This window comes from Clostridium sp. C105KSO13, assembly GCF_001517425.1.
GTDB lineage: Bacteria > Bacillota > Clostridia > Lachnospirales > Lachnospiraceae > Muricomes.
The window spans coordinates 1-57,671 of the sequence record NZ_FBWL01000155.1 but is presented as its reverse complement, the minus strand read 5'-3'; the positions used below and the strand labels follow the sequence as shown (position 1 = coordinate 57,671).

Below are 57,671 nucleotides of genomic sequence, written 5' to 3'. Positions count from 1 at the left end.
AACAGCACACAGCTTGCTCTGTTGATATCCTACCTGGTAGCCAACCGAGACACGAAAGTCCCAAAAGAAGTACTGATGTCCATGCTCTGGCCTGAAGAAAAGGGCAAAGAACCGGTGGGAGCTCTCCGTAACCTAGTGTACAGAGCAAGAAAAGAGCTGCAATGTCTGTACCCGGACAGGGATGTGGACTACATTAAATTTACCCAGGATGCTTATTACTGGAATCCCGATCTGTACTGCCAGATTGATATTGTAGATTTTGAAAATTATAATAATCAGGCACACCAGGAAACAGACCCGGAAAGACAATTCCGTTATTATTATCGGATGAGCCGGCTGCACACAGGAGAGTTTCTTTCAAATCTCACATCTGTGGAATGGGTGCAGTATCGCTACACTTATTATAAGAATATGTATATTAACTGCGCTCTCAATATGTGTGAGTATCTCTATACCAGGTCACACTATGATGAAACTATTTCTTTATGTGATAAGTTTATTATACTTTATCCCGAAGAAGAAGGCTTTTATCGTTACAAAATACTGTCTTACCTGCGTGTAAATTCTGTTAAGACCGCCCTGGAATATTATCATACGACCCTTGACTTTTTTTCTTCCAGATATGGTACGGATATCAGTGATTCACTCAGGAATATTCATCAGGAAATTTTGGCACGCCTGCCCAATACAAAGTGCAGCATTGATGAGCTTGAGGTGACTCTTGAAGATACTGTCGAAGCTGATAAGACTTTTTACTGCAATTTGGATATATTTAAGAATATATATCAATTGAAAGCCAGATCAGCACAGCGGTCAGAAGACAAATACTATTTGCTGCTGCTTACGCTGCTGCCTGCCAAAAAGGATAATATACCTGATTCTGTAAAGACAAAAGAAGTTATGAATGCCCTGTATCGGATTCTTTCAGTTAACCTGAGGAAAAACGATGTTTTTACCAGAACATCTCTCACACAGTATTCCGTTATACTTACAGTGACGGATAACAGTAATTTAAACCTCATTTCTCAGCGTATATTAAAGGCTTTCAAAGATATACACAATGATACGGAAATCCTCATTGATATTGACTGGAAAATCATCGAATAAACTGTGAATTATTCGGCTAAAAAGGACAGCACTCCTTTACTTTCTGTACTGTCCCTTTTTCTTTCCTCTATATAGTAATACCGTGCCCAGTAATATCAAAAATATCACTGCTGTTCCCGTAGCTGCAAAGAGTTTTGGTTTTCTATTGTCTTTAAGTTCTGAAGAATTATCTTCGGATATATTTTTCTGCTTACTTTCTGTATTTTCCTTCTCTGCCACAGAAGCTTTCCCTGACAGTTTGTTATATCCATCTTCTGTCAGAACAACAGATGCACTTCCTACATTCTGTCCTTTGCAGGTATAAGTAATCTTTCCGTTTCGAATGCCATCTTCTGTTAAAGTTATATTTTTTTTTAGTTGGGAAAAATCTTCTCCCTTGGGCAGAACTACATAGCTTTCAGGGTTATTGAAGTGCCCTATGTCTCTTGATGTTTCCTTATCTTTTACAGGTACTTTTTCAAAGTTATCAAAAACATAATCAAACATTGCTTTGGTGTCCGTGTAGGCATCTACTCCATAATCATAAAGTACGACCGCCGCAAGATGCATCTTCCCATTATCTGCCATTGTTACCAGTGTAGTTTTAGCCTGATCTGTATAACCTGTTTTTCCTCCGGTACAGTATTTATAATAATAGTAGTTCTCCGGCCAGAGCATTTTATGATTCTGTTGAAAAACCCGATCCTCTTTCGTCCTGTTCGTAGGCCCTATTTTATATTCCAGTGTTCCCATGATTTTCCTAAATTCTTCCTGCTGATACACAGCCGATGCAATTAATGCCATGTCATGTGCCGTTGTATAATGCTGGTCATCGTGAAGACCGTTGGCATTCATCCAGTGGGAATTTGTGCAGCCCAGCTCCGCGGCCCTTTCGTTCATCTTCTGTATAAAGGTGTCATAATTGCCGCCCAGTCCCTGTACTCCTACATTCTCGGCAACTGCGTGTGAGACTTCATTCGCAGATGCCAGAAGAACTGCGTGCAGAGCATCGTCAAGATTAAGTTCCTCCCCTGCCTGCATACCAATCTGGGCGTCATCATACTGTAGGAAGGATATGCTGTCCTCTGTGAACTTCATTGTATCTGTCAGTTCCGCATTTTCCAATGCTATCAATGTGGTTAACAGCTTTGTGATACTGGCCGGAAAGTGCTGTTTGTCTCCATTCTTCTCGAATAGAACGGCGCCGCTTTCCATATCCATCACCACAGCCGAATCTGCATAAACCTTAGGACCCTGAGGCCAGCCGGAAAGCTTGTTTGTATCAGCCTCCGCTGCATAAGAATCTGCCCTTTCTTTTTCCTCATCTGCCGCAAGCTCTTCCTCAGTCTTTTCCTGGATTTCTGCTTCTTCTGCACGCACTGTTGTCGGGGAAAGTATCAGTAAGGCAATAGCCATAATAAAAAATAATATCCTTCGTATTCTCATGATGTCCTCCAAAAATATAGTTACACTACAGTATACACCATTACGATAAAATATACGAATTCTTTCTCAAATCATTGGCACAGTATCGGGATTAACATTATCAAAATCTTCCACAATTTTTTTACCTTTAATTACATATTCAAAATGATAGTGTGCTGGAATTTGGGTCATTGTATTGGGATATGTGATTGTAGCAATAAAATTTTTGCAGCCTCCCGCATCCCTAATCACTTTCTCCATATACGCTTGATTTCCATGTCTGTTTAACACTCTGTTTTGCGGAGTAATGTTATACGCATTAGCTACTCCTCCGAGAGAATCGGCTATAACATGTCCTTCATCTAAATCCTTTTGCTCAGTACCGGGAACTTTTGCTTCATCATCAAAATATCTTCCGGCAGAATTAACAGCCTCCTTTGACTCATCTTGTATAATAATCTTATCTGCAGTCACATGAATCAATTGCGCATATTCATTTGTAAACGCCCAATATGTTCTATTCCCATAACCAACATTCACCGCAACCCGTGACTGCCTAACCCCTGACAGGTTATCGCCATCCACCTCAATAATCTTATATGTCACCCCATTATACTCTATCGAGTCTTTATTGTTTTTTATCTTTATGTTACTGAATGCGCCCACAGAATCTGTAACGGTTGATTCATTAGGATCCGAATTAAACAGCGCTAAACCTATAAATAAAAACAATAATAATACAAATACTTTTACAGATTTTTTTCTCAATGTTTTTTTTCCCTCATTTTGTTATTCCTAATCCTAAAGTCAAATTACTTGTAACTATATTCTCCCCTTTTCTTCCTTTTTATTATGAGCTGCGATTTTAATACATATCCATTGAATACGACAACATCAAAAAAGGACTGCAATTTTGTCATTAAACAACTTGCAGTCCACTTAATTCGGGGCAGACATTTCATTTTTTTGTTTCTATATTTCTTTTAAATCCCACATAGGTTGCCATGAAATATATCATATATATCCCAAAGAATAATACAACAGAAATTCCAAAATACTGCAGAACAGAGGTGTGCACACCTGTCCCAATGATAAAAATCTTGCTGACACGTACGATAATACTTCCGCTGATAAGCACCGCAAACAAAGCAGGGCAAAGATAATATGCCGCAAGCTCTCTGGTAATCAGTTGATGAATCTCTGAGCGTTCCAATCCTATTTTAGCCAGTACATCATACCTGAATTTATATTTTGCGGAATCACTTAGCTGCTGGACAGACAGTACTGTAAGTGCAGCACATAAAAATACCAGGCCCATGTAAAAAGCCGGAACAATCAATGATGCCAGCATATACTTAACTTCAGGTATCGCATTATCCCTCACCAGATTTGTTTCACTGTAACTGACGATGTTATCCGAACCGGTGCAGCTGTTTCCATTTAATGGGAGATCAGCATGTCCGGCAAAATCCTGCTCTTCTTCAGGTACCAGACCATCCAGTTTTTTCATTAACCCGGCAGGAGACTTCCCTTTAAGGTCAACTGCCATTTCCGAATAATATGATTGCATCGTCCGAATGACATGATCGGGAACTATCAAAATATAATCACCTCCATTATGCCCGTCCTGAGAAAATGGCTCCACATAAATGCCGCCACAGGCTAACTCTTTATCCCCCTTTGCATCTGTTATTTTAAGTCCCTTCGGCATTTCCTCCACTTCCGCACTCAGCCGGCCCTTTATCTGGATTGCATATTGCCGTTCTGTCAAAGCAATTTCCTTGTACCCTAGCATTTTTCTCAGATAATTGTAGTCTGACAGACCCATGTAGGTATCATAAATGCAGTATACCCCCTCGGTTTTAAGAGCCTTTTCTATCTTTTTCATGTTGGGACGTCCGTCCTTTTCTCGGTACATATTTCCAAATGTCTGCAGGTTCGTATACATCCAGACATTTGCCTGATTGGTCTGATTTGTATAGACATGATAAATGTACGAGTCCTTGATTTCCGTATTCTTATTTAATATTTCCAGCTCATCACGGAAATCATCCTCCATATCCGGACTGTAAATCTGAACATCAAAAGGCCACTTCGTATCCAGTATCTTATTCTCATAATCGCTGAACATCATTGCCACAGAACTTCCCATCAGAGCAATAGTAAAAAGTGCTGTCAGTGTTCCCATGGTAAACTGCATAGTCCGCACCTACGCTGGAAAGTCCCGGAAAAGCAGTCCAGATTGCAACAATAATAGCGCTTGATATCGGAAACAACAGGCGCTTGATTCCCTCATGGGATTCTTTGATTTCCTCATTCTGACGTTTTGCATTCATGAGATCATGAATGTTCATTTTCTTAAACCTTCGTTTGCAACGGAAAAGTGCCAGCAGATAACTTCCTGCATAAAACAGCAATGTTATCAAAAAGGTATATTTATTAAGAGTCGGATGAAACCTGTATTCTACATGTAACATGTTTCCGAGAACCGCCATTAAAACCTGCTGCAGCAAAATTCCGGCCGCTATCCCGGGAAGAAAGGCAAAAATTCCAAGCAAAATATTCTCCCGCATATAAAGTCTTGCAATAGCTTTTTTCTTCATGCCTAAAAGCATGTATATTCCAAATTCACTGCTTCGTCTTTCCAGCATAAACCGCACCATATAGTTAATCAGCCATGCAACAATCAGAACAATAAAAAAAGTAGCCACCCCCGTCATCATCTGCATCAGCTGCGCTATTTCAAACATTCCGGTGAGTTTTTTATCAAAGAGGAGACTGCTAAAGACATACATAAGTGCAGTAACAACAGCCATGGTGAACATATAAACCAGATAATCTTTTGCAGAACGCAGAACATTTCGAAAAGCAAGTTTACTATACATTGGACAGTTCACCCCCTGTCAATGACAGCACATCCAAGATCTCCTGCAGAAACTCTCTGCGTTTTTTCCTTCCTCTCACAAGCTCATGAAATATCTTTCCATCCTTTAAAAATAGTATCCTGCTGCAATAGCTAGCGGAAAAGGCATCATGCGTCACCATGAGTATTGTCGCCTGCATGGATTGATTCATCTCGGTAAATGTCTCCAGCAAAATCTGTGCCGATTTAGAGTCCAGTGCACCGGTAGGCTCATCAGCAAGTAAAAGTTTTGGATGATTCACCAAGGCTCTGGCACAGGCGCAGCGCTGCTTCTGTCCCCCTGATACCTGATAGGGAAACTGGCCTCGAATGTCTTCAAGTCCAAGTAATTGCAGCATCTGATTGCTTTGTTTTTGAATCATCTTCCTACTGCCCCTGCGTATAGTAAGTGCAAGTATAATGTTTTCCTCAATGGTCAGTGTATCTAAAAGATTATAGTCCTGAAACACAAAACCAAGATTGTTCTTTCTAAATTCGGACAATTTATCCTCTGACAACTCCGTAATGTCTGTATTTCCATAAAAAATATGACCTGCTGTTACCTGGTCAATCGTAGCAAGCATATTTAAAAGAGTGGTCTTTCCCGAACCGGAAGCCCCCATGACACCTACGAACTCTCCTTCTTCAACAGTAAAACTTACCCGGTCTACAGCTTTGGTCACATTGGGACCATTACCATAATATTTTTCAATGTCACATACTCGAATATATCCGTTCATTCTCTGTCACTCCTCTTATATTGATAGCTTTATTCTACCAATTATAAGCAGTCTCTGGTATGAGTAAATCTTACAGTTATCTTACACTTTTGAAAGATAACTGCTGATTGGGAAATCCAAAATCATTCGGGTTCCTTCTCCGGCTACAGACTCCGCCCAGACTTCAACTCCAAGTTTCTGACACAGTTTTCGGCACAGATACAGTCCCATACCTGTAACACGCTCATGACTGCGCCCGTTGCTGCCCGTAAATCCTTTTTCAAAAATACGTGGCAGATCATTTTCCCCAATGCCTGTTCCGTTGTCTTCCAACGTCAGCCAGACCCCCTGTGCCTGTTTTGTTGTATAGATTTTAAGCATCGGAGCACTTCCCCGGTACTTGACGCTGTTCAGAATCATCTGGTTCAATATGAATGCGACCCATTTTTTATCTGTGTATACTAAATCCGGGCAATCCACTTCTGCCTGCACCTGGTTCTGAATCAGATAACCGCGGGTTTTCACTAACACCTCGTATACTACTTCCTCAAGATTTGTCTCGGAAATCAAATAATCCTTGTACACCTCATCTGATCGGGCATAATAAAGTGTCATATCCACATAGTTTTCAATTTTCTGATTTTCCAGTCCTATGGTCCGGAATTCCTCTACATCGCCCATCCTGCGGTTTTCACATGTCAGTGCAATACTCGTAATCGGCGTCTTTATCTCATGGACCCAGCTTTCTATGTATTCTCTGTAATCTTTCTTCTCATCTTCAATCTGATGTATCCTTTCGATAACTGATTTATTAGATTTTCGAATCATCTCTCTGTACAGTCTATCCTCAAGACGATAGGAATCGGGCAGCATTTCACCCAGAAGATAGCGCTGATCAAGCTGATTTAGCATCTTCTCTATCCGGCAGAAATAATGGTGTCTCTGGATAAACGTTACCAGCAGCCACATACACACTATAAGCACCCAGAATATCTCAATCAATATAAGATCAGAAGAAGAATAGCCTGTTATATGCAGATATATACCCATTACACACATACAGAAAACATGTAACAATATGAGCAAAAATTTATCCTTAAGAAAATCAAGCAGCCTCATACTCTGTATCCCATCCCTCTCTTCGTTTCAATTAGCCCGGTTACTCCGATGCTTTTTAATTTCTCCCTGATACGAGTCACATTTACGCTTAAGGTATTATCATCAATAAACACCTGATTATCCCATAAATACTCAATCAAGTCCAAACGCAGTACTACCTCTCCCTTATGCCGGAACAGATAGTGTAAAATCTTCAGCTCATTTTTAGATAAATCCACGCATTTTTCATCATATTCCAGACAGGTATGCGCAAGATCCAGCCGTACTCCATGACAGGTCAAAACTGTGGATTCTTTCGTATTGGAGGCCCTTGTCCTCTTTAAGACTGCGGCTATCCGCGCAAGAAGTATGGATGCCTGATATGGCTTTGTAATATAATCATCCCCGCCTTTCAGCATTCCTGTCAGCTCATCCATAGAATCCGTTCTGCCGGTCAGAAAAATAACAGGAACCTCCGACTGTTTCCTGATTTCCGTGCAGATATTAAATCCTGCAGCACCCGGCAGATTTAAATCCAACAAAACCAGATCTGGATTCTGCAGCATCACCTGCTCTGCCACCGAGTCAAACTCCTCCAGTGCAGTCACCTGATAAAGGGCATTCTCTAATAAAATTTTTAACTCTTTTCTAATAATCGGTTCGTCTTCAACAATTAAAATATGCATATTCATTTCACTCCACAGCACTATAAGCTTACTCCAAAAATTCTGACTTTAATATTGAATAATAGCAGGCATCGCATATCCCCTGATTATTCCAACCAGACTTTCTAAGAGTTCCCTCGTACATCATTCCGGCTTTTTTCATAACAGCTCCCGAATTAGTATTCTCCGGATCATGTCTTGCTTCGATTCTCTGTATATCTACAGAGTCAAATAAAAACTCAATAATTGCACTTAATGCCTCTGTAGTGATCCCTTTATGCCACCATTTGCGGCCTATACAATATCCAACCTGAGCCACGGATACCCTTTCATCTATGTGGGTTACACCAATGCTCCCAATCGGGAAATCACTTTCTTCCTTTAAGATTATCGCCCACTGATAAAAATCACACTCCTTATACGAATCAACCCACTCTTTTATAATAGCTGTGCTTATTTCAAGATCTTTGTGGGATGGCCACGTCAGGTATTTTGTTACTTCTTTATCCGAAGCCCAATTTTCGTACATACTTCTGGCATCGGACATTATAAACTTTCTCAAAAGCAGTCTTTCTGTTTCAATTTCTTGTGTTCCAAGATGCTTCATAACCTGATCTCCTCTCTCTTTTAATTTTGATTTTAACGCATATGCAAATCATTGTAAACTTATACTATGCTATAAAGATTCATTAGGTATTTTGATCTGGAAGGTGTTTAAATTTGGAATCGAACAGTACTCTATATGACAAATCGCAATCTTTTGTTTCTAAATAAGGAAAAGATTTAATATCCTTTATTCCACAGAATCCTGAGCTGCACATATTACTGGGTTGCTGATTATCATAGACTCAGAGTGATCGCACATAAATAATTTAGGAGCACGAGGTTAGATTTGTACAGTGTCAATTTGAAAAATCTCACGAAAGCAAATTTTATGCTCTCGTGAGATTTCTTTGTCAGAATTTAATTGCCACCTTAAAATCACCGTGCCCGCCGGCTGCATATTCGAATGCTTTCTCCCATTCTTCAATATCAAATACATGTGAAACAACTCCATCTGTTTTCAGTTTTCCATTCATAATATTTTCAATAACAAATGGGTAGCAATATGGACTTAGATGAGAGCCAAGTACATCCAGCTCCTTTCGGTCTCCGATGATAGACCAATCCACTGTTGTTTCCTCACCGAAAACACTGAATTCCACAAATGTGCCCAGCTTTCTGACCATATGCAATCCCTGCTTTACACTTGACGGATGTCCTGTTGCCTCTATATAGATATCACACCCGTATCCATCTGTCAGCTCCAGGATTTTTTCGACCACTTTTTCTTTTCCCGGATTCATTACAATATCTGCACCGAATTCCTTAGCCTTTTCAAGCCGCTCATCAACCATATCCAATGAAATCAGTTTAGAGGGATTCTTCATTCTCGCATAAGTAATCATACCCAGCCCCAGGGTGCCGGCCCCAGATATTACCACAACATCCTCATTGCCAATTTCAGCCCTGTCCACCGCATGTTTTGAACATCCATAAGGCTCAATAAGTAGAGCTTTTTCAAGCGACATCTCACTGGGAACTCTTGAAATCACAGCTGTCTTTGGATAGCGGACGTATTCCGCCATACCACCGTTGTTTTTCTTCTGAAAACCAAAGGTATCATGGGGCTGGCACATCCAATATCTTCCTGTTTTGCAAAATTTACATTTTCCACAGGGAACAATCTGATCTGCCGTAATACGTTCTCCCATTTTAAATTCCGTAACATTTTCTCCCAGCTCTACAATTTCTCCCAGGAACTCATGCCCCGGGATAAAAGGCGGTCTCACCCAGGCTGGCTGCTCTTCATTTCCCCAGAACATGGATGCCCCGTGAAAGCACTTTAAATCCCCTGCACAAATACCGCACGCCTCCGTTTTAATAATAATGTCATCAGGTCTGCACTCTGGGGTCGGATAATCCGGCTCCAGAATATACTCACCCTTTCCATAAGCAACCAGTGCCTTCATCCTTTTAGGTATCGACATCTTAAAACCTCCTCTAAAAATACCAGTTATTTTGCCTCATCCAATGTTAGAATAGCTCCATTTTGGAGCAAAATTTTCCTCACTTCTTCCGTATCAACTTCTCTCGGCTGTATTTTGTTCTTAGATGCCAAAGCTGCACCTACGCCTGCACCCTGTCCTATTGCCATACATAAGGTCATAATTCTCGTCGATCCAAAAGCAACAGCGTCGACACTGATACATCGTCCGGTCATCATCAACCCGTCAATATCTTTTGCAACTGTACATCCATAAGGGATTCCGTATGGTTCCTCTATAGTTTTTGTGTAGGTTTTGTCGCCTTTACCACTATGTATATCAATAAAATAAGAAAACAATCCGATTGTATCCTCCGGTATCTTTCCTAAAACAGCATCTTCCTTTGTAAATTTTTTTATACCCATGATCCGCCTGGATTCTCTGACACCAATTGTTGCATTCACTGATGTCAGATAACATTTTTCAAATCCCGGTACATGCTCCTGAAGCATTTCAATCAGTGGTATAATCTGAAGATGGCTTTCCATCTCTCCTCTGCTTAAATCATGAACATTACTTCCGTCAAAATTCAAGATTCGAATTGTATTTACGGCCACAGTACCGGGTATAGGCTGGCGTATGTAGATTACTGTATCCCTATCGATAGGACACTTTGATTCTGATCGAAGTTTTTTGATTGTATTGTTTAGTCCAAAGAATATATGTCCCGGATTGTTGCGAAAGAACTCTGCATCATATCCCGGTTGTATATGAGTAAGTCCCATATTGTAAGGCAGCTCTTCCGGATGTTCCTCTATGTAATCACAAAACCTCTCAAAATCAACTCCACTTAAGTTAAACATTAATGAGGGCGGCTGAAGTTCCCCACTCCCTGGCTGTCCTTTTTCATATTCTGCTCCAGCCATATAAGCTACATCCCCATCTCCGGTTCCGTCAATAAATACATCCGCCTCTATGTCAATTTCTGTTCCTTTGCCGGCAACAGTTATGCTGCAGAGTCTTCCATCTGTCACTTTCGTTTTAACCAGTTCGCAGTGCATCAATAGCTCTATTCCAGCTTCCTTTACCATTTCAAAACATATAATCCTGGAATAAAATGGATGAATTGTCGTAGAAGAAAGATGAAACGGGCAGTATTTATGCCCGGCTGTCCCGTCTTTTTCTTTCAGCCGTTCTACGAACTCTTCTGCCATTCCGCCCACAATTCTTCTTTGATGCATATCGAGAAAAGCTAAAAACGGCAGGCCCGAACCAAGCTGTCCCCCAAGATACCCCAGCCGCTCTACCAGTACGACTTTTGCGCCTTCTCTCGCCGCTGCCACTGCCGCCGCAAGTCCTCCGGGACCACCGCCCACAACAGCTACATCAGTTTTAATTGTTTCTTTTTTCATATCATTTTTCATATCGCACCTCCTGCTCGTCTGTGTGCATCATATACAATGTCAATGCCTTCCGGCGGCGTAAAAGGTTCTGGCAAATCCATGTGCTCCTATTTCCGAAAGGGCACGAATCCCTGATTTTCCCATTCTACGTCGGCCAACTGTCAGCCTGGGAACCATATATTGATCGGATGTCAATCCCATCGAAGAGCACTCCAGATGGTGGTAAAACTCATGCGCCAGAATTAATTCCTCTCCATATTTTAGCGACAACTTGTTTTCTGCTGCCCACATTTTTACTGATTTCAGATAAAGGGTAATTGTCTTTCTCCCTGAATAATATTCACTGAAACACCTCATACCACCAATGACATTATCTTCATCAACTTTAATTACATGCAGGCCTTCTTGTTTTATCACTTCCCAGATAGATCTTCCCGGGTATTTATCCAGAATACCTTCTGCAGCCGTGACACCTGTGTTCCAGGCTCTGTCGGCAATGCGGGAAATATCCTCCTGTGGAATCTTATGATAGTGAATATCCCGAACCAGTTCTTCCCTGGATCCTACGCGATCAGGAAACGGAAATTCCGCCTTCATGTGCCGTCCTCCTTAGCCTCTTTCATTTTCTGTAGTTTTTGTACATATCATAATCAGGTTCTCATCACTTTGCGCACCTGCCAATTCAACCTCACATAAAGAAAGAATCTGAGGCTCACTCTGCATACCCGCCATATCTACAATCCTACTGCCTGATACTACATAGATATTTGGAATCTCTGCTCCGCCATCACCATATACTGTGTGTTCCTCCAGCAGATACTTAACGTTTTTCTTCCATTCCGATACCAGGCAGGACAGTACCTGTGCATTTTTCTTTTGAAGTCGTATAACCCCATCTCGATCTACCAAACGAACCGGCCTGACTTTCTTTGTAAAAAAAAGATGAGAACGTTTCTTTATTTCACTCGTGACCGCACATATGCTGCCGTTGTCGGCTGCAATTTTAACCTGGTCATCCGAAACCTTTAGATTTTCAGCTACAAGTGATTTAATCTCCTCATTCGTCTTTCTTGCCCCTGTCAATTCTTTGGTACGGAGTTCTGTCGCACCTATGGCAATTGCACGAACCTTTTGCTGCTGCGTATCAATTTCCACCTTAACTTCTATCGTCTCCGGATTGGCGCCCGATGCAACTGCCTTTTGCTCGGCCTCCCTTCTCACCGCCAATATGTCTGTTTCCGTAGGATTCATTATTGTACGTTCCACCATATCCCGCACCATGGCCAAAGCCACCCCAATGGGAGATATTACTGCAGCATTTTTTGCAATCTTAAAGACGCATCCAAATTTCTTCCCCAAATGAGGAACCACTGTAGCAGCTCCTCCTCCGCCTCCTACAAATGTCAGCATGTTCTTATCCAATCCGTAGTCTTTGACGAAGCTTTCTACAACTTTCCCATTCTTTAAGGCTGACAGGCGGAGAACTTCTTCTGCGGTTTCTTCTACACTCATACCCATATTCTTAGCTAAAGGCATCCAGGCTTTCTTTGCCGCTGCGATATTTCCTTTGGCATAGCTGTCCTCAGGTACATAACCTGCAATATTGGCAGCTCCTGAAAGTGTAAGCGCATATTTCCTACCATTAGAACATTCAATATATGCATATTCTGGATCTGTAGATATAGGGTGTACTGCTTTGAGCACAGGTTCTATAATATCCTCATCATCTGCAAACACTTCATAATCTAAGTCAGCAATATGGGCGCTCCTGGGGCCTACGTCCTTTACTTTAGCATTATGAATTTCAATCATGCTTCCTCCGCCGATTCCCACTGTCCGCACATCCAGCGATGTAAGATAAGTCTTGTGTCCCCCTACTTCCGCATACTTAACCGCAACGTTTCCATCTTTAACGCAGGATATATCCGTGCTGGTTCCCCCTACTTCGAAAAATATTCCGTCTGTCAGTTTTTCGTACATTAATGCACCTGCCACACCAGCAGCGGGTCCGGACAAAATAGTAAGTATCGGCCTGTGGCGTACCTCATCCACAGTCATAACCCCTCCATCGCAGCGCATAACCATCAACGGCGATTTGATTCCCGCATCTTTAATACTTTTCTCTGTCATATTAGCCGCATCCAGCATTTTGGGTAAAATACTTCCATTAATTACAGCGGTCCTCGTACGGACTTTAAGGCCATACAGCTTAGATACATCATTTCCGGCCGTGGAGGGATATCCGTATCGGTTGCAAATCTCAATCGTTTTATTTTCATTTTCAGGATTGTCTACGCTAAATGCCTCCGTTGCCACCATCGCCTGAGCCCCCGAACTTTTCAATTCCTCTAGTGCTTTTTCTATGTTTTTCTCAAAACCTTCCTGATCGGCAGAATTGACAACAGCGTTGTAAGAGTGCAAATATTTACCTGGCGCCAGTTCGATATCTCCTATAGTTGTATCACTTTTTGCCTTCAGCCCCTGCACGCCGCTGCTGAGAGTGATGATGCCCACCTTAGACACATCTCCTTCCAAAAGTGCATTTGTAGCCTGTGTCGTTCCATGGGCAATAAAGGTGACATCCTCTGGAGCAATCTGATATTTTTCCATAATTTCTTTCAGCACCTTGACTATGCCGGCCGCCACACCTTCTTTAGCTGTATGAGTCGTAGGCATCTTAACGCTTCCGATCAGCTCGAAAGTGTCATTATTAATTGCTACAGCATCTGTGAATGTTCCTCCCACATCAATTCCAATTCTAACCTTCATCTTCGTCTCCTTTTACATATATATAAATGTTAGTATAATCACCGTTGCCGCCGTAACAATCCAGTTTGGAAGCTGCATGGGATTAGAGGTTGTTACAGGATCATACCCAACAAAGTTAGATGCCCAGACAACTTGTGTCGATGTTGGGCAAGACTGAGAAGGCCAACGGAAAGCCGCGTAAAATACTGCTGACAAGGCTGCTACCGGAAGTACTCCTACTGCCAGCATGCTGGCTGCCAGGCCTGCTCCAAGTCCCATCAGATTAAACGGTCCCCTATATAATCCCAGTGGGCAGAGAATACATACAAAAGCAATCAGTCCCCAGGCAGAATGAGGGGTAATTGCAACCATAAATGATTTTATTACAGCCTGTGTAGTAGGAGCAGTCATGGCATTTAAAATCATACCAATTCCAAACATCAGTGCAACTGTAGGTGCGCCTTCTTTAAATCCTTCATAACAGCTCTGTACGATTAAATTAGAGAACTTGGACCACTTTCCTCTATATGTAAATACCATTGCCCATATAATACCGATAACAAATACGGTTGTTGCCTCCAGCTTAAAAATCAGCATGACTGCAACTACAACTACAGGGGTCAGGCAGGCCAGAACTCCCCGCCATCCTTTCACATAAATACTCTTAACTTCCGTCTCTTCCTGCTCTTTTTTAACAGGAGCGGCAAATGCATACTTTATACCATTTTTTTTAAAACTATAAGTTAAATAAACAAATGTAAATAAGAGGCCTGCTGCAAAAAGAATCACGGCACAAAGGTTAATATCCTTGGCCTCCACCCCTGTTATCCCAGTAATAGCCGCTATATTAGCAGGATTCAGCGAATACCCTGCCGACATGGCAGCTAAAAATGTATTGCACGCAACTATCGGTGGAATTCCGATAGACATCATAATAGGCAATACTATAGTTCCTACCATTGCAACCGCGCCAGTGCCATATAAAACAGTAAACAAAAATGCTGTTACAGCACACAGTGCCAACGAAATAAGATAAGGCTTATCCCCACCCAGCTCGGCCGCATTTTTAATAATCACATCCGTAACCCCTGTCCGGTAAAGTATCTGAGAAAGCCAGCAGCTAAATAGAATCGCCACATACGTACCTGCAAGTTTCAAAGCTCCGTTAGATATAACATTTGTAAGTATTCCTTCTTCTCCCGTGAGTGGTAGTCCGGCTGCCACTGCTATTGCCACTGCCATTACCGGAAGTGCCAGAACTGCCGGGATTTTTCTCATCATCATTAACACTGCTATTACAATAAAAATCAATACAATAATTATCCCTGTTATCATAACAATCTCCTCTCTGCTCCTTTTACTGAATGGTTTCACTGCCTCATCTTAAAATTATTATCTCCTCCTTCCTTTATTAATACAACCCAATAAATAAAACCATTTCATATAACGGATTATATTATTTGTAATGTAAAAAGTCAATTGAATTATGTATAAATATTCTATTGTACATTTATTTTGTCGTTTTTCATTAAAATCGTGTAAGTTTTTTGTGCTTTTTAACCAAAAAAATAGGCTCAGCCATTAGACTGAGCCTATTTTTTAATATAATAATTGTTAAACAGCATCAACAAATTCTGTAATATAATCAAGTGCAGCCCCCGCAGCAATTGCATCCTTTTTGTATTTGCTGACTCTTATATACCTTTTATCATAATCGAAAGAACTTAGCGCCTGAACTCGGTTTCGAATATCTTCAATATAAGGATCCAGATATTCCCCCATATACCCCCCCAGAATAATTGTACAGTCAAATAAAGTCTGAAGTTGATTGATAGTAAGTGCCAGAGATTCCAGATATTCCTCCCATATCTGTATTGCCTGGGGATTCTTCATATTTAGTTTTTGAAAAAAGTCTTCAAGATTCCCTTCGCTCATATTTGAAAGAACCGTTGCAGAGCAGTAGGCATCCACACATCCCCTTTGCCCGCAATAGCAATCTTTCCCTCCCGGATGGATTTTGATATGCCCCACTTCGCCTCCGTGTAATGTTTCTCCTGTATAAACTGAGCCATTCACCACAACTGCGCCGCCTACATTATTACTCAGCATCAGATAAAATGCATTTTCTTCGATTCCTCCCAGCCATGTTTCCGTAACCCCCGCTGCGTTTGCATCATTAAATAAAGCTGTCCTGTATGGAATGTATTTTGAAAACTCTGAACATGTGGCTCCTGTAAAATTCAATATTTTTCCATAAAATACCTCTTGATTATCCTTAGTAATCAACCCGGGAACACTTATTCCAACTCCTAATATAGCTTTTGTACGCTTCTTTACCTTAGACACTGTCTGCTCCACCATCTTGCCGATTTCTTTATAGTATTTATCCGTTCTTTGAAAAGGTACTCTTGTTCGAGTTCTGTACACAATTGTTCCTTCCAGATTCACTGCTAAAACTGTAATATGATTCCTTGTGATATCAATCCCAATCGCAATGCGTGCGTCAGGAACTATAGCATAGGACTTTGCTCTTCTCCCACCAGTGTGACCAATAGAACCTGATTCTCTGACCAGACCTTCATCCTGCAGTTCCTCAAGATTTTGTATTACTGTAGGAAGACTTAATCGGAGTTCCCTTGCAATATCCTGTCTAGAAAGATTTTTATGGTTTCGTAAAAGGTGATAGATATTTGAACGGTTCATTTTTTTTATTTCAAGATTTGCTGATGTTTTTTGTCTTATCATTCTGCCCTCCCTCTATAGATCGGATCTTTTATTTATAAAATCGTTTTTTAAATCCGTTTTTATAATTATAATCATAAGTTACTCAAAATTCAAGTATTTTCCTCTTTTACTTAAAAAGGCCCACAGCAATGTCTTGAAACTGCTGTGGGTCTTATCGTCTGTTTGTTTCGCTATATTTTGTTTCTATATTCATTGGCGGATATTCCTGTTATTTTCTTAAATACCCGTGAAAAGTGTGCAATATCCAGAAAGCCAACTTCCTCCGCTATATCTCCGATTCTCAGTGAGGGATCCTTCAAAAGTTCCTTAGCCTTATCAATCCTGGTGTTGTTCAAAATATCAGAAAAACTTTTTCCGGTCTGCCGATTTAAGAGTTTACTCAAATGCCACTGACTTACATATGTATGCTCAGCCACATCTGAAAGCTTTAGTTTCTCCCGGTAATTTTCTTTGATATATACAAGAGCATTTTTTACAATAAAGTTATTAGCCGGAGAATTCAGAATATCCTTCTTTTTTGTTCCTTCCAGCAGTTCAGCCGGCTGGTGTTCCTTAAGGCGGCCTGTCATCACTTCCATAGCCTCTTCCAGTTCATCCATTTTGGAGGGCTTCAGCAAAAATCTGGCGACCCCAAGGCGGATAGCCTTCTGTGCATAATCAAAATCCCGGTAACCTGTCAGGATACAGACCTGCATCTGATCATACTGCGCTTTGATTCCTGCCAGCATGGTAAGTCCGTCCATCTGTGCCATTGCAATGTCTGTAAACACAATATGAGGCTTTTCTTTCTCTATTAACTCCAGGCCCTCTTTTCCGCTGCCGGCAGTTCCCACCACCTGGCAATTCCACTTTTCCCAGTTCATGCCCCTGGTCATTCCCTCCAGTATCACAGGCTCATCATCAATCAAAACCACTTTATACATCTCACACCTCTGCACCCTTTGGCTGCAGGCACAACTATCCTTTAATTGCTCCCGCTGTCATACCTTTAATTATATACTTCTGGAGAAAAATGTAAACGATTAGTATAGGAATAACTACCAGCGTAACCGCTGCAGCCATTAGTCCATAATTGGTTCCCTCTCTGGATGTCAGCTCATTTAACAGCCTGGTAATTCCATACTGGTTTCCCCGCAGCATAAATGTCTGTGTAAACAAATCATTATAGCTCCAGAGAAAGCTAAAAATTCCTACGGTTGCAAAGGAGGGCTTCGAAAGTGGCATTATAACCTTTCCAAAAATCTGAAAAATATTTGCACCCTCTATGTAAGCTGCCTCCTCCAACTCTACCGGCAGTCCTTTGATGTAGCCGCTTAAAACGACAATAGCAAAAGACATATTTCCTGCAATCTGGGGCAGTGCCGTAGCCAGCAAAGACTTCCACAAAACAGGAGTGTTCACAATTCCCCAGCGCGACATCAGCTGGAAGACCGGTATGATAGTGGCAAAGACAGGAAACATCATGCCGGCTATTACCATATTGTTTAGTAAGTTTCTTCCCAGAAATGTATACCGCACAAGTACGTAAGCCGCCATCCCCGCCAGCACAATTACCACCAGTGCTACAGTAATGGAAATAATCAGACTGTTTCGGTAAGCACCGAACACGTCCAGCCGTTCGAAAGCCAGCCGGTAGTTATCCATGGAGAATCTTTTCCCAAGAGGAAGTGAAAACGAATCTGATACAATAATTTTTTTATCCTTAAAGGAGTTCAGCACAACCCATATAATAGGATAAATTGTAGTTAGTGCCCAGAGTGAAAGTAACACAAAGATACCTGCCTGCCCGGGGTGAAGCTTTTTCTTCTTCATGACTTTTCCTCCTAGTAATCTTTTTCTTTGAAAATTGCATTGACAACTTTTGAAAGAATTACTCCCAGAACTACAATCAGAATTGCTATTGTGCTGCTGTAGTCCACGTCCGATACATTAAACACCTGATAATACATATACGTTCCGGTCAGCCATGTCCGGCCGAAAGGTATTCCCTTTGGAAACATTACCCAAGGCAGGTCAAAGACCTTAAGAGCGCCGGTTACTGCCAGCACGATACAGGTGCAGATTACGTTGTGCAGCAAAGGAAGAGTAATATAGCGGACTCTCTGTATTTTGGCTGCACCGTCAATCGCAGCCGCCTCATAAAGTTCATCAGATATATTGTTTAATCCGGTAACCAAGATAATAAAGTAGAATCCCACATACTGCCAGGTTACAGGAATCATCATCGTTATCAATGCATGTGCTTCATTTTTCCAGTCTATCAGTTCTTTAGACCCCAACGCTCCAAACAGCTGATTAATCATGCCTTTGTCATATAGGAAAATCAAATTAAAAAGTAATCCAAGTGCCGTAGCCGAAATTACAATCGGAAAGAAAAATACAATTCTAAAAAACTTGCTTCCATGTTTTACATTGTCAACCAGAACCGCCAGAAAAAGAGCAATCCCGACCTGACCTACAATCGTTACAAGAATCATAATCAGCGTGTTTTTAAGTGCAATTCTCATATTTTCATCTTCCACCATTCTGGTGAAATTCAAATACCAAGGATCATTCCATCCCTTTGCCGCCGTACCCAATCCTCTGATATTTTGAAAACTGTTAATGATATTTTTTATAAATGGGTAATACAGAAATACTATCATGAACAAAAATGCCGGAAACAGGAAAAAGAACAACGGCTTTTTATTTTTATAAATATTAGACATAATGTTTCTCCTTTTAAGTGCCAAATGACAATTATAGAAAAGGCTGTCACACCGGTTTGTGCGACAGCCAGATGTATCACCTATTGCGTCGATTCTTCAGGAGTATAATCTTTTATAAGTGTCAAAACCTCGGATACTGCATCCTTTATTTCTACTTTTCCTGTTACCAGGTTTGGCATGCCGTCGAATACCGGAACTCTGCACTCAGTAGGAATCTGATCCTGCACTGCACCTGCAATTCCGGTGATGCCGTTTACCATCTCAAGTCCCGATTTTCCCAGGCTGCTAAGCTGGCTTTCATCCACAGTAGCACCGTCTTTCAATGCCGTTGCTGATGTCTGTGCAAATTTTGATACCATCTCATTGGTTGTCATGTACTCCACAAAGCTTACTGCGGCCTCTCTCTTTTCCGGATCATCCCAGGCTTTTTTTGTTATATAATATCCAGAAGAAAGACCGCCAATAATATCCGTTGCCTTCCGATCACCTTTTGCCGGAACATAGGTGACTGTAAAGTTATCTACATCATCTGTAGCTTCCTCGATCCCGCCAAGTTTCCATGAACCATCAATCAAAAATGCTGCTTTTCCATCCAAAAATGCCTGGAATGTCTCATCATCCGTTCCTGAAAGAGTGTTGTCCGGGAAATAACCTTTTTCATACATTGTCTTGATATCACCAATGCCGGCTGCCCATGCCTTTCCATGTTCGTCATCCACGCTCTCCGGCAGTACATTATGGGTTGCCGGTGAAAGCTGGTTGTATATAGTGAATTCAAACCAGTAGTGGGGAATCTGTGCAAGTGAAGCCGCAACCGGTGTATATCCCGCATCCTTAATCTTCTGACAATCTTCCATAAATTCATCCCAGGTAGTATCCGCGTCAGGTACTTCAACATCTGCGGCCTCCAATACAGACTTATTCACATACATGCCTTCCCAGTATCCATTTACCGGAACAGAGTAATTCACACCGTCCACCGGAGATGCCCCCATAAGTTCATCCTTCATATTGTCGGCATATTCCGGATATTCTTTGCGGATCTCATCAATAGAGATCACCTTGCCTGCTTCTACAAATGAGTTAGAGTCCATACCGTTGAAATAGAACAGTACATCCGGTTCAGAACCCACCTCAAAGTCTGCAGCCACCCTGGCTTTAAAGGTCTCATCAGAAGTTGCAGATGAATCATTGACGCTGTTGCCTGTCTCCTTCTGCCAGCCATCTACGGCATCCTTAAAATTCTGAGCATTCGTATCATTTCCTGCAAAAGTGGTCGTAATATCCAGAGTTACACCATCACTCTTCTCTTTGGGTGTGGATTTTCCACTGTCATCCTTTGTATCCCCTTTGTTTCCACATGCTGCAAGAGAAAGCACCATAGCAAAGGTTAATAAAATTGCTGTCGATTTCCTCTTCATAACTAAAACCTCCCTTTCTTATTATAACTATTATACGAAAGAGTATCGTCATAGTGAATAGACAGCATTGCTATTTATTGTTTTTTCTTGTTACATTTGTCGGAATAGTGTAAGTGTGCTTACAGTATATCCTTCAGCATTTGTTTGAATATTAAGTCCACAATCCGGGCCATAGATTATTTTCAGGCGTTGATTTACATTGCGTATTCCGATATTTAAAGATTTTTCTTCCCTCTCTATCCCCCCTCCCAAAAGGTATTCGATCTTTTTTATATCATCTATAGAGAGGACACCGTGGTTTTTTATTTCAATAATCAGCTTATCTTCATCCCCAAGCCTTATGTTTATGTGGATAATAATCCGATTTTGTTCATCCACCCCGTGTTCCACAGCATTTTCTACAATGGGCTGTATTATCAGGCGGGGAACCTTGACCTGCAGGAGATCATTGTTAATATTTTTGTGAATTTCCAGCTTATCTTCAAAACGACGGGCAATAATATACAGATAGGCGTCCATATAACTGAGTTCTTCTGACAGGGGTATATAAGAATTCTTTTTACGATTCAGTGTTGCCTCCAACATGGTGGATAAGGCTTCTATCATGCCACTGGCCTTATAGTTTCCATTCATGCGTGCTTCCCAATTGATGATTTCCAGCGTATTGTTAAGAAAATGAGGGTTTATCTGGGATTGTAATGCTTTGATTTTGGCATCACGCAGAGCTAGTTCCTCAGAATATATAGTGTCAAACTGGTGCTTTAGTTCCGCAGACATCTGATTGAAGGATTCTCCCAAATAAACCAATTCCCGGCTGCTGCCGACCTGGGGCATGGCAAAACCGAGGTTACCTTTCTCTATTTCTCTGGACGCATCTACCAGCTCTGCTACAGGTCTGGTAACCTCCCTGTGAAAAAACCAGATTACAAGTAAAATCAATGGAATCATAGAAACAAGAAAGATACCAATAATGTATGTGAAATTTTGTTCATTCATTACAGAACGGGTATCTAATGACAGCATGAAATCCATGTCATGACCTTCAAAACGAATCTTATTATAAACATACGTGTTTTTCTGTCCGATATTGTATACCCTGTGATCTTTCATTCCATTTAATACGTAATAATGACGAATACCTCCCGGTTCCTCTAAATTGGTGTCTGCAACCTGCTGCCCATCCAGATAAACCTCATATCCCTGATATCCCATGATGCTCTCAAAACTCTTAAACATTGCCGATGGATCCAGTTCCATAATAATAACGGCAAATGGCCGAAACCCTGTGGTCATCATATTTCGAACCATATAAATATTTCCATCCACATTTAAAAAGATAATATCAGTATCCAGACTTTTAGACTCTTCGTGTACCTTATCTAAAACCTCATTTTCAAAATATTGTACCCGATCAAAAGTACCACTCTTGATATTGCTGTATGTATAATATATTTCATCAGGATCTGAGTTGAAGTATACCATGGTTGTCAGAAAAGAGGTATTATACCGGTACTGGTCATTTAAAAAATCTGTAACCGTATTGTAGAGCTGCCTTTTCCTCTGCCCAATACTCTCCCCACCTGCTTTATACTCAGTATAGGCATCCCGGATTACATTCAGATAAGAAGCATTTCGTGAAGCACCCACCGCATCGGAAAAATTCATCTCACAGATTTGAACCGCCTTCTCAGCAGAAACAGATATATTTTCTTCCAGATGAGCTTTAATTTTATCGGAAATATAGAAGAACATGACATACGAAGCCAATGTCAGTGGCAGAAGCCAGCCAACCACAAGCATCATTATCATGTTCCATTTCAGCGGATACTTTCTACCCACTATTTTTCTGAATTTTCTTTTTATAGTTTCCATGTAATCATTATATAATACAATCAAGCTGTAGTAAATATACCCAGGTACTTTTCGAATATATTACATATATTTGCTGCATCAGCCTGCAATTCCATTTCACAAAAGATCCGAAGCAAGGGCTCTGTCCCGGAAAAACGGGCACTGATCCAGCCTGAGTTTTTAAAATAGACCTTGCATCCATCCAAATAAGATACCCTGTCAATTTCACATGGTAATTTTGGCAATTCTTTTTCTTCCAGAAGAATTTTATAAATAAATTTCTTCTTTTCATCCGTAAATTTATAGGAACGTTCTTCCATATAAACCTTCCCAAATTCTTTTTGCACCTCCCTGTAAAGCTCAGAAAGTTTTTTACCGGTGACAGAAATCATCTCTACCAGCAAAATAGCAGCATATATTCCGTCTTTCCCGCGGATATGCCCACGAACTGTAAGCCCGCCGGAAGATTCTCCTCCTATCACTGCATTGGCAGCCTGCATTTTAGCTGAAATATGTTTGAATCCAACAGGAACCTCGTAGCAGATTTCCCCAAATGCTTCAGCCTCTCTGTCTAATATGTGCGTGGTGCAGATATTCCGTACAACAGGCCCTTTCCAGCCTTTATACCTAACAAGATAATAATATAAAAGCACCATAATATCATTGGGATGCAGAAACCTCCCTTCATCATCAATTACGCCGATTCTATCTGCATCCCCGTCTGTTGCCAGTCCAATATCACAGTGCTGTTCCATTACATAGAGCTGAAGACTTCTCATTGTATCTGCATTGGGAGCCGGAAGCTTTCCGCCAAACAAAGTGTCGTGCCGTCCATTTATCGTGAACACATCACATCTGGCTGTCAGCAGTATCGTTTTCAATGAGGTCTCGCTGACCCCGTACATTGGATCAAGAGCAATTCTTAGATGCCGCCTTCTGATTGCATCCATATTCACTGCAGTGATAATATTATCCAGATAGTCATTGAGGGGATATATTTCCTCAATCAGGCCTGCTTCCCTGGCCTGGCTGTACTCCATCTCTTCGACGGGAATATCTGTAACATCCTCGATATACATCTCAATCTCCATAGTCTGCCGTTCATCTGCATCTCTTCCTCCATATGTAAAAACTTTCATTCCATTGTAAATAGCTGGATTATGACTTGCTGTTATCATCATTCCATAATGAAGCTGATGCTTCATCACATAGAACATGACAAGAGGAGTCGGGACAGACTGGTTAATCAAGCTGGCCTTAATCCCCTGAGCAGCAAATACCTGACCGGCCCACTGCATAGCCTCCTTTGATAAAAAACGTCTGTCGTATCCAAGGACAACTCCTTCACTTTTAATACCTTCTTCTTTCATTTTGTCTGCAATGGCCCTGGATAAAATCTGAATATTCTCCTTGGTAAATTCATCGCCGATCACTGCCCGCCAGCCTCCGGTACCAAATTTAATCATCCTTTTTTCCTCCCATACATACAGTGATCTGGTGAACCGTTCCCTTCTTCATCGGCGGTATTTCTAAAACCTCTTTTCCGTCCATAAAAACAGATCTGACACCTTTCATAACACCATCCGGATTCTCCACTCTGATTTGATATTCTGCTCCTCTCCACCGGCGTTTTACAGTAAATTTTTTCCATTCCCCGGGAATACAGGGATCAATCAAAAGTTTGTCCATACCCGGACGTATTCCCAGAATATAGTGTGTGACTGCAAAATACGCCCATCCGCCGCTACCGGTCATAAACGGATGACGTGCCCTTCCATAATATGTATGGTCTCTTCCCATAATGAACTGACAATAGGAATAGGGTTCCGCCTCCCGTATCTCAATCTTATCATTTTGATAATAAGGGCAAAGTGCATCGTAAAACTTTACTGCCTTATCCCCTCTTCCCAGTACACACTCGGCCGCCCATGCCCAGGGATTGGGGTGACTGAATATGGAAGCATTCTCTTTCAACCCCGGGCATACCCTGGTGACAAAACCGATGTCATCGTCTCTTTTTGTATAGGCCGGGGCATTTAGCTGCAGACCATATGGGGTATACAGCCATTTTTCCACACTGTCCATAGCTGTTGCTCCCTTCTTCCAATTTGCAGCCCCGGAGAGCACTGCCCAGGCATTGGATTCCAGATGAATTTTTCCTTCTTCATCCCCTATAGTACCTATTAGTTTTCCATTTTTTGTAATCCCCCGGATATACCACTCATTATCCCAAAGCTGCTCACTAGCTTTCTTCACCTGTACACGCATATCTTTATACTTCTTTATGTCTTCACTAATATCCCAGTCCCCGGACTTAACTTGTAGATGTCCGGCAAGCTCCAGAAGATTAGAAATGGCCCAGTAATGCAAAAATGTGACAAGGGCACTCTCTCCGCCGCCCAGATTCAGACAATCATTCCAATCCGCACGCAGTCCTTTGCAGATACCTGTTTTGCCCACCTGTTCATAAGAAAAATCCAAGATACGCTTCATATGCTCATAAACCGTATCTTCGCCGCCATCTGCATAGGACACCTTTTCCTTTAAAAATTCCACCTCACCAGTTTCTTTTACATATTCAACTATAGACGGCACCAGCCACAGAGCATCATCCGAGCAGGCCTGTTCTATTTTATGTAAGTGGTCTTTTTTTGCTGTAGGTATAACAGTTGGGGAATCTGCATACTCCGGCTCTGCATCCGAATCAAACCATTCCGGTTCAAAAAGATGAATTCCATAGCCTCTTGTTGTCAGAGCCCTGAGCAGCTGAAGAAGCCTCCTACGGCATTTTTCAGGGTTGGAATGAGGCACACACATAGCATCCTGAGCCGTGTCCCTGTACCCTAACCCGGTCCTTCCTCCAACTTCAATAAAAGATGCAAAGCGGGAAAATATTACATTAATTTCAGCCTGGTATAAAGTCCATGTATTGGTAAGCACATTCATCCCCTTATCTGGGGTCTGAATTTGAAGACAATTTAACTTGGCCTCCCAGTAATCCCTAAGTTCACGGTAAGACTGATCTACCCTATTAAGGTTCGTATATTTCTCTCGGATTCTCACACCCTCTTTCCGGTTTCCTGAACCTAGCATAAAAATTAGCCGAACACTTGCTCCTGGTTCCAATTCCAGATTCTTCTGAAAGCTGCCACAGTGATTGTTTCCTTCCTCCGCTGAACCAGTACACTGTCCCTCAATCACTACCTTAGGATTTTGCTCCGTGTGATAAATCCCAAGAAAACTATCTCTTAATGTATCGTAGCTGTCTGGCTGGAAGGAAGCTGTAAAATACTGTTCTTTTCCCGGCTCATAGAACATCCTCTGTTCTATTACCCCATCCTGGTAATCGGCTCCGGAACAGTACATGCTCATCTGAAAGTTCTGATTATCACTTGCAACACCATGAAAAGAAAACTCGCAGAAAGAAAATAATTGCAGCAGTCTCGTCTGGCTTCCGGTATTTTTTAAAGTAAAATCCCACAGCAGCACATCTTCTCCCAGGGGAATTGTCAACCGCATCTCCGTTTCAATACCAGCATATCTGCTGAAATATCTGCTGTAAGAAAGCCCATGACAGCAGCTATAATTCACCTGATCCAGTGGTTTTCCCACAGGCTGCCAAGTGGCACTCCAATAATCCTTGGTCTGCGTATCCCTAAGGTATAAATCAAATCCCGGACGGTCCATAGGAACCGCATTCCCCCTAAATCTAGTCATCCGGTGATACTCCGGAGATTTATGAAACATATATCCCCCTGCAGTCTGATTTATTACAGCACAAGTATCTTCCACACCAAGATAATTTGTCCAGGAAACAGGAACATCTACACGCTCAATCACATATTCTCTGTTTTTCTCATCAAAAAAACCATATTCCATACAAATCATCCTCCACTCACTACATTCATGATACTTTTATTATAGATATTTCATACTTTGTATGGAATAGTCATTCCTGTTAATATTTGATTTATTTTGGCTATAATTATAACTTTCCCTTGTGAATAAAAAACTGCTGCAAAACAATAAAATATTGTTTTTACAGCAGTTCTTTTTTTAGATTAGTTTTAGAAGGATGGGACTACAGCGCCTTCATACTTGTCTTCCATAAACTTTTTCACTGTATCACTGGTCAGTGCTTTAATAAGTGCTTTTGTCTTATCACTGTCTTCATCTCCCGAACGGACTGCTACAACATTGCTGTAAGTAGTTGCCGCGATGGAATCAGCATCTTCTGCTGCCAGAGCATCGGATACTTTTAACCCTGCTTCAATTGCATAATTTCCATTGATGACTGCTAAATCCGCATCCTGTAAGGAACGTGGAATCTGAGCTGCTTCAACCTCAGTGATTTTCAAATTTTTCTCATTCTCTACAACATCCTTTTTTGTCGCATCCAGCTCAATGCCATCCTTTAAAGTAATAAGGCCGTTGTCAGCCAGCAAAAGAAGTGCTCTGGCTTCATTGGAAACATCATTGGGAACCAAAACCTCTGCACCATCTGCAAGATCGTCCAAAGACTTTGTCTTTCCTGCATAAATGCCGAAAGGTTCATAGTGGATTGCTCCTGCACTTACAAGGTCTGTTCCGTTTTCCTCATTAAACTGATCCAGATATGGCTTGTGCTGGAAGTAATTGGCATCCAAATCTTTTGAATCAAGCGCCAAATTTGGCTGTACATAATCCGTATATTCTTTGACTACCAGTTCATAGCCCTCTTCCTTCAGAATATCTTTTGCGGCATCTAAAATTTCCGCATGAGGTGCTGGAGTTGCACCTACATAAATTTTCTCTAAATCTCCTGATTTCTCCTTCGATTCTGTTGTGGTTTCTGCTTTTTTAGTATCAGATTTTTCATTGTTACCTGAGCATGCGGTAAGTACTCCTATTGAGAGAACGGCGGCTGCAAGTACATATAATGATTTCCTCATAGTCATTTCCTCCTTGATAAATTTTATATTGTAACGCCTTTGGGCGGTTACTACTTGATTCTTTTGTCACTTTTCCTGGACAATCCCATCCCCGCTTCTTGAATAATTTGGACAATAATAACCAGAATAGCCACTGTAATAAGCATCATGTTTGTCTCATATTTATAATATCCATATCGAATAGCAATATCACCAAGACCACCTCCACCTACAAAACCAGCCATGGCGGAATATCCTAAAATAGTTGTGATGGACAATGCCGCTCCTACCAATAGAGAAGGTTTTGCTTCGGGAAGATAGACTTTGCAGATAATCTGGAAGGTAGAAGCTCCCATAGATTTTGCCGCTTCAATTATTCCACTGTCCACTTCTTTAAAAGAAGACTCTACAACTCTGGCTACATAGGGTGCGGAAGCTAAAGTCAAAGGAGGAATTACCGCCGTTGACCCCAAAGTGGTGCCTACGATCATCCTTGTAAGAGGAAGCATCATAAGAAGAAAGATAATAAAAGGCACGGAACGAATCAGATTTATAATAATCCCCAAAGGTTTGTGAAGCCACGGCATCGGATGAATCCCATCCTTATCTGCAACAATAAGAATGATACCTAAAGGAATTCCTATCACATAGGCCAGCAAAGAAGATACTGCTATCATATACAGGGATTCCAAGGTTCCTGTTAAAAGCATGGAAATAGTGGTTGAATCAAATGTCATAATCTTTTACCTCCTCATGTGATATCTTTGCTGTATTCAAATAATTAAGTATTCTGGTTTGCTCTGTCTCATCTTTCGGCAGCTGAATCACCATCTGTCCCATGGCAGTTCCGTGGATATCCCTTGTCTCTGCGTGTATAATATTGACCGGCACCTTGCAGGCTAAAATTAGATTAGCAAGAACCGGCTCAAACGACGAGCGTCCATCAAAGGAAATCCTGACCTGTCTGGAATTTCCGAATCGGCTGACTTGTTCTGCCGCATCTCCCAAAATAAGCTGGCGTCCGATTTTAGATTTTGGTTCCGAAAATATTTCTGCTACAGCGCCAACCTCTGCGATATGGCTCTGGTCAATGATTGCAACCCTGTCACAGATAGCTTCTATAACAGACATCTCATGGGTAATGACAACCACTGTAACCCCCATGCTCTTGTTAATCTCCTTTAACAGTTCAAGAATAGACTTTGTAGTGTTAGGATCCAGTGCACTGGTTGCTTCATCACAAAGAAGAATCTTTGGATTGGTGGCCAGAGCTCTTGCAATAGCCACTCTCTGCTTCTGTCCTCCCGAAAGTTGTGCCGGGTAAGCCTTTGCCCTGTCACTTAAACCCACAATCTCCAGAAGCTCTTTTGCTTTGTTTACTGCTTTCTTTTTGGGCCATTTGGCAATTTCTAAAGGAAAACAGACATTCTGTAGTACATTTCTTTGTTCCAGCAGATTAAACTGCTGAAAAATCATCCCCATAGCTTGTCTTGCCATCCTCTGTTCCTTTGGACTCATGGCCGCCAGACTCTTTCTTTCAAAAAAAACATCCCCTGACGTAGGTATCTCCAGATAATTGATACATCTTACCAGGGTACTCTTCCCCGCTCCGCTGAGACCGATGATTCCAAATATCTCCCCCTGCTCAATAGACAGATTTATATCATCTAATGCCTTAATAGGGCCGTTTGCTGTCTGGAACTCCTTGGCAAGTCCAACCAGCTGGATAATAGGTTCTGATGATTCCATATCTCACTTTCCTTTCTATTACATAAAAAGCCGCAAGCCCTGCACAGACCTGCGACCTTATACCCCTGCATTTTATTGCAGCTGCCAAATTTCAATCACATCCCATACAAATGAAAACCTGATATCGTTTTTTTTGCACACTCTGACATACAACACATCATCATACACATGCTGTCCATCAGAGTCATATTCATCTGCATGGTCTTCCACTGATTCATAACGGCAACTCCCTTCACATCTCCTATAGGTGAACTAAGAATTATATTAATGCCTCTTATGAGGCGTATTTTACCTTTTCTTTATAAATTTGTCAAGACTTATTTCAGTAGTTCCTCCTTCTTTTCAAGTATCTCCAATGCGGCCGTGCATGCAGGACAATCGCAATATTTTGCTCCGTCAGCCTTGATATCTTTTGCATGTGCTGCCATATTTTTAGCATTCTCAGCACCAAAAATCTTTATTCCGGCCTCAGATTCGGTAAGATCTATTAAGCTATCAATCGTTATAACATCCTCTTCCAGCTCTTGGATATACTTCTTTGTCTCTGCAGCTTGTTCTTTTGTTCCAACAGCATCCAGCCAACTCAGTGCTGCCGCTTTAGCCTCTGCACTGCATGATGGTGCACTCATTAAATCTTGTGTCTTCTCAACAGCATAATCTAATACTTCTTTCTCCATAATTGCTCGTCCTTCTTTCTTCTGAAATTTATCTATATTTTACCATATTAAGGTATCCTTTACAATTTCTTATTTTTAACCCGATGCCAGATCAGACCAATAATAAATCCTACGAATGCCGGTAACACCCACCCCATTCCAATCGAGAAAAACGGCAAGTTTTCTTCTCCAAAATGTATCATCGCCTGTGCTGCTCCCGTCTGGCGTATAATATCAGGGCTTGCATTAATCCCATCAATTACCGAGGCAAGAAGTGTAAAATAAGTTGTCGCCTGATATACGCATGAATCGTGATGAAAAAGTGGCCCGATAATCGAAAGCAAAATCAATGTCATCGCCAGCGGATAGATAAACATCAATACCGGAATTGAAAAGTGTATAATCTTGGTTAACCCTATATTAGCAAGCAGACAAGCAAGCAGACTGACCCCTGTCGTAAAAGTTAAATACTTTAGTGACGGAAATAGTTCTACAAATGTTTTCGAAAAGGCAGTAATCAGTCCAATAGCAGTCTTTAAACATGCTACAATGACAATCAGTGCAAGAATGATGCTTCCATAAATGCCAAAATAGTAATTGGCAACCTGCGCCAGGGCGACTCCGCCATTTTCGCTTAACGGAAACTTTCCCAGACTCATTGTTCCCACATAAGCTAACAAACTATAAATAACTCCCATTGCAACAATACTGATGATACCGGATTTAATAGTGTCCACCGCAATCGACGCAGGATTTTTTATTCCCCGGCTGCGAATTGTTGACACAATGATAATACCAAATGCCAGGGATGCAAGAGCATCCAACGTATTGTAACCCTCAACAAATCCTTTGAAAAAGGCATTTGCCTGATAATCCGATTGTACCATGGTGCCTGTGATTGGTCCCATTGGCCGAACAAATGCCATGATTAAAAGAAATCCCAATAAAATCAAAAATAAGGGATTTAAAATTTTACCGATATAATCAAGCAACTTTGTTGGTTTTCGCGCCAACAGCCATGCTATAAAGAAAAAAAGACTGCTGAAAAGTGCAAGCATGAATACTGACATGTCTTTAGAAACAAAGGGAGCCAGGCCTATTTCAAATGAAGTTGTTGCCAGGCGTGGAATTGCATAAAGCGGGCCAATCACAAGGTAAAGTAGAATCGTAAAAATATATGCGTAACGTCGGTTTACATGGGTAGCTAATTGAAAAACGCCTTCACTTTGCGATATGCCAATTGCGACAACTCCAAGAAAAGGCAGGCCTATTCCCGTCACAAGAAAGCCTAAATTAGCCCAAATAACATCCATACCCGCAGCCTGTCCCAGATGAACAGGAAAAATCAGATTTCCTGCTCCAAAAAACAGTCCAAACAACATAGATCCAATCATTAAATAATCTTTAAATTTTAATTTATTTTCCGCGCCAGTTTTAGTTTGATTTAGGTTTTCTTTTTTCATTTTCTAGTATACTCCTTTGCATTTTTTAAGAAAAGGTTATAAAAAAGCTGTAAGCCTATAAATCTAAAAAGCTTACAGCATTATTTACTGGCGTTCCCGAGCGGATTCGAACCGCTGGCCTTCCGCTTAGGAGGCGGACGCTCTATCCTGCTGAGCTACGGAAACTTCTGTATATGCTCTGTTTCTACAGAACACAACTAATAATATAACATGAAATTCAGAAAATCTCAACTTATTTTGCTAAAAATTTATATATCCCTGCAGCCATATTGTAGCTTTAAATCTTCTCCCAATTTCCGGTTCGCCCATTACTTCTTTCACAGGAACACAGATATCAAACTGCATTTCATTTACATCCAGTTTCATCTGATATAAAGGTTCTCCTGTTACAATATTAATTCTTTCTCTGACCGCGAGTATTTCACCCATTATAGCATACAAATCACACTCCACGCCATAGGGCATAAAGTATGTATCTACAATAGAAAAAACGTCTTCACTGATTAATCTTCTTGATACTTTGGAATAGGTATCAATGTCATCCAGCGTCAATGTCTCAATTGCTTCCTGATCTCCGCCCCTTGCTGCTTTAAGCAATACTTTTCTGTTGTCCGATGCTTCTTTCTCGTTCTTTACCTGCTGTTCACTTTTTTTCACAGGAAACAGTACTTTCCCCGATAAAGCCAGACCTGAAAATGTGATGGAAGTAGGCATTTCATTCTCAAAACCCATCTGGCGTTCCCTCATATATTCGATGCCGTTCTGGAGATGGAAAATTAGACTGATTCCTACTCTTGGATCTTCACAAATCCCCACGTATTCCTCTTTTTCAATACGTTTCTCCACAGCGATATCTGCATATGTAGTTATACCGCTTCCTTCAAAATAAGGAAAATAATAGTCCGCATCAAACTTTTCCTCTTCATCCAATTCTCCACATAAAGTAATTCCTACTTTCTCTCCATATTCTTTTTGGAATTCGCAATAATCCGCCCAACTTTGATATGATACAATTGTCTGATGTGTAAAATTGGTTTCTACTTGTTTCAAAAGATCTTTTACTTTTTTTTTTGTGTTCAGCTCATTAAAACCGATTGCTTTTAGATATTGATGCATAATATTCTCCAAATTTTTGTTCACAGTTCAGTCATTCTGAATATAAAGGAAATCAGACGTGTGACTGAACTGCAATTAACTATTTTTATTTTTGGGGAGTAATAACGTTATTTCCTCCCATATATGGCTGAAGTGCTTCCGGTATTTTCACAGAGCCGTCTGCTTGAAGGTTATTTTCGAGGAACGCAATAAGCATTCTCGGAGGGGCTACTACTGTATTATTCAATGTATGAGCAAAATATTTGCTGTTTTCACCTTTTACACGTATGCCGAGCCTTCTTGCCTGGGCATCTCCCAGATTGGAGCAGCTTCCCACCTCAAAATATTTTTTCTGTCTTGGTGACCACGCCTCTACATCGACAGATTTTACTTTTAAATCTGCCAGATCCCCGGAGCAGCATTCCAAAGTACGAACCGGAATATCTAATGAGCGGAACAAATCCACTGTATTTTTCCACAATTTATCATACCATTCCATACTTTCTTCCGGCTTACAAACAACTATCATTTCCTGTTTTTCAAACTGGTGGATACGATATACACCACGCTCCTCTACACCGTGAGCACCTTTTTCCTTTCTGAAACATGGAGAATAACTGGTCAACGTCTGAGGCAGCTCAACTTCATCTAACTGAGTATCAATAAATTTACCAATCATTGAATGCTCACTAGTTCCGATAAGATACAAATCTTCACCTTCAATTTTATACATCATTGCATCCATTTCAGAAAAACTCATAACACCATTAACCACATTACTACGAATCATATATGGTGGAATACAATAAATAAATCCTCTATTAATCATAAAATCTCTGGCATAAGCTAAAACTGCTGAATGAAGACGTGCAATATCCCCCATTAAATAATAAAATCCACTTCCTGCTACACGCCTTGCACTGTCCAAATCAATTCCATTAAATTTTTCCATGATTTCTGTATGGTACGGTACTTCAAATTCTGGCACTATTGGTTCACCGAATCTCTCCAGTTCTACATTTTCACTATCATCTTTTCCAATGGGAACTGATGGGTCAATAATATTTGGAATTGTCATCATGATTTTCTTAATGTTCTCTTCAATTTCTTTTTCTGCCGCTGAAAGAGATTCTATTCTGTCTGCGTGTTCTGCAATCTTCTGCTTTAAGGTTTCTGCTTCTTCCTTTTTTCCCTGTGCCATCATAGCACCTATTTGTTTAGAAGATTTATTTTTTTCTGCTCTTAAGGCCTCAACTTCTTGCTTAATGTCACGATTTTTCTTATCAAATTCCAAAACCTCATCAACTAATGGCAGCTTTTCATCTTGAAATTTGTTTACGATATTCTTTTTGACTACATCTGGGTTCATTCTAACAAATTTAATATCTAACATAATTTTATCCTCCTACAATACTTTCATCCTTTAATATTTTATGTTTATTTTTTTAAATCATAGTCTTCCTGGTAAATTGCTCTTTCTAATGACTCAGTTTCTTCATCAGCCAGTTCAATATAGCTTTGGCCATTTACAATTTCTTTTATATAAGTGTAACATCCTTCACGGCTATGCATAGCATTCAAAATCCATCCATTGTTATTTTCATCCAGCATAGTCAATGCAAAACTTAGATTACCACCCATTTCATGAAATGCATCATATTTGACAATACCTATCTTTTGATAATTTGATTTTATCTTTTTATAAATGTTCTGTATATCAGCCTTATTTTCTTTAGTAGTCTCAACAAGTTCATCTATTTCTTCAAACCTTGCTAATAGGCTTTCTTCTAAATTCTTTCCATCTTTTCCCTTCATAAACGAAGCATAACTGGCCTTCATTCTGTTATACTTCATATTTATACTCACCAGCAGTACAAACAATAGTACTTGGATTAAGAATAGTAATAAGAGTAAATATGCAGGATCAATTCCAATACGTCCTAATATAGTACTATTCATTTTAAGCCTCCTTATTTTGTAACTGTTCAGAATTAAATGTTAAAGAAAACTGTTCTTCTTCGAGCTTAGTTCTGAAAAGATACTTTATTCTTTTATTCTCCCCCCATATTATATATGCTAATCGGATATACTCATAATTAAATCGAATATACGTTCGAGTTCCTCCTGAGAATAGTATTCGATTTCTATTCGTCCTTTTCCATTGGCCTTTTGATTTACATTTACTTTAGTCCCCACAATGTTTTTCATTTTTTCTTCCAAATCATCATAAATAAATTTATTTTTTGTTTTTTCTTCTTTTGCTGCCCTTTTCGTATTCTTCAGAGCTTTAACTAGTTTTTCTGTTTCTCGCACACTAAGTTTTTCATCAAAAATCTTATTTGCTATTAAATATTGCTGTTCTTCATCATCAATTGCCAGCAATGCCCTTGCGTGACCAGTTGTAATCATATCATCTACAACCATTTGTTGTACTTTGTCACATAATTTTAGAAGGCGCATAGAGTTGGTAACTGCTGTTCTACTCTTTGAAACTCTCTCCGCAACCTCATCTTGTTTAAGACTAAATTCTTCCAACAGGCGCTTATAAGCCATTGCTTCTTCTATCGGATTTAAATTTTCTCTCTGAATATTTTCTATCAGGGATATTTCTACTATTTCCTGATCTGTATATTTTTTTATAACTACAGGTATTTCTTTAAGTCCTGCCAGCTTTGCTGCACGCCATCTTCTTTCTCCGGCAATAATCTCATAATAATCGTTTTTTTTCTGTACAACTAAGGGCTGAAGTACTCCAAACTGCTTAATAGAATCTGCTAATTCCAATAATGCATCTTCATCAAAATCTTTTCTTGGCTGATCCCGGTTAGGCTCTACTTTATTAGTTTTTAATAATATTTCTCCAGTACTACTTACTTTTTCATACTTAGTCGATTGCTTGATAATTTCTGTCTTTATAGGATTTTTCGACAGCTTTTCGCTTTTGTCAGGAATTAAACTATCTAGTCCTTTACCAAGCCCGTTTCTTTTCACCGCCATTTTTTATTTTTCTCCTTTTTGAATCACTTCTTCAGCCAATAACATATAACTTTCTGATCCTGAAGATTTTGGATCATATAAATTTATAGGTATCCCATAACTTGGTGCTTCTGCCAGGCGAATATTTCTCGGTATAATGGTTTTATAAATGTTTTGGCTTAAGTTATCCTTTACATTTTCCACAACTTGTAATGAAAGATTAGTTCTTGCATCATACATTGTAAAAACAACACCTTCTATTTTTAAAGTTGGGTTTAATCTTTCCTGTACTAGTTCTATAGTATGAATCAGCTGACTTAGTCCTTCAAGAGCATAATATTCACATTGAATTGGAACAAGCACAGAGTCTGCTGTTGTCATGGCATTAATGGTGAGCATGCTCAATGCAGGAGGACAGTCAATTATTATAAAATCATAGTTTTCTTTAATCTTTTTAACTTCGCTCTTTATAATATATTCTTTGTTTTCAACTCCAATTAATTCAATCTCAGCTGCTGATAGGTCAATGTTTGACGGAAGAACATCAAGATTCTCAAATACCTCTCTTTGAAGACACTCTTCAATTTCAACATTGCCAATAATCAAATCATAAACACTATTTTCAATTTCCATTTTGTCTATACTAAGCCCACTTGTCATGTTACCCTGTGGATCCATATCCAAAGCTAAAACTTTTTTTCCAAGTGTTGCAAGCGAAGATGATAGATTAATAGCTGTCGTTGTCTTTCCTACACCACCCTTTTGGTTAGCAATTGCTATAATCCTTCCCATTTTAGTACTCCTTTCAGTGAATACTCTACTATTATATCATCTTTTCATTTTTATATCTATATAATGTTTCACGTGAAACATATTTTTTTGTAAAAATATTTACTATCTATAATGTTTCACGTGAAACATTATAAACCACGCAAAACATATTAACTCTGTATACAAATAAATATATTTTTACTTTAATTGCTTCTCTGGATGTAGTATAATAATAGATATAAATTCAGAAAGAGGTGGTATTTTGAGTTGGAAGAAAAAGCTTACTTCATGTGTTCTTCTTAGTGGTACAACAATTGGAATTATGCATGTTGTTAATCGATTGGTTCATCATATTTCTACTATAGATAACCTTCTGTTCCATAAAGATGAACAATATTATGACTGGAGATTTGGCCGTATATTCTATACAAAACAAGGGGTTGGGTCTCCTATTTTACTGGTCCATGATTTAGATGTTGCTAGTTCTGCTTATGAATGGAATAAAATAGTGGATACATTATCACAAACCAATACTGTCTACACCATAGATTTACTTGGATGTGGTCGTTCAGCTAAACCTAATTTAACTTACACCAACTTTTTATATGTTCAATTAATTACTGATTTCATTAAACATGTTATTTGTAAAAAGACAGATATTATATGTACCGGAGAATCTGGTTCATTTGTTTTGATGGCATGTGCAAACGATAACACAGTAATTAATAAAGTTATGATGGTAAATCCTCAAAGTCTTATTACTCTTGCAAAAATACCAACAAAGCGTACTAAAATGGTACGCTATATTATAAATACACCCATTATAGGTACATTTATTTATAATATGTTGGTTAATAAAAGATCAATTGATGAAAATTTCCGATTTGGTTATTACTATGACCAAAATAAAATCGATGAAAGAAGTATACTTACATATTTTGAAGCATCACATAAATACAATACTCGTTCAAAATATTTATACTCCAGTATAAAATCAAGATATACAAATGCGAACATCATACATTGCCTTAAGGAAATAAATAATAGTATTTTTATTATAGTTGGAAATTCTAATCCAGAAAATATACTGGTAGCCAGTCAATATCAGAATCAGCTTCCTTCTATTGAAATTATAGAAGTTAATAAAACAAAACACTTACCTCAAATGGAAATGCCTGATAAATTTGTAGATCAGATAAAGATATTATTTGAAATTGATGAATAATTGTAAAAAGGGGAATGCTTCTGCATCCTCCTTTTTATATCTATCTGATTAACTATATTGGTTCCTTAGCGGGTGTTCCTGCTTTTCGTGGATATTTTTTCCTTGTGTTTTCTCTTTTTTTTATCTTTATAAATGATCTGTTTATATCTGTCCCAGGTAACTGAAACTTTATATTATCTTCTAATTCACCCCCCAACACCTTTATTGCTTTTCTTGAATTCTGTAGTTCTTCCTCTATATTTCCAGATTTATAAGATATAAATGTACCTCCTACTTCAAGATATGGAATGCAATATTCAGATAAGGTAGATAAGTTTGCAACTGCTCTTGATACACATAATTCGAATTTTTCTCTATAGTCCTCTTGTTTTGCATACTCCTCAGCTCTTCCATGTAATACTTCTATATTATTTAATTCTAATTCTTTTTTTACTGTACTTAAAAATTTTATTCTTTTATTTAAAGAATCTAGTAAAACTACATTCAGCTGTGGAAAAACTATTTTAAGAGGTATTCCAGGAAAACCTGCTCCGGTACCTACGTCTATCACATTTTTTGTTTTTCTGAAGTTAATTATATTAGCAATAGCAAGACTATCAACAAAATGTTTTTCATTTACCTCATCATAATCTGTTATTGTTGTGAGATTAATAAACTTATTCCACTCGGTTAGAAGTTCATAATATCTTTTAAACTGCCATCTTTGTTTTTCATCTAATTGAATGTCCAATTTGTTTAGCTGGTTTTCGAATTTATTTTCCATTCATTTTCTCCCAAATGCTGATGCATTATCTATTTACTTTCAAGATAAACTAAAAGTACCGAAATATCTGCCGGGGACACCCCAGAAATTCTTGATGCCTGACCGATCGATGATGGACGTACCTCCGTCAGTTTTTGTTTTGCTTCAATGCGGAGACCTTTCACCTCATCATAATTGATTCCTTGTGGAATTATCTTTTTCTCTAATCTTTTAAACTGCTCCACCTGTTTTTTTTGTCTTTTAATATATCCATCATACTTTATATTAATATTTACCTGTTCCTCTACATCGGATTCAAGTTTTCTTCTTTTTATATCAATCGGTGCAAGTATTTCATATGAAAGTTCAGGTCGTCTAATCAATTCTGCCAGAGTAGTTCCTGATGAAAGTAAAGTACTCCCAAGTGATTCTAATAATTTTTGTACTGTCTCAGACGTACCTATATTTGTATGCTCAACCCTACAAATCTCCTCATCAATTGCTTCTTTCTTTTTAATTAGTTTCTGATATCGATTCTCATTTATAAGTCCAACATCATATCCTATTTTTGTCAGTCTCATATCTGCATTGTCTTGCCTTAAAAGTAATCTATATTCAGCCCTTGATGTCATCATTCGATATGGTTCATGACTTTCTTTTGTAACAAGATCATCAATCAGTACTCCTATATAACCTTGCGAACGATCAATTATTATTCCCTGTTTTCCCTGTAACTTTCTTGCCGCATTAATACCCGCTATTAATCCCTGGGCAGCTGCCTCCTCATATCCTGAACTTCCATTAAATTGACCTGCACTAAACAGTCCTTCTATTTTCTTAAATTCAAGGGTGTTTTTTAACTGTCTTGCATCTATACAATCATATTCAATTGCATATGCATTTCTTACAATCTTCGCCTGTTCTAATCCTGATACACTTCGATACATGGCATATTGAACATCTTCCGGCATTGAACTTGACATACCTCCAATGTACATTTCATTTGTATCCGTTCCTTCAGGCTCAATAAACACCTGATGTCTATCTTTATCAGAAAATTTCACAACTTTATCTTCAATTGATGGACAATATCTTGGTCCGGTTCCTTCAATTTTTCCGGAATAAAGCGGAGATCTGTCCAGATTTTTTCGTATTATTTTATGCGTTTTTTCATTTGTATAAGTAAGCCAGCAGGATACCTGATCTATCTGCACATCATCAGGATTTGTAGTAAAAGAAAATGGAACAACTCTCTCATCACCTTTTTGTTCCTGCATTTTACTAAAATCAATAGAATTTTTATCAATTCTTGCAGGTGTCCCTGTCTTAAAGCGATACATTTTAACTCCAATTGACCTTAAACTATCTGTCAGGTAATTCGCGGACTGTAGACCATTTGGTCCTGTATAGGTGCTAACATCACCAAAAATGCATCTGGACTTCAAATATGTTCCGGTGCAAAGTATAACAGCACTACATGGATAAATTGCACCCGAATAGGTCTGTACACCTGTTATTTTTTCATTTTCCACCAGTAAATCAGTTACTTCCATTTGACGTATATCCAGGTTTTTTTGATCCTGCAGTACCCTGCGCATTGTTCTGCTATAATTTGACTTATCTGCCTGTGCACGCAAAGAATGTACAGCCGGTCCTTTTGATTGGTTTAGCATCTTGGACTGTATAAAGGTTTTATCTATTACTTTTCCCATCTCTCCTCCCAGAGCATCTATTTCCCTGACCAGGTGACCTTTTGATGTTCCTCCAATATTCGGATTGCAGGGCATCAATGCAATACTTTCTATACTTACTGTAAACATAATAGTTTTAAAACCGAGTCTAGCCGCAGCAAGAGCAGCTTCGCAGCCTGCATGTCCTGCTCCTATCACGACAATATCATATTCGTCTTTACTTACCCATACAGAATTTGCTGAATATTTCATTTACTAAATCTTCTCCTAACGTTTCCCCTGTTATATTTCCCAATGATTCATAGGCATCCATCAAATCGATAGAGAAAAAGTCTTCTGGCATCTGATTTTCAATACTGTCAATTACCCTTTTCAAACTTTCCCGAGCATCTATAAGTGCTGCTTTATGTCTGATATTTGTTATATATATTTCTTCATTAAAAGATACTTTTTTCTTCAGAAACATAGAATTTAAGATATCCTCGAATTCCCGGAATCCATATTCTTCTTTTACCGATATATCAATCATTGGAATGGTTTTTGAATTTATTCTTTCATTTTTATTCGATATAAGGATTTTTTTTATCGAATTTTGCAGGATTTCTTTCGTTACAATAGTATTTAAATCGGACTTATTTAAAAGAATAATAGTATTTTTACTCTCTATCAAGCGGATAATGTCTTCATCATTTTGATCCAGGTCTCTCGAAGCATCCACAACAAAAATGATAAGATCAGCGTTTTTTACATAATCACGCGCTTTATCTACACCAATTTTCTCTATAATATTATCAGTCTCTCTTATACCGGCCGTATCAACCATATTTAATGTTAGGCCATTCAGCTGAATCTGCTCTTCCAGAGCATCGCGCGTCGTACCCTCTATATCCGTCACAATGGCTCTTTCTCTTCCTGAAAGAATATTTAAAAGAGAAGATTTTCCCACATTTGGTTTTCCGACAATAACAGTCTGTATTCCCTCTTTCATGATTCTTCCACTGTCAGAAGATTTAACTAAATGCTCCAATTCTACTAAGATATCATTAATAACAGTTTTTAGTTTCTCATCATATCCATCTATGCTAATGTGTTCAGGATCATCCAAAGCAGTTTCTATAAATGCTGTTTGATAAATTATTTTGTTTCTTATATCTTTTATTTTTTTCTTTACACTTCCTTTAAGCTGACTCATTGAACTCTGAAGTGCATATTCATTTTTCGCTGTAATCAAATCAATTACAGCTTCTGACTGTGATAAATCTATCTTTCCATTTAAAAAAGATCTTTTTGTAAATTCTCCAGGTTCTGCAGGTCTTGCGCCGTTTTTAATGACTGTCTCCAATACACGTTTTACCACATAAGTTCCTCCGTGGCAATTAATTTCTACAGTATCTTCTCCTGTAAAGGTCCTAGGAGAACGCATCAGCATAACAAGTACCTCATCTATGGTTTCTTCCCTGTCCCTGATAAATCCATAATGGATTGTATGGCTTTCAGCCTCCGAAAGCCTGCCTTTCCCCTTATATATACGATCAGCAATCTGAAATGCTTCGGAGCCGCTAATGCGTACAATACCGATACCTGAATTTGTCATTCCGGTTGAAATTGCAGCAATTGTATCTCTCTTCATTTATCTCTCCTACATAAAAGGACGTCTGCTGTTTCACGAAAGCCTCCGTGAAGCAGAAACGTCCTCTTTCGCTTCATATTTTTATCTTTTCAATGTAATAACGACTTTTCTATAAGGTTCTTCACCTTCGCTGTGTGTAGTTACATACGGGTCAGATTGAAGTGCAGCATGAATAATTCTTCTCTCATAAGGATTCATAGGTTCCAATGATACTGGTCTCCTTGAACGCTTTACTTTATAAGCAATATTTTTTGCAAGATTTTTCAGAGTTTCTTCTCTTCTTGATCTGTAGTTCTCTGTATCCAGCTTTACACGGACATAGCCCTCTTGATTTTTATTAGCTACCCTGTTTGCCAGATACTGCAGAGCATCCAAAGTTTGTCCACGTTTTCCAATGAGGATGCCCATATTATCTCCGCTCATTTCCACGCCAAAGGCACCGTCTGAATCAACCTCAGATTTTAGCTTCACTGTCATTCCCATTGCTTTCAATGTATCTCCTAGAAAGGATACAACCGCTTCTCTTGTTCCATCTTTCACTTCAGCTAGTTCTGTTTCATGTTTTACGGGTGCAGTATTTTCACTCTTTTTAATCTCTTTAACAGGTTCTTGATTCTTCTTGTAATCATCTTCTTTTTTCTGGGTTTCAGGTTCATCTTTTACAGGTTCCGGTTTCCTTCTAGCTTCAATTACTGCCTGCTTCATACCAATTCCAAGAAAACCAGAACTTCCTTTTTCAATTACCTCGTATTCCAGTCTGTCACTAGTAACACTTAACTGAATCATTGCCTCTGTAATTGCATCATCCACTGTTTTTGCTGATACTCTGATACTGCCGTTCATCCTGAATCCTCCCTTTCTATGCTTACTCTTCTCCACTGATCCTTTTATTCTTTATCAGATATTTTCTGACCATTGTTATATCTGCTGACCAAATTAGCTTTCGAAGCAAGACTTCCTGATTTTGCATTCTTTGTCTTTTGTCTGGCACTTTGAAGCCTCTCTTCTCTTTCAGCGTCCGACATCTTTGTTTTTTTCTTATCTTCTACATTTCTTGTGCTGGTTGTAGCCATTTTATTGATAGTTTTCGCTGATGTTCCTTTTTTCTCACGCTTCTTAGCAGCTTTTTTTTGATTTTCTTCTATTAAGTCATCAACTGATTTCTTATTCAGATATTTATTAATCGCCAGTTGCTGCACTGATCTTACAACAGCACTGATTGCCCAGTAAAGACCAAGACCTGCAGGAAGTGTAAATCCCATAAATACAGATATCAAAGGCATTGTATATGTCATCGTCTTCATCGAATTTGCCATAGGATTACTATCTGTATCAACTTCCGGCTGTGGCTGCAGCTTTACACTTAAAAACTGTGTAAGTCCTGCCAAAACAGGAATAATAACAGCTGCAATAATTCCTGCAATTGAAAAATTCTTAACTGCAGCCGACAGCATTGTAAATGGAGCTTCACCTATATTGATGCCAATAAAGCTATTCAAATGCCCCATTGTCTGCGTTGTCGTAGTTACAATACTCTCCAGAGAAGGCATTTTATCTACCAGTGTATTCCATGTGGAATCCTGGAATTTATATAACACCTGAACCAATGTATCTGCTTTTGAATAATCATAGTTTCCTGGGTTCATAAGAACGGGTTTTGCTTCCCCGATCTTCTCCATAATCTTCTGGAAGCCATTAACAGACATAATCTGATTTACAACAGGCATATATACTGCTTTTACACTATCTACATATTTTGGTATATTTTGAATTACCGGATACAGTGCAAAAAGAATGGGCATCTGAATCAGCATTGGAAGACATCCACCCGTAGGCGAAGTTCCATATTTTTCATAAATAATCTGCATCTCTTCCTGCTGTTTTAGCATGGTTGCCTGGTCTTTTTTATTCGCATACTTCTTCTGAATTTTCTGAATTTCAGGATTCATAATAGAGGACATTTTTGACCACTTTTGTTGTTTAATTGTAAGTGGAATCATTAATGTGTATATAATAATCGTAAATATAATAATACAAACGCCTATGTTCTGCACATTAAATACGTTGTCCATTACAACATAGATTCCATTCATCAGTTTTCCCATAAGCCAGGAAATCTGTCTGATAATCGGCCAGTCTCCATAACCTGCCGCTAAAATTCCATACATTTTTTATCCTCCTTAAGGTACCGGATCATATCCACCCTTTGCAAATGGATTGCAGCGCAGAATTCTCCAGACTGTAAGAGCACCGCCCTTTAAAACACCATATTTTTCAATCGCCTCAATACCATACTGTGAACATGTTGGCGAATAAATACAATGATATTGTGTTTTCAATCCGGACAAATACTTCTGGTAGAATCTGATTAGCCATATAAAAATGCGCTTCAACTGCATCACTCCTTTTATTCCCCGTCAGCTTGCTGCGGGCTCTTTGACTTAAAGAACGTCACGGTATTTACATACTACACCGAAACTGAAAACTTATCATGACTGCTGATAAGTTTTATATATTTCATGAAGTTTTCCCAAATGGATAAGTGCACTCTCAATTTCATGATAATCTTTTTCTTTTGCACTTACTCTTGCAATCACAATAATATCAAAACCACATTGGAAATGTTCTTCTTGAAGCCGATAGCTTTCTCTAATTAGTCTCGTCAGATGATGTCTGACCACACTATTTCCTACTTTCTTACTTACGGAAATACCAAGTCTGTTTTTTCCAAGAATGTTCTTTTTCACATACATTACAAGATACCTGTTTGCATAGGATTTTCCGTTTTTGTAGATAACCTGAAAATCTTTATTTTGTTTTAAAGATTCGGAAAATTTCATTGATAACCTCTTTGCTTTTAATAGAAGAAAAGGCCACATAGATGCGGCCTAAGCTGATAACTGTTTTCTTCCTTTTGCTCTCCTGGCAGCTAATACTTTTCTTCCGCCCGGTGTGCTCATTCTTGCCCTAAAACCATGAACTTTAGATCTTTGTCTTTTCTTTGGCTGAAATGTCATTTTCATTACAAATACACCTCCCTTTGATTGAGATACTTATAATAAAGTATTTACAATTATTTTCATTTAAAAGTTGTCCTTTTCCTACAAAGACACTGCGTCTAATTATATTCAAAAAATAACGGTAAGTCAAGATATTAGGGGCATTTTTAAAAAATTATTATAATTAATGCAAAATCCTTATGTTAATAACCTGTGGATAAAGTGTTAATAACTATGGGATAACGTGTAGATAAATTTTATTTTTTTACTTTTTGGGTTTAATCACATGAGGTTAACTTGTGCATAAAGTTATACACACCTTTTTCCATTGCTTATCAGGCCTTTTTGATGTAAACTGTAGTGGAGAGATTGCATATATCTCTCTATTATATTGATTAGGGGTATTATGAATGAACGTTGTAGAAAAAAGTTGGGATCAAATCTTAAATAAGATGAAATCTGAATATTGCTCATCAAATATTGCATACAATACATGGATTGCGCCGTTGACCGTATATGAAGTTACAGAGGATACTGTCTATATTCTTGTGAAACTTAAAGCAAGCCTGGAACATATAGAGGACAAGTATCTTCTCCCTTTTAAAGTATGTGTTGCAGAGGTAACCGGTAAAGAATATGAAATTTCCTTTGTAATAGAAGATAATCTTATTATTAAGAAGAAGAAAGAGAAAGCTGTTAAAAAGAAAAAGTCAAATGCAATATTTGCAAACGCAAATTTAAATTCCAAATATACATTTGATACTTTTGTGGTGGGTAGTAATAACAGTTTTGCGCATGCAGCTTCCCTGGCTGTGTCTGAGTCCCCCGGTGAAATTTACAATCCCCTTTTCATATATGGTGGAGTAGGGTTGGGAAAAACACACCTTATGCATTCTATAGCGCATTTCATTTTAGAGAATGACCCTACAAAGAAAGTTCTTTATGTGACAAGTGAAACCTTTACTAATGAATTGATTGATTCATTAAAAATAGGTAAAACTGGAAATGAACTTGCAATGACTACGTTCCGTGAAAAATATAGAAACAATGATGTACTTCTCATTGATGATATACAATTTATTATTGGAAAAGAAAGTACCCAGGAAGAGTTCTTCCATACTTTTAATCATCTTCATGTATCCGGAAAACAGATTATCATATCCAGTGATAAGCCTCCTAAAGATATTGAGACACTAGAAGCAAGACTTCGTACCCGTTTCGAATGGGGATTGATAGCTGATATCTCTTCTCCTGACTATGAAACCAGAATGGCTATTCTCCGAAAGAAGGAAGAATTGGATGGATTAGAACGTTATCATATTCCGGACGATGTGCTTCAGTACATAGCAAATAATATTAAATCAAACATCAGGGAACTGGAAGGTTCTTTAAATAAATTGATAGCATTGGCTAACCTTGAGAACAAGCCAATTGATATACCACTTGCAGCGGAAGCTTTAAAAGATATGGTTTCCCCCGATTCAAACAGAGAAGTTACACCTGAATTAATTATAGATGTTGTTTCTGAACATTTTAATGTACCTATCCCTGAACTTAAAGGTAAAAAACGAAGTGCCGAAATAGTCCTTCCCCGTCAGATTATTATGTATCTCTGCCGGACTATGACAGAGACCCCTCTTAAAACAATAGGTATTATTCTGGGAGGAAAAGATCATGCTTCTGTCAGTCACGGTGTTAAAAAAATTGCCCATGAAATAACAGTAGATGAGGCACTTAACAACACTGTCAATATTATAAAGAAGAAAATTAACCCTGTTTAACACTTAGAAAACATTTAAAACCGCATTTGAGGATGTTCATAATTCACATTTCTTTTAAAAAGATGTGGGTAACTATGTTAAAACAATGTGGATTATGAAGTTCATAAAAAGCAGGCGGGATGAACCCTTAAAATTATCCCCACCTTATCCCATCAATTTTAAATATCTTTCTACAGAGTTTTCATTATGGACATTCCCTTTATTTTAAGGGCTTTGAAGCAGTTATCAACATATCTACAGCCCCTATTACTAAGAAGGCTAAATTGATTTATATATTTATCTATAAAAAAGCGGCGGAAAATTTAATCCACCATGACATTTGAAAGGAGTTACCACATATGAAAATTATTTGTTCAAAATCAAATCTTGTAAAAGGAGTTAGTATTGTATCCAAAGCAGTTCCGACTAAAACAACAATGCCTATTCTAGAATGTATCCTAATTGATGCTTCCACCGATAACATAAAACTGACTGCAAATGATATGGAACTTGGTATTGAGACACAAATTGAAGGTGAAATTGCCGACAGAGGAATTATTGCTTTAAATGCAAGGATATTTTCAGAAATCGTTCGAAAGCTTCCCGATAATGATGTAACTATAAGAACGGATGAATCTAACCAGGCTATTATAACCTGTGAAAAGGCAAAGTTTAATATTGCAGCTCAGTCGGGAGAAGATTTTTCTTATCTTCCGGTAATTGAAAAAGAAAATTACATTACAGTTTCCGAATTTACACTGAAGGAAATCATCCGTCAGACAATTTTTTCTATCGCTGATAATGATACAAATAAAATGATGACAGGCGAATTGTTTGAGATAGAGAATAATATTTTAAAAGTTGTTTCTCTGGACGGACACAGAATTTCAATCCGCAAAATTGAACTGAAAGAAGAATATTCCACGAGAAAAGTAATTGTTCCTGGAAAAACTCTTCAGGAGATCAGCAAGATTATAGGCGGAGAAGCTGATGTTAATGTAGATATCTCATTTACAAAAAATCATATTGTTTTTGAGTTTGATAAAACGGTTGTTGTATCCAGGCTGATAGAGGGAGATTATTTTAAAATAAATCAGATGTTATCCAGTGATTATGAGACAAAGGTAAGGATTAATAAAAGGGAACTTTTAGATTGTATTGACAGGGCTACTTTACTGACCAAAGAAGGGGATAAAAAACCAATTATCATTGATATCAGGGATGAAGCTATGGAACTAAAGATTAAGTCTCAGATTGGTTCTATGGATGAGGAGATTTTTATAACAAAAGAAGGAAGAGACCTGTTGATAGGTTTTAATCCTAAGTTTTTGATTGATGCACTTCGGGTAATTGACGATGAGGAAGTTGATTTATATTTTATGAATGCCAAGGCACCATGTTTTATTAAGAACGATGATGAAAGTTATATTTATTTAATTCTTCCAGTTAATTTTAATGCGGTTGCATAAGAGAGGATTTTAAGTATGGAAATTATTAAATTGCGTGAAGGTGAAAAATTTATCAAACTGGGTCAGACACTGAAAGCTGCCGGTATGGCTGATTCAGGTGTGGAGGCGAAGGAAATTATCCAGGATGGACAAGTATATGTAAATGGTGAGAAAGAGACAAGAAGAGGCCGAAAATTATACGACAAAGACAGTGTTGAATTTGGCGGTCAGAAAATAAAAATTGAAAAATAGTCTGAAAAAGTGTAGAATAATTACACACTGATGGAGAAATTATGGTAATCAAATCTTTAAAACTAAAGAATTACAGAAATTATGATTTGTTAGATTTGACTCTTGATACTCAGACAAATATTTTTTATGGTGATAATGCACAGGGAAAGACAAATATCCTGGAAGCCCTGTATCTGTCCGGTACAACTAAATCGCACAGGGGCACAAAAGACAGAGATTTAATTAAGTTTGAACATGATGAAGCACATTTGGAGACCATCGTTATTAAAAAAGGAATGGAATACCAGATTGACATGCATTTGAAGAAGAATAGTCCCAAAGGAATTGCAGTGAATAAAATTCCAATTCGAAAAGCAAGCGAATTATTTGGGATTATTCATTTTGTATTTTTTTCTCCGGAAGATTTGAATATTATCAAAGAAGGGCCTTCAGGCCGAAGGAGATTTATTGATCTGGAATTATCTCAGCTCGATAAAATTTATCTCAGCAATCTTTCCAGTTATAATCGAATCATAAATCAGAGGAATTCTCTGCTTAAAGATATTGACAGGCAGCATAATCTCATAGAAACGCTTGATATATGGGATACACAGTTGGCTGAATATGGAACAAAAGTAACAGAGTGCAGGAAAACTTTTATAAAACAGCTAAATGATATAATCTCTGATATCCATTATCGACTGACAGGAGGAAAAGAACATATATTTCTGGAATACGAAAGCAGTGTAGGAAATTTAACTTTTGAGCAGGCGCTGAAGAAAAACAGAGAAAGAGATATGAGGTTGAAGAGTACCTCTGTAGGCCCCCACAGAGATGATTTATCTTTTAAGGAAGGCAATCTTGATATCAGAAAATTTGGTTCCCAGGGACAGCAGCGTACGGCTGCGCTGTCCCTGAAACTCTCAGAAATACAACTGGTCAGAATGTTAATTAAAGAGACACCGGTATTATTGTTGGATGATGTATTGTCTGAATTGGATAAACACAGGCAAAACTACTTATTGGATAGTATTCATGATATACAAACTGTAATTACATGTACTGGTTTAGATGAGTTTGTGAATCATCGATTTTCTATTAATAAAATATTCCATGTGAAAAATGGACAGGTAGCAGAAGAGAATTAGGAGGTTTTTAAATGGGCGCAACAGGTACAGAATTTGATGCTGAATATGGGGCTGATCAAATCCAAATATTAGAGGGATTGGAAGCGGTAAGAAAAAGACCGGGGATGTATATCGGCAGCACTTCTGCAAGAGGACTCCATCATCTGGTATATGAAATTGTTGACAATGCCGTAGATGAGGCACTGGCTGGATATTGTGATAAAATTCTTATAAATATAAATAAAGAAAATTCAATTACAGTTATTGATAACGGACGTGGAATTCCTGTGGGAGTAAATCATAAATCAGGACTTCCTGCAGTGGAAGTTGTCTTTACCATTCTGCATGCCGGTGGAAAGTTCGGTGGTGGGGGATATAAGGTATCAGGAGGTCTGCACGGAGTCGGTGCGTCTGTTGTAAATGCTCTTTCACAATGGCTGGAAGTAGAAATTTACAATGAAGGAAGTATATATAAACAGCGCTACGAACGTGGAAAAGTTGTTGATAAATTAAAAGTTGTGGGAAAATGTGACTCAGAAAAGACAGGTACGAAGGTAACTTTTTTACCGGATGATGAGATCTTTGAAGAAACCACATTTGATTTTGATACTTTGAAACAGCGTTTCAGAGAAATGGCATTCCTGACAAAAGGACTTAAAATTGTTCTCAGAGATGAAAGAGAAGATGAAATAATAGAAAAGTCATTTCACTATGAAGGTGGAATCAAGGAATTTGTCAGTTATCTGAATCGCAGCAAAACACCTCTTTATGAAAGCATTATTTATTGCGAGGGAATGAAAGATAATGTTGCGGTGGAAGTTGCCATGCAGCATAATGATTCCTATAGTGACAATACTTACGGATTTGTAAATAATATTACAACACCTGAAGGAGGCACACATATAGTAGGATTCCGCAATGCCCTGACAAAGACATTTAATGACTACGCAAGGAAAAATAAATTGCTGAAAGATAATGAGGCAAACTTATCCGGTGAGGATATCCGGGAAGGTCTGACTGCTATTATCAGTGTGAAACTTGAAGATCCTCAGTTTGAGGGACAGACAAAGCAGAAACTTGGAAACAGTGAGGCAAGAGGGGCAGTAGACAATATTATCAGCACACAGCTTGAAATTTTCCTTGAGCAGAATCCAAGTGTGGCTAAGATGATAGTTGACAAATCTGTGATGGCGCAGCGAGCAAGAGAGGCTGCAAGAAAGGCAAGAGATTTAACCAGACGTAAATCTGCTCTGGAAAGTATGTCCCTGCCTGGAAAACTTGCGGATTGTTCTGATAAGGATCCTAAAAACTGTGAAATTTATATTGTCGAGGGTGATTCTGCCGGTGGATCAGCAAAGACAGCCAGAGACAGAGCTACCCAGGCTATCCTTCCTCTAAGGGGTAAGATACTTAATGTGGAGAAAGCAAGACTTGACAAAATATATGCAAATGCAGAAATTAAAGCTATGATCACCGCATTTGGAACAGGAATACATGATGATTTTGATATCACCAAACTTCGTTATCATAAGATCATCATTATGACAGATGCTGATGTGGACGGGGCACATATAAGTACCTTGCTGCTGACATTTTTATATCGTTTTATGCCTGATTTAATTAAGGACGGACATGTTTATCTGGCACAGCCTCCTCTTTATAAACTTGAAAAGAATAAAAAGGAATGGTATGCATACAGTGATGATGAGTTAAGTAAGATACTGACAGAAGTGGGAAGGGATGGAAACAACAAAATCCAGCGTTATAAAGGTCTTGGAGAGATGGATGCGGAACAGCTATGGGAGACGACCATGGCTCCAGAACACAGAGTTCTTTTAAGAGTTACAATGGATGAAGAGACCTCTTCCGAATTAGATTTGACCTTTACTACACTTATGGGAGATAAAGTAGAGCCAAGAAGAGAATTCATTGAAGAAAATGCCAAGTACGTGAAGAACTTAGACATTTAAGAAAATATTGAAGTGGAAGACAGTTACTTTTGAGTATTTTGCCTATCCGCTCAACATAAAAGAAAGGATATAAAAATGGAAGATAATATTTTTGATAAAGTCCATGAAGTTGATCTGAAGAAAACAATGGAAAACTCTTATATTGATTATGCCATGAGTGTAATTGCTGCCCGTGCTCTGCCTGATGTAAGGGATGGATTAAAGCCTGTGCAGAGAAGAATTCTGTATTCTATGATAGAATTGAATAATGGACCTGACAAACCTCACCGTAAATGTGCACGTATTGTCGGAGATACAATGGGTAAATATCACCCTCATGGTGACAGTTCTATTTATGGTGCACTGGTAAATCTGGCTCAGGAATGGTCAACCAGATATCCTCTGGTTGACGGACATGGTAACTTTGGTTCAGTGGACGGAGACGGTGCAGCTGCCATGCGTTATACAGAGGCACGCCTCAGCAAGATTTCTATGGAAATGACTGCAGACATCAATAAAGATACCGTTGATTTTGTACCTAACTTTGATGAGACAGAAAAGGAACCGATTGTTCTTCCGGCCAGATTTCCTAATCTGTTGGTAAATGGAACTTCTGGCATTGCAGTTGGAATGGCTACAAATATACCTCCTCATAATCTGAGAGAAGTTATAGGAGCTGTCGTCAAAATTATTGATGATATGATTGATGAAAGTGGAGAAACTACAATTGAGGATATACTTCATATTGTAAAAGGACCAGATTTTCCGACAGGTGCTGAAATTTTGGGAACAAGGGGAATTGAGGAAGCTTACAGAACGGGACGTGGAAAAATAAGGGTGCGGGCTATCACCAATATAGAACCCATGGGTAATGGAAAAAATCGGATTATTGTAACAGAGCTTCCCTACATGGTCAATAAGGCAAGACTGATAGAAAAAATAGCAGAATTAGTAAGAGACAAAAGAATTGACGGTATCACAGATTTATCAGATCAGTCTAACCGTGAAGGTATGAGAATTTGTATAGAACTACGGCGGGATGTTAATCCAAATGTTGTGCTGAATCAGCTTTACAAACATACACAGCTTCAGGACACCTTTGGTGTTATTATGCTTGCGCTTGTGGATAACGAACCAAAAGTAATGAACATTTTGGATATGCTTAAATGTTATCTGAAACATCAGGAAGATGTAGTGACCAGAAGAACAAAATATGAGCTCAACAAAGCAAAGGAAAGAGCACATATTTTACAGGGATTACTTATTGCCTTAGATAATATTGACGAAGTCATAAGAATTATCCGAGGTTCACAGAACGTACAGGCTGCAAAAGACGAATTAATGTTAAAGTTTGATTTATCGGATGTGCAGGCTCAGGCAATTGTGGATATGCGTCTCCGTGCATTGACTGGTTTGGAAAGAGAAAAACTGGAAAATGAATACAAAGAATTGATGCAGAAAATTGGTGAATTAGAAGCTATTCTTGCAGATAAGAAATTGCTGCTTGGGGTTATAAGAAAAGAAATTCTCGTTATATCCGACAAATATGGAGATGATAGACGAACTTCAATAGGATTTGATGAGTTCGATATTTCCATGGAAGATTTAATTCCTCGCGAAAATATAATTATTGCGATGACCAGACTTGGATATATTAAGCGTATGACTGTTAATACTTTTAAAAGTCAGAATCGTGGTGGTAAAGGTATCAAGGGGATGCAGACACTAGATGAAGATTATATCGAAGAATTGTTTATCACATCGACACACCACTATATTATGTTCTTTACCAATACAGGGCGTGTCTATAGATTAAAGGGATATGAGATTCCGGAAGCCAGCCGCACGGCAAGAGGAACAGCAATTATTAATCTACTGCAGCTCATGCCCGATGAAAAAATAACAGCCATGATTCCAATCAAAGAATATGTGGATGGTAAATATCTGTTCATGGCTACAGAAAAGGGACTTGTTAAGAAAACACCGATAAAGGATTATGCCAACGTAAGAAAAACGGGTCTAGCGGCAATTACGCTCCGCGAAGATGATAAACTTATAGAAGTTAAGGTTACCGACAATAATGAGGATATAATCCTTGTAACTATGTACGGTCAGTGTATTCGCTTCAGTGAAAAAGATGTCCGGGCAACAGGAAGAACCTCCATGGGAGTGCGCGGCATGAATTTAAGTGACAGAGACGAAGTTATAGCAATGCAGATGAGCACCCAGGGGTCAGAACTATTAATCGTATCCGAAAAAGGAATGGGCAAGCGTACCAGTCTAGATGAGTTTACAAAACAAAACCGCGGCGGTAAAGGAGTAAAATGTTATAAGATTACCGAAAAAACCGGAAACGTAGTTGGAATGAAATCCGTAGAGGAAGACAGCGAGATAATGATTATCAACACAGAAGGAATCATAATCCGTATGCAGTGTTTTGACATTTCATTGCTTGGTCGTATCACATCAGGTGTGAAGCTGATCAACCTTCCCGAAGGTGAAAAAGTAGCAAGTGTAGCAAAAGTAAGAAAAGCCTCTGCTGAAATTGACGGGGAACAAGTAGAAATATCCGAAGATGAAGAGGAAAAAGGGAACTGACCCTTTTGAGTTCCACTTTCAGAATACTTTGTGAATAATAAATAGGAAATTAATCATAAAAAGATGCAAGGTTTTATGGTCCACAGTTGTAAATTCAAATGCAGTTTTTACGATTCACCCCCAGACCGGGATTAAGTTAAATTTCATATATAAGCCATGAGTTGTATCCTGGTAAACAAAGAAGATTGTTACTTTTACAGTAGCAATCTTTTTTGTTTCCTTATTGGGACCTTTAAGGTTAATCCACGTATCAAATTAAAAAACAATAAAAATTTATCGAAAGTCAATAATAATATATTGAAAAACACAACTAATCGTGATACTATAAAAATAAAAAAGATAACAAAAATATTTCGGGGAGGGTTTTTCTATGGGTAAGGAAAAATTAATCAGGTTTACAAATTTATTGTTAGGGTTCATGTTTTATTCAGGTATTATTGTTATTTTAGGGCTACCTTTGATTTTAAAGATTGCGGGAAAACAATTTTTCCCGGATGTTACAGAAAAGTTCTGGCCCATGCTTATTATTTATGGATTGGCCGGTATATGTGGTGTTACAATTTTGAATCAGCTTCGAAAAATGATTAAAACAGTAATCGATCAGAATTGTTTTGTGGATAACAATGTGAAAAGTTTAAAATTAATGGGAAAAGTAAGTTTAATTATTTCAATACTATTTATTATAGAACTACTTTTTCTTCCTACACCAGTAACCTTTGTGATTATTCTTACTTTCTTTATAGCAGGAATATTCAGTTGTGTTTTGGCCTGTGTATTCGAAGAGGCTGTAAGGTATAAGAAAGAGAACGATTTGACAATTTAGGAGGAATGGTATGTCTATTATAGTTAATCTGGATGTTATGATGGCAAAAAGAAAAATGAGCATGACGAAACTGTCACATGAGGTAGATATTACAATGGCTAATCTATCAATTCTTAAAAATAATAAGGCAAAGGCAGTTAGATTCTCAACACTAGAAGTGATTTGTAAAACTTTGGACTGTCAGCCGGGTGATATTTTAGAGTATATAAATGATGAAGAAGACAAAAAAAAGGATTTATAATATAGGAGCGAGCATTTTATGGAGAAAATATCTGTCAGTAAAATAGAAGAAGATTATCTTTATCTAATAAGCCTATGTGGAATATACGGGATTATATTCACAATTTGCCTTTATAAAAACTTGTCAGGAATTACCTTTCCTTTTTGTATAGCAGCTACAGTTTTTGCAGCTTTTTTATTTTTGAAAAGAACAGGAGTAATTATACACAAAGATTTTTACCTGTATGCTTTAGGTATGATACTTTTAGGAATATCTACTGTCATGACTGGTAATGCATTTTTTCATTTTTTTAATTTGGCAGGTATTTTATTACTTCTAATGACATCAATGATTCAACAGATAGATGAACCTAAAGACTGGGATATTGTTAAATATGTTAAAAACATTTTGATATTGTGTGGAAAAACCATTGCTTCTGTTCTTACTCCGATTACACATGGAATAAAATACAAAAGAAGCAGGACCCAAAAAGAAAAAAATAGAATAATAAAATCTATTATAATAGGTATGTTAGCTGCAATAGCGTTTTTATTACTTGTGCTGCCACTTCTTGTTTACTCAGATAAGATTTTTGCTCAGTATTTTGGAAGGGTTCTTGAGCTTTTTAAATTTACCAGAGAATTTGGAATTCTATTTACATTCCTCTTCGGTTGCTCTATATTATATTCATTTTTTACAGCATTATCAGGAATGAATTTTGCTTATTCTAAGGAAAAAGAAAAAGCAAATAAAAATCCGGTAGCAGGAATTACATTTTCTGGAATTCTTGCTGCAATATATATATTTTATTCTATTATCCAAATATGTTTTTTATTTCTAAGAGTCGGCAGTTCATTACCCAAAGGAATAACATATTCAGAATATGCACATTCCGGGTTTTGGCAGCTGATAGTGGTAAGCATCATTAATATTGTAACAGTGATTGTCTGCAAGAATATTTTTAAAGAAAACAAGATTTTAAAAGCTATTTTGCTAATTATATCAATATGCACATGCATTATGACATTATCAGCTGCGTACAGAATGGCTTTATATATAAGAATCTATTATTTTACATTTCTAAGAATACTTGTACTTTGGTTCCTTGGAGTAATGATATTGGTCATGTTTGGTGTTATGTTAAGTATTTTTAGAGTAAAATTTAATTTATTCAAATATATAACAATTGTAGCTGCTGTTTCTTATATCATTTTATCTTTTGCAAAAGTGGATAAAATTATTGCAGAGTATAATATAAAACACTGGGATAATATAAAATATGAGGATGTTATGTATTTGATATATGGCATATCCTTGGATGCGGCCCCTGTGATAGAAAATATAAATGAGGAAGAAATAGTGAATAATGATTCATATCTGAGTTCAGAGATAGAAAAATATTTTACAGAAATAAGGAATAAAGAAAGTTCATGGAGAAAATGGAATTATTCAACAGAAGCAGCAAAAAAAGCAGCAGACAAATATTTTGATAAAAAACGGAAATCATGATAAGCTTTATATCTTTGGCACATTAGATTAGTATATGGAAAATACTTATGGAAAGAACTTTGGATTTTCCATATACTAATCAGCATCATGAAATGAGCATTTCTCTCAGTATAATCTCCGATGTTTTTTTCACTGTCTCAGAAACAAAAGATGTACATTGTGACTTTCTTTCAGGAGAGATTTTATCCATCCCTCTTGTCAAAATCCGGCAGCATGTTCCGCCGCAGGATTTCTTAAAATAATCATGCAGCTCATTTGTAAGTTCAAAACACTTTGTAATTTTTGGGTCTCCGGGAGTTGTGCGTCCAAAAAAATATCCCAGAATCATAGTTCCGCCTGCCAGGGCACCGCAAACACATCCTCCGCCTCCCAGTCCCCAGGGAAAACCAGAACTCATGGCAATTGCATCATCCGATAAATTAAGATGAAAATGTTTGCGGATCGCAAAAACAATTGACTCTGAACAGGCAAAACCAGAGTTAAAAATTTCAACAGCATCCTTTTGAAGTTCTTCCATATTAATCTCTGAACAATATGTTATATTCCTATCAGCCATTATCACAAACCTCCAAAAAAAATTATTACAGCTCAGGTGACTTTTATAAACCAACTGTGAATGCTTCTATGATAACACAAAAAGAAAAAAAGGGGGACTGCCCCTTTTACTGACCATTTTCAGAATATTCACAAACTTTCCAGCATAAAAAAAAGGCATTTTTATAAATCTATCACAAAACAGCAAAATAATGGAAAAGTTACAAATTAAGCGTTGACATTGAAGAATCTGTTTAGTATAATAAGTTTTGCGCTGTTGCGTGGATAAATTTAAATAGCCCTGTATCAGTAAAATACAGGTATAATTCAGAATCAGGAGAAATACTCAAGAGGCTGAAGAGGCGCCCCTGCTAAGGGTGTAGGTCGGGAAACCGGCGCGAGGGTTCAAATCCCTCTTTCTCCGTTTTGACGTTTCTAGAACTTCTGGTTACAAAGAGAAGTTCTTATATATTATTTTTGTTGTAAATAGGACAAAAAAGCGTCAATAATTAGACCAAATATAGTATATGACAGTGTTAATTAAAAAATGTCAAAAAAGTTCAAAAAAGCTATTGACAAATGTATATGACAAATGATACTATAGTTAAGCTGACTCGCAAGAACAACAGCGACAAGCACTAAAGAACCTTGATAATTAAACAATAGACAACAAACCCTTGAAAATTTCTAAATGAGAAAATTTTTAAGAACAGCATCTTTTAAGATGCACCCATCACTGGAAGAGATTCCAGTGATATGAACAGTAA

At 38.4% G+C, this 57,671-nt stretch carries 52 protein-coding genes and 2 tRNA genes (1 of these 54 running past the window's edge); 12 read left to right on the top strand and 42 right to left on the bottom strand.

Annotated elements, in window-relative coordinates; genetic code table 11:
- Positions 1-1,107 carry the 3' portion of an AfsR/SARP family transcriptional regulator gene (locus BN3456_RS05010; RefSeq protein ID WP_089983043.1) on the top strand. The gene continues 87 nt to the left of window position 1, outside the view, so only the last 1,107 of its 1,194 coding nucleotides appear in the window; the start codon falls outside the window, past its left edge; it ends in the stop codon at positions 1,105-1,107.
- Between the two features lie 36 nt (positions 1,108-1,143).
- Here BN3456_RS05010 and BN3456_RS05005 read toward each other — a convergent pair whose 3' ends face one another.
- The 33 genes from BN3456_RS05005 to BN3456_RS04855 form a co-directional block, all read right to left on the bottom strand.
- On the bottom strand, positions 1,144-2,532 hold the full coding sequence (locus tag BN3456_RS05005) for a D-alanyl-D-alanine carboxypeptidase family protein (RefSeq protein ID WP_089983042.1): 1,389 nt from the start codon (positions 2,530-2,532) through the stop codon (positions 1,144-1,146).
- A 66-nt stretch (positions 2,533-2,598) separates the two neighbouring features.
- A complete protein-coding gene (locus tag BN3456_RS05000) occupies positions 2,599-3,279 on the bottom strand; it encodes a DNA/RNA non-specific endonuclease (RefSeq protein WP_089983041.1) in 681 nt (226 codons plus the stop codon).
- Positions 3,280-3,469: 190 nt separating this feature from the next.
- Positions 3,470-4,711, bottom strand: coding sequence for a hypothetical protein (locus BN3456_RS16215; protein ID WP_242862803.1), 1,242 nt, complete (start codon positions 4,709-4,711; stop codon positions 3,470-3,472).
- Positions 4,626-5,396: an ABC transporter permease gene (locus BN3456_RS16210; protein WP_242862802.1), complete on the bottom strand. Its 771-nt coding sequence runs from the start codon at positions 5,394-5,396 to the stop codon at positions 4,626-4,628. The genes BN3456_RS16215 and BN3456_RS16210 overlap by 86 nt, the downstream gene beginning before the upstream one ends.
- Positions 5,389-6,153, bottom strand: coding sequence for an ABC transporter ATP-binding protein (locus BN3456_RS04990; protein WP_089983040.1), 765 nt, complete (start codon positions 6,151-6,153; stop codon positions 5,389-5,391). Before BN3456_RS04990 ends, BN3456_RS16210 begins: the two co-directional genes overlap by 8 nt.
- 81 nt (positions 6,154-6,234) lie before the next feature.
- Positions 6,235-7,218, bottom strand: coding sequence for a sensor histidine kinase (locus BN3456_RS04985; protein WP_242862801.1), 984 nt, complete (start codon positions 7,216-7,218; stop codon positions 6,235-6,237).
- 29 nt (positions 7,219-7,247) lie between these two features.
- Positions 7,248-7,916 (bottom strand): response regulator transcription factor, encoded by a 669-nt coding sequence (locus BN3456_RS04980; RefSeq protein ID WP_089983038.1) that lies wholly within the window; start codon positions 7,914-7,916, stop codon positions 7,248-7,250.
- A 28-nt stretch (positions 7,917-7,944) separates the two neighbouring features.
- On the bottom strand, positions 7,945-8,502 hold the full coding sequence (locus BN3456_RS04975; RefSeq protein WP_089983037.1) for a GNAT family N-acetyltransferase: 558 nt from the start codon (positions 8,500-8,502) through the stop codon (positions 7,945-7,947).
- A gap of 349 nt (positions 8,503-8,851) precedes the next feature.
- Complete coding sequence (locus tag BN3456_RS04970) at positions 8,852-9,925, bottom strand: alcohol dehydrogenase catalytic domain-containing protein (RefSeq protein ID WP_089983036.1); 1,074 nt, start codon at positions 9,923-9,925, stop codon at positions 8,852-8,854.
- 26 nt (positions 9,926-9,951) lie between these two features.
- A complete protein-coding gene (locus BN3456_RS04965; RefSeq protein ID WP_089983035.1) occupies positions 9,952-11,346 on the bottom strand; it encodes an FAD-dependent oxidoreductase in 1,395 nt (464 codons plus the stop codon).
- A gap of 39 nt (positions 11,347-11,385) precedes the next feature.
- The gene (locus tag BN3456_RS04960; RefSeq protein ID WP_089983034.1) at positions 11,386-11,922 is read right to left on the bottom strand and encodes a hypothetical protein; all 537 of its coding nucleotides are present in this window, start codon (positions 11,920-11,922) and stop codon (positions 11,386-11,388) included.
- 12 nt (positions 11,923-11,934) lie between these two features.
- On the bottom strand, positions 11,935-14,094 hold the full coding sequence (locus tag BN3456_RS04955) for a hydantoinase/oxoprolinase family protein (RefSeq protein ID WP_089983033.1): 2,160 nt from the start codon (positions 14,092-14,094) through the stop codon (positions 11,935-11,937).
- A gap of 12 nt (positions 14,095-14,106) precedes the next feature.
- Positions 14,107-15,408 carry a hypothetical protein gene (locus BN3456_RS04950; protein WP_089983032.1) on the bottom strand — a complete coding sequence of 434 codons (1,302 nt, stop codon included), beginning with the start codon at positions 15,406-15,408 and terminating at the stop codon, positions 14,107-14,109.
- Positions 15,409-15,687: 279 nt separating this feature from the next.
- Entirely contained in the window at positions 15,688-16,818 is a 1,131-nt protein-coding gene (locus BN3456_RS04945) for an ROK family transcriptional regulator (RefSeq protein ID WP_089983031.1), read from the bottom strand.
- A 170-nt stretch (positions 16,819-16,988) separates the two neighbouring features.
- A complete protein-coding gene (locus BN3456_RS04940) occupies positions 16,989-17,741 on the bottom strand; it encodes a response regulator transcription factor (RefSeq protein WP_089983030.1) in 753 nt (250 codons plus the stop codon).
- A 34-nt stretch (positions 17,742-17,775) separates the two neighbouring features.
- Complete coding sequence (locus BN3456_RS04935; protein ID WP_089983029.1) at positions 17,776-18,630, bottom strand: carbohydrate ABC transporter permease; 855 nt, start codon at positions 18,628-18,630, stop codon at positions 17,776-17,778.
- An 11-nt stretch (positions 18,631-18,641) separates the two neighbouring features.
- Complete coding sequence (locus BN3456_RS04930) at positions 18,642-19,526, bottom strand: carbohydrate ABC transporter permease (RefSeq protein ID WP_347457820.1); 885 nt, start codon at positions 19,524-19,526, stop codon at positions 18,642-18,644.
- Between the two features lie 80 nt (positions 19,527-19,606).
- Positions 19,607-20,947 (bottom strand): ABC transporter substrate-binding protein, encoded by a 1,341-nt coding sequence (locus BN3456_RS04925; RefSeq protein WP_089983028.1) that lies wholly within the window; start codon positions 20,945-20,947, stop codon positions 19,607-19,609.
- Between the two features lie 90 nt (positions 20,948-21,037).
- Positions 21,038-22,786, bottom strand: coding sequence for a sensor histidine kinase (locus BN3456_RS04920; protein ID WP_176699098.1), 1,749 nt, complete (start codon positions 22,784-22,786; stop codon positions 21,038-21,040).
- 53 nt (positions 22,787-22,839) lie between these two features.
- Positions 22,840-24,264: a phosphoglucomutase/phosphomannomutase family protein gene (locus BN3456_RS04915; RefSeq protein WP_089983026.1), complete on the bottom strand. Its 1,425-nt coding sequence runs from the start codon at positions 24,262-24,264 to the stop codon at positions 22,840-22,842.
- Positions 24,257-26,677: a GH36-type glycosyl hydrolase domain-containing protein gene (locus tag BN3456_RS04910; RefSeq protein WP_089983025.1), complete on the bottom strand. Its 2,421-nt coding sequence runs from the start codon at positions 26,675-26,677 to the stop codon at positions 24,257-24,259. Before BN3456_RS04910 ends, BN3456_RS04915 begins: the two co-directional genes overlap by 8 nt.
- Before the next feature lie 188 nt (positions 26,678-26,865).
- Entirely contained in the window at positions 26,866-27,729 is an 864-nt protein-coding gene (locus BN3456_RS04905; RefSeq protein ID WP_089983024.1) for a MetQ/NlpA family ABC transporter substrate-binding protein, read from the bottom strand.
- A gap of 50 nt (positions 27,730-27,779) precedes the next feature.
- Positions 27,780-28,445: a methionine ABC transporter permease gene (locus BN3456_RS04900; RefSeq protein ID WP_089983023.1), complete on the bottom strand. Its 666-nt coding sequence runs from the start codon at positions 28,443-28,445 to the stop codon at positions 27,780-27,782.
- Positions 28,435-29,457, bottom strand: a complete 1,023-nt coding sequence (locus BN3456_RS04895; protein ID WP_089983022.1) for a methionine ABC transporter ATP-binding protein — start codon at positions 29,455-29,457, stop codon at positions 28,435-28,437. Before BN3456_RS04895 ends, BN3456_RS04900 begins: the two co-directional genes overlap by 11 nt.
- Positions 29,458-29,552: 95 nt before the next feature.
- Entirely contained in the window at positions 29,553-29,675 is a 123-nt protein-coding gene (locus tag BN3456_RS16430) for a hypothetical protein (RefSeq protein ID WP_278280264.1), read from the bottom strand.
- Between the two features lie 99 nt (positions 29,676-29,774).
- Positions 29,775-30,134: a molecular chaperone Hsp90 gene (locus BN3456_RS04890; RefSeq protein ID WP_089983021.1), complete on the bottom strand. Its 360-nt coding sequence runs from the start codon at positions 30,132-30,134 to the stop codon at positions 29,775-29,777.
- A 59-nt stretch (positions 30,135-30,193) separates the two neighbouring features.
- The gene (gene brnQ / locus BN3456_RS04885; RefSeq protein WP_089983020.1) at positions 30,194-31,576 is read right to left on the bottom strand and encodes a branched-chain amino acid transport system II carrier protein; all 1,383 of its coding nucleotides are present in this window, start codon (positions 31,574-31,576) and stop codon (positions 30,194-30,196) included.
- Between the two features lie 88 nt (positions 31,577-31,664).
- Positions 31,665-31,741: transfer RNA gene (locus tag BN3456_RS04880), tRNA-Arg, on the bottom strand.
- Between the two features lie 75 nt (positions 31,742-31,816).
- Positions 31,817-32,692 (bottom strand): DUF3881 family protein, encoded by an 876-nt coding sequence (locus tag BN3456_RS04875; RefSeq protein ID WP_089983019.1) that lies wholly within the window; start codon positions 32,690-32,692, stop codon positions 31,817-31,819.
- An 85-nt stretch (positions 32,693-32,777) separates the two neighbouring features.
- Entirely contained in the window at positions 32,778-34,064 is a 1,287-nt protein-coding gene (serS, locus tag BN3456_RS04870) for a serine--tRNA ligase (protein ID WP_089983018.1), read from the bottom strand.
- 44 nt (positions 34,065-34,108) lie between these two features.
- On the bottom strand, positions 34,109-34,630 hold the full coding sequence (locus tag BN3456_RS04865) for a DUF4446 family protein (RefSeq protein ID WP_089983017.1): 522 nt from the start codon (positions 34,628-34,630) through the stop codon (positions 34,109-34,111).
- A gap of 117 nt (positions 34,631-34,747) precedes the next feature.
- Entirely contained in the window at positions 34,748-35,668 is a 921-nt protein-coding gene (locus tag BN3456_RS04860) for a ParB/RepB/Spo0J family partition protein (RefSeq protein WP_089983016.1), read from the bottom strand.
- A gap of 3 nt (positions 35,669-35,671) precedes the next feature.
- On the bottom strand, positions 35,672-36,439 hold the full coding sequence (locus BN3456_RS04855) for a ParA family protein (RefSeq protein WP_089983015.1): 768 nt from the start codon (positions 36,437-36,439) through the stop codon (positions 35,672-35,674).
- A gap of 241 nt (positions 36,440-36,680) precedes the next feature.
- Between BN3456_RS04855 and BN3456_RS04850 the strand changes: the two genes are divergently transcribed.
- The gene (locus BN3456_RS04850; protein ID WP_089983014.1) at positions 36,681-37,643 is read left to right on the top strand and encodes an alpha/beta fold hydrolase; all 963 of its coding nucleotides are present in this window, start codon (positions 36,681-36,683) and stop codon (positions 37,641-37,643) included.
- Between the two features lie 52 nt (positions 37,644-37,695).
- On the opposite strand, the gene rsmG is transcribed toward BN3456_RS04850, so the two are convergent.
- The 8 genes from rsmG to rpmH form a co-directional block, all read right to left on the bottom strand.
- Positions 37,696-38,406, bottom strand: a complete 711-nt coding sequence (rsmG, locus tag BN3456_RS04845) for a 16S rRNA (guanine(527)-N(7))-methyltransferase RsmG (RefSeq protein ID WP_089983013.1) — start codon at positions 38,404-38,406, stop codon at positions 37,696-37,698.
- A gap of 29 nt (positions 38,407-38,435) precedes the next feature.
- Positions 38,436-40,328, bottom strand: a complete 1,893-nt coding sequence (gene mnmG / locus BN3456_RS04840; RefSeq protein WP_089983012.1) for a tRNA uridine-5-carboxymethylaminomethyl(34) synthesis enzyme MnmG — start codon at positions 40,326-40,328, stop codon at positions 38,436-38,438.
- Positions 40,294-41,706, bottom strand: coding sequence for a tRNA uridine-5-carboxymethylaminomethyl(34) synthesis GTPase MnmE (mnmE, locus tag BN3456_RS04835; protein WP_089983011.1), 1,413 nt, complete (start codon positions 41,704-41,706; stop codon positions 40,294-40,296). The genes mnmG and mnmE overlap by 35 nt, the downstream gene beginning before the upstream one ends.
- A gap of 81 nt (positions 41,707-41,787) precedes the next feature.
- Complete coding sequence (jag, locus tag BN3456_RS04830) at positions 41,788-42,549, bottom strand: RNA-binding cell elongation regulator Jag/EloR (RefSeq protein ID WP_089983010.1); 762 nt, start codon at positions 42,547-42,549, stop codon at positions 41,788-41,790.
- 44 nt (positions 42,550-42,593) lie between these two features.
- Positions 42,594-43,874, bottom strand: a complete 1,281-nt coding sequence (locus tag BN3456_RS04825) for a YidC/Oxa1 family membrane protein insertase (RefSeq protein WP_089983009.1) — start codon at positions 43,872-43,874, stop codon at positions 42,594-42,596.
- Between the two features lie 12 nt (positions 43,875-43,886).
- On the bottom strand, positions 43,887-44,105 hold the full coding sequence (gene yidD / locus BN3456_RS04820) for a membrane protein insertion efficiency factor YidD (RefSeq protein WP_347457827.1): 219 nt from the start codon (positions 44,103-44,105) through the stop codon (positions 43,887-43,889).
- A 90-nt stretch (positions 44,106-44,195) separates the two neighbouring features.
- Positions 44,196-44,546 (bottom strand): ribonuclease P protein component, encoded by a 351-nt coding sequence (rnpA, locus tag BN3456_RS04815; protein ID WP_089983007.1) that lies wholly within the window; start codon positions 44,544-44,546, stop codon positions 44,196-44,198.
- Between the two features lie 48 nt (positions 44,547-44,594).
- Complete coding sequence (rpmH, locus tag BN3456_RS04810) at positions 44,595-44,729, bottom strand: 50S ribosomal protein L34 (protein WP_089983006.1); 135 nt, start codon at positions 44,727-44,729, stop codon at positions 44,595-44,597.
- A 386-nt stretch (positions 44,730-45,115) separates the two neighbouring features.
- Between rpmH and dnaA the strand changes: the two genes are divergently transcribed.
- The 9 genes from dnaA (at position 45,116) to BN3456_RS04765 (ending at position 56,370) form a co-directional block, all read left to right on the top strand.
- Positions 45,116-46,486: a chromosomal replication initiator protein DnaA gene (gene dnaA, locus BN3456_RS04805; protein WP_089983005.1), complete on the top strand. Its 1,371-nt coding sequence runs from the start codon at positions 45,116-45,118 to the stop codon at positions 46,484-46,486.
- Positions 46,487-46,824: 338 nt separating this feature from the next.
- Complete coding sequence (gene dnaN / locus BN3456_RS04800; protein ID WP_089983004.1) at positions 46,825-47,934, top strand: DNA polymerase III subunit beta; 1,110 nt, start codon at positions 46,825-46,827, stop codon at positions 47,932-47,934.
- A 15-nt stretch (positions 47,935-47,949) separates the two neighbouring features.
- A complete protein-coding gene (locus tag BN3456_RS04795) occupies positions 47,950-48,165 on the top strand; it encodes an RNA-binding S4 domain-containing protein (RefSeq protein ID WP_089983003.1) in 216 nt (71 codons plus the stop codon).
- A gap of 41 nt (positions 48,166-48,206) precedes the next feature.
- Positions 48,207-49,292 (top strand): DNA replication/repair protein RecF, encoded by a 1,086-nt coding sequence (recF, locus tag BN3456_RS04790; protein ID WP_089983002.1) that lies wholly within the window; start codon positions 48,207-48,209, stop codon positions 49,290-49,292.
- Between the two features lie 11 nt (positions 49,293-49,303).
- Positions 49,304-51,241 carry a DNA topoisomerase (ATP-hydrolyzing) subunit B gene (gene gyrB, locus BN3456_RS04785; protein WP_089983001.1) on the top strand — a complete coding sequence of 646 codons (1,938 nt, stop codon included), beginning with the start codon at positions 49,304-49,306 and terminating at the stop codon, positions 51,239-51,241.
- Between the two features lie 75 nt (positions 51,242-51,316).
- Positions 51,317-53,818: a DNA gyrase subunit A gene (gene gyrA, locus BN3456_RS04780; protein ID WP_089983000.1), complete on the top strand. Its 2,502-nt coding sequence runs from the start codon at positions 51,317-51,319 to the stop codon at positions 53,816-53,818.
- 370 nt (positions 53,819-54,188) lie between these two features.
- Positions 54,189-54,641: a DUF2975 domain-containing protein gene (locus tag BN3456_RS04775; RefSeq protein WP_089982999.1), complete on the top strand. Its 453-nt coding sequence runs from the start codon at positions 54,189-54,191 to the stop codon at positions 54,639-54,641.
- A gap of 10 nt (positions 54,642-54,651) precedes the next feature.
- The gene (locus BN3456_RS04770) at positions 54,652-54,882 is read left to right on the top strand and encodes a helix-turn-helix domain-containing protein (protein ID WP_089982998.1); all 231 of its coding nucleotides are present in this window, start codon (positions 54,652-54,654) and stop codon (positions 54,880-54,882) included.
- Positions 54,883-54,900: 18 nt separating this feature from the next.
- Positions 54,901-56,370 carry a DUF4153 domain-containing protein gene (locus tag BN3456_RS04765; protein ID WP_089982997.1) on the top strand — a complete coding sequence of 490 codons (1,470 nt, stop codon included), beginning with the start codon at positions 54,901-54,903 and terminating at the stop codon, positions 56,368-56,370.
- Between the two features lie 85 nt (positions 56,371-56,455).
- Here the strand turns inward: BN3456_RS04765 and BN3456_RS04760 are convergent, their stop codons facing one another.
- The gene (locus tag BN3456_RS04760) at positions 56,456-56,926 is read right to left on the bottom strand and encodes a C-GCAxxG-C-C family (seleno)protein (protein ID WP_089982996.1); all 471 of its coding nucleotides are present in this window, start codon (positions 56,924-56,926) and stop codon (positions 56,456-56,458) included.
- A 314-nt stretch (positions 56,927-57,240) separates the two neighbouring features.
- Between BN3456_RS04760 and BN3456_RS04755 the strand changes: the two genes are divergently transcribed.
- Positions 57,241-57,328, top strand: a tRNA-Ser gene (locus BN3456_RS04755).
- The last annotated feature ends 343 nt before the right edge of the window (positions 57,329-57,671 follow it).

What these genes read in the sequence shown, in the direction of transcription:
- mnmE (WP_089983011.1), bottom strand. Translation starts at nt 41,706, where the DNA reads ATGAAGAGAGATACAATTGCTGCAATTTCAACCGGAATGACAAATTCA.
- gyrA (WP_089983000.1), top strand. Translation starts at nt 51,317, where the DNA reads ATGGAAGATAATATTTTTGATAAAGTCCATGAAGTTGATCTGAAGAAA.
- BN3456_RS04990 (WP_089983040.1), bottom strand. Translation starts at nt 6,153, where the DNA reads ATGAACGGATATATTCGAGTATGTGACATTGAAAAATATTATGGTAAT.
- BN3456_RS04960 (WP_089983034.1), bottom strand. Translation starts at nt 11,922, where the DNA reads ATGAAGGCGGAATTTCCGTTTCCTGATCGCGTAGGATCCAGGGAAGAA.
- BN3456_RS04860 (WP_089983016.1), bottom strand. Translation starts at nt 35,668, where the DNA reads ATGGCGGTGAAAAGAAACGGGCTTGGTAAAGGACTAGATAGTTTAATT.
- BN3456_RS04945 (WP_089983031.1), bottom strand. Translation starts at nt 16,818, where the DNA reads ATGATAAGACAAAAAACATCAGCAAATCTTGAAATAAAAAAAATGAAC.
- BN3456_RS04975 (WP_089983037.1), bottom strand. Translation starts at nt 8,502, where the DNA reads ATGAAGCATCTTGGAACACAAGAAATTGAAACAGAAAGACTGCTTTTG.
- BN3456_RS04895 (WP_089983022.1), bottom strand. Translation starts at nt 29,457, where the DNA reads ATGGAATCATCAGAACCTATTATCCAGCTGGTTGGACTTGCCAAGGAG.
- dnaN (WP_089983004.1), top strand. Translation starts at nt 46,825, where the DNA reads ATGAAAATTATTTGTTCAAAATCAAATCTTGTAAAAGGAGTTAGTATT.
- BN3456_RS05005 (WP_089983042.1), bottom strand. Translation starts at nt 2,532, where the DNA reads ATGAGAATACGAAGGATATTATTTTTTATTATGGCTATTGCCTTACTG.
- BN3456_RS04770 (WP_089982998.1), top strand. Translation starts at nt 54,652, where the DNA reads ATGTCTATTATAGTTAATCTGGATGTTATGATGGCAAAAAGAAAAATG.
- BN3456_RS04950 (WP_089983032.1), bottom strand. Translation starts at nt 15,408, where the DNA reads ATGATAACAGGGATAATTATTGTATTGATTTTTATTGTAATAGCAGTG.
- BN3456_RS04905 (WP_089983024.1), bottom strand. Translation starts at nt 27,729, where the DNA reads ATGAGGAAATCATTATATGTACTTGCAGCCGCCGTTCTCTCAATAGGA.
- BN3456_RS04935 (WP_089983029.1), bottom strand. Translation starts at nt 18,630, where the DNA reads ATGAAGAAGAAAAAGCTTCACCCCGGGCAGGCAGGTATCTTTGTGTTA.
- BN3456_RS04930 (WP_347457820.1), bottom strand. Translation starts at nt 19,526, where the DNA reads ATGTCTAATATTTATAAAAATAAAAAGCCGTTGTTCTTTTTCCTGTTT.
- BN3456_RS04855 (WP_089983015.1), bottom strand. Translation starts at nt 36,439, where the DNA reads ATGGGAAGGATTATAGCAATTGCTAACCAAAAGGGTGGTGTAGGAAAG.
- BN3456_RS04775 (WP_089982999.1), top strand. Translation starts at nt 54,189, where the DNA reads ATGGGTAAGGAAAAATTAATCAGGTTTACAAATTTATTGTTAGGGTTC.
- BN3456_RS04965 (WP_089983035.1), bottom strand. Translation starts at nt 11,346, where the DNA reads ATGAAAAATGATATGAAAAAAGAAACAATTAAAACTGATGTAGCTGTT.
- brnQ (WP_089983020.1), bottom strand. Translation starts at nt 31,576, where the DNA reads ATGAAAAAAGAAAACCTAAATCAAACTAAAACTGGCGCGGAAAATAAA.
- dnaA (WP_089983005.1), top strand. Translation starts at nt 45,116, where the DNA reads ATGAACGTTGTAGAAAAAAGTTGGGATCAAATCTTAAATAAGATGAAA.
- BN3456_RS04915 (WP_089983026.1), bottom strand. Translation starts at nt 24,264, where the DNA reads ATGATTAAATTTGGTACCGGAGGCTGGCGGGCAGTGATCGGCGATGAA.
- BN3456_RS04765 (WP_089982997.1), top strand. Translation starts at nt 54,901, where the DNA reads ATGGAGAAAATATCTGTCAGTAAAATAGAAGAAGATTATCTTTATCTA.
- BN3456_RS04980 (WP_089983038.1), bottom strand. Translation starts at nt 7,916, where the DNA reads ATGCATATTTTAATTGTTGAAGACGAACCGATTATTAGAAAAGAGTTA.
- BN3456_RS04970 (WP_089983036.1), bottom strand. Translation starts at nt 9,925, where the DNA reads ATGTCGATACCTAAAAGGATGAAGGCACTGGTTGCTTATGGAAAGGGT.
- BN3456_RS04900 (WP_089983023.1), bottom strand. Translation starts at nt 28,445, where the DNA reads ATGACATTTGATTCAACCACTATTTCCATGCTTTTAACAGGAACCTTG.
- yidD (WP_347457827.1), bottom strand. Translation starts at nt 44,105, where the DNA reads ATGCAGTTGAAGCGCATTTTTATATGGCTAATCAGATTCTACCAGAAG.
- jag (WP_089983010.1), bottom strand. Translation starts at nt 42,549, where the DNA reads ATGAACGGCAGTATCAGAGTATCAGCAAAAACAGTGGATGATGCAATT.
- rnpA (WP_089983007.1), bottom strand. Translation starts at nt 44,546, where the DNA reads ATGAAATTTTCCGAATCTTTAAAACAAAATAAAGATTTTCAGGTTATC.
- rsmG (WP_089983013.1), bottom strand. Translation starts at nt 38,406, where the DNA reads ATGGAAAATAAATTCGAAAACCAGCTAAACAAATTGGACATTCAATTA.
- BN3456_RS04925 (WP_089983028.1), bottom strand. Translation starts at nt 20,947, where the DNA reads ATGAAGAGGAAATCGACAGCAATTTTATTAACCTTTGCTATGGTGCTT.
- BN3456_RS04875 (WP_089983019.1), bottom strand. Translation starts at nt 32,692, where the DNA reads ATGCATCAATATCTAAAAGCAATCGGTTTTAATGAGCTGAACACAAAA.
- BN3456_RS04940 (WP_089983030.1), bottom strand. Translation starts at nt 17,741, where the DNA reads ATGTATAAAGTGGTTTTGATTGATGATGAGCCTGTGATACTGGAGGGA.
- serS (WP_089983018.1), bottom strand. Translation starts at nt 34,064, where the DNA reads ATGTTAGATATTAAATTTGTTAGAATGAACCCAGATGTAGTCAAAAAG.
- mnmG (WP_089983012.1), bottom strand. Translation starts at nt 40,328, where the DNA reads ATGAAATATTCAGCAAATTCTGTATGGGTAAGTAAAGACGAATATGAT.
- BN3456_RS04890 (WP_089983021.1), bottom strand. Translation starts at nt 30,134, where the DNA reads ATGGAGAAAGAAGTATTAGATTATGCTGTTGAGAAGACACAAGATTTA.
- BN3456_RS16210 (WP_242862802.1), bottom strand. Translation starts at nt 5,396, where the DNA reads ATGTATAGTAAACTTGCTTTTCGAAATGTTCTGCGTTCTGCAAAAGAT.
- BN3456_RS04760 (WP_089982996.1), bottom strand. Translation starts at nt 56,926, where the DNA reads ATGGCTGATAGGAATATAACATATTGTTCAGAGATTAATATGGAAGAA.
- gyrB (WP_089983001.1), top strand. Translation starts at nt 49,304, where the DNA reads ATGGGCGCAACAGGTACAGAATTTGATGCTGAATATGGGGCTGATCAA.
- BN3456_RS04910 (WP_089983025.1), bottom strand. Translation starts at nt 26,677, where the DNA reads ATGGAATATGGTTTTTTTGATGAGAAAAACAGAGAATATGTGATTGAG.
- BN3456_RS04825 (WP_089983009.1), bottom strand. Translation starts at nt 43,874, where the DNA reads ATGTATGGAATTTTAGCGGCAGGTTATGGAGACTGGCCGATTATCAGA.
- BN3456_RS16430 (WP_278280264.1), bottom strand. Translation starts at nt 29,675, where the DNA reads ATGAATCAGTGGAAGACCATGCAGATGAATATGACTCTGATGGACAGC.
- BN3456_RS04795 (WP_089983003.1), top strand. Translation starts at nt 47,950, where the DNA reads ATGGAAATTATTAAATTGCGTGAAGGTGAAAAATTTATCAAACTGGGT.
- recF (WP_089983002.1), top strand. Translation starts at nt 48,207, where the DNA reads ATGGTAATCAAATCTTTAAAACTAAAGAATTACAGAAATTATGATTTG.
- BN3456_RS04865 (WP_089983017.1), bottom strand. Translation starts at nt 34,630, where the DNA reads ATGAATAGTACTATATTAGGACGTATTGGAATTGATCCTGCATATTTA.
- BN3456_RS16215 (WP_242862803.1), bottom strand. Translation starts at nt 4,711, where the DNA reads ATGCAGTTTACCATGGGAACACTGACAGCACTTTTTACTATTGCTCTG.
- BN3456_RS04955 (WP_089983033.1), bottom strand. Translation starts at nt 14,094, where the DNA reads ATGAAGGTTAGAATTGGAATTGATGTGGGAGGAACATTCACAGATGCT.
- rpmH (WP_089983006.1), bottom strand. Translation starts at nt 44,729, where the DNA reads ATGAAAATGACATTTCAGCCAAAGAAAAGACAAAGATCTAAAGTTCAT.